This is a genomic window from Streptomyces griseoruber, assembly GCF_001514205.1.
GTDB classification, from domain to species: domain Bacteria; phylum Actinomycetota; class Actinomycetes; order Streptomycetales; family Streptomycetaceae; genus Streptomyces; species Streptomyces griseoruber.
On the sequence record NZ_KQ948763.1, the window covers coordinates 865,317 to 921,659 of the forward strand.

At 70.0% G+C, this 56,343-nt stretch carries 49 protein-coding genes and 5 pseudogenes (2 of these 54 running past the window's edge); 31 read left to right on the top strand and 23 right to left on the bottom strand.

Annotated features, from left to right (window positions below; genetic code table 11):
- Positions 1-712 carry the 5' portion of a tRNA (adenosine(37)-N6)-threonylcarbamoyltransferase complex transferase subunit TsaD gene (gene tsaD / locus AQJ64_RS03660; protein WP_055634713.1) on the bottom strand. It extends 341 nt beyond the left edge of the window, so only the first 712 of its 1,053 coding nucleotides appear in the window; its start codon is at positions 710-712; the stop codon falls past the left edge of the window.
- 83 nt (positions 713-795) lie between these two features.
- On the opposite strand from tsaD, the pseudogene AQJ64_RS50495 reads away from it, so the two are divergent.
- Positions 796-936 (top strand): annotated as a pseudogene (locus AQJ64_RS50495) (precorrin-4 C(11)-methyltransferase); the annotation flags it as partial.
- Positions 926-1,378 carry a GNAT family N-acetyltransferase gene (locus AQJ64_RS03665; RefSeq protein ID WP_055634712.1) on the top strand — a complete coding sequence of 151 codons (453 nt, stop codon included), beginning with the start codon at positions 926-928 and terminating at the stop codon, positions 1,376-1,378. The pseudogene AQJ64_RS50495 and the gene AQJ64_RS03665, both read left to right, overlap by 11 nt.
- Here AQJ64_RS03665 and AQJ64_RS47690 read toward each other — a convergent pair.
- Positions 1,365-1,523: pseudogene (locus AQJ64_RS47690) on the bottom strand (cobalt-precorrin-5B (C(1))-methyltransferase); the annotation flags it as partial. The gene AQJ64_RS03665 and the pseudogene AQJ64_RS47690 sit on opposite strands and share 14 nt — an antisense overlap.
- Before the next feature lie 247 nt (positions 1,524-1,770).
- On the opposite strand from AQJ64_RS47690, the gene nicT reads away from it, so the two are divergent.
- From nicT to AQJ64_RS03680, 3 genes are all read left to right on the top strand, one after another.
- Positions 1,771-2,859, top strand: coding sequence for a Nickel transporter NicT (gene nicT, locus AQJ64_RS03670; RefSeq protein WP_055634716.1), 1,089 nt, complete (start codon positions 1,771-1,773; stop codon positions 2,857-2,859).
- Between the two features lie 12 nt (positions 2,860-2,871).
- Entirely contained in the window at positions 2,872-3,084 is a 213-nt protein-coding gene (locus AQJ64_RS49540) for a hypothetical protein (RefSeq protein ID WP_055634711.1), read from the top strand.
- A gap of 221 nt (positions 3,085-3,305) precedes the next feature.
- Positions 3,306-4,421 carry a substrate-binding domain-containing protein gene (locus AQJ64_RS03680; RefSeq protein WP_055634710.1) on the top strand — a complete coding sequence of 372 codons (1,116 nt, stop codon included), beginning with the start codon at positions 3,306-3,308 and terminating at the stop codon, positions 4,419-4,421.
- On the opposite strand, the gene AQJ64_RS03685 is transcribed toward AQJ64_RS03680, so the two are convergent.
- Positions 4,386-4,862 carry a MarR family winged helix-turn-helix transcriptional regulator gene (locus tag AQJ64_RS03685; RefSeq protein WP_079061432.1) on the bottom strand — a complete coding sequence of 159 codons (477 nt, stop codon included), beginning with the start codon at positions 4,860-4,862 and terminating at the stop codon, positions 4,386-4,388. The two genes, AQJ64_RS03680 and AQJ64_RS03685, sit on opposite strands and share 36 nt — an antisense overlap.
- A 404-nt stretch (positions 4,863-5,266) precedes the next feature.
- Here AQJ64_RS03685 and urtA point away from each other — a divergent pair, with 404 nt between their 5' ends.
- From urtA to urtE, 5 genes are all read left to right on the top strand, one after another.
- Positions 5,267-6,520, top strand: a complete 1,254-nt coding sequence (gene urtA, locus AQJ64_RS03690; RefSeq protein WP_055634709.1) for an urea ABC transporter substrate-binding protein — start codon at positions 5,267-5,269, stop codon at positions 6,518-6,520.
- Positions 6,521-6,627: 107 nt separating this feature from the next.
- On the top strand, positions 6,628-7,512 hold the full coding sequence (urtB, locus tag AQJ64_RS03695) for an urea ABC transporter permease subunit UrtB (protein WP_055634708.1): 885 nt from the start codon (positions 6,628-6,630) through the stop codon (positions 7,510-7,512).
- Positions 7,509-8,633, top strand: a complete 1,125-nt coding sequence (urtC, locus tag AQJ64_RS03700; RefSeq protein WP_055634707.1) for an urea ABC transporter permease subunit UrtC — start codon at positions 7,509-7,511, stop codon at positions 8,631-8,633. The genes urtB and urtC overlap by 4 nt, the downstream gene beginning before the upstream one ends.
- Entirely contained in the window at positions 8,630-9,418 is a 789-nt protein-coding gene (gene urtD, locus AQJ64_RS03705) for an urea ABC transporter ATP-binding protein UrtD (RefSeq protein ID WP_055634706.1), read from the top strand. The genes urtC and urtD overlap by 4 nt, the downstream gene beginning before the upstream one ends.
- 5 nt (positions 9,419-9,423) lie before the next feature.
- Positions 9,424-10,116, top strand: coding sequence for an urea ABC transporter ATP-binding subunit UrtE (gene urtE / locus AQJ64_RS03710; protein ID WP_055634705.1), 693 nt, complete (start codon positions 9,424-9,426; stop codon positions 10,114-10,116).
- Between the two features lie 90 nt (positions 10,117-10,206).
- Here urtE and AQJ64_RS03715 read toward each other — a convergent pair whose 3' ends face one another.
- A complete protein-coding gene (locus AQJ64_RS03715; RefSeq protein WP_079061433.1) occupies positions 10,207-10,659 on the bottom strand; it encodes a Fur family transcriptional regulator in 453 nt (150 codons plus the stop codon).
- A 199-nt stretch (positions 10,660-10,858) separates the two neighbouring features.
- On the opposite strand from AQJ64_RS03715, the gene AQJ64_RS03720 reads away from it, so the two are divergent.
- From AQJ64_RS03720 to AQJ64_RS03750, 7 genes are all read left to right on the top strand, one after another.
- On the top strand, positions 10,859-11,506 hold the full coding sequence (locus AQJ64_RS03720; RefSeq protein ID WP_055634704.1) for a superoxide dismutase: 648 nt from the start codon (positions 10,859-10,861) through the stop codon (positions 11,504-11,506).
- Between the two features lie 225 nt (positions 11,507-11,731).
- The gene (locus AQJ64_RS03725; RefSeq protein ID WP_055634703.1) at positions 11,732-13,318 is read left to right on the top strand and encodes an ABC transporter substrate-binding protein; all 1,587 of its coding nucleotides are present in this window, start codon (positions 11,732-11,734) and stop codon (positions 13,316-13,318) included.
- Positions 13,319-13,338: 20 nt separating this feature from the next.
- Positions 13,339-14,307 carry an ABC transporter permease gene (locus AQJ64_RS03730; RefSeq protein WP_055634702.1) on the top strand — a complete coding sequence of 323 codons (969 nt, stop codon included), beginning with the start codon at positions 13,339-13,341 and terminating at the stop codon, positions 14,305-14,307.
- A 5-nt stretch (positions 14,308-14,312) separates the two neighbouring features.
- Complete coding sequence (locus tag AQJ64_RS03735; RefSeq protein WP_055634701.1) at positions 14,313-15,191, top strand: ABC transporter permease; 879 nt, start codon at positions 14,313-14,315, stop codon at positions 15,189-15,191.
- A 44-nt stretch (positions 15,192-15,235) separates the two neighbouring features.
- Entirely contained in the window at positions 15,236-16,147 is a 912-nt protein-coding gene (locus tag AQJ64_RS03740) for an ABC transporter ATP-binding protein (RefSeq protein ID WP_397807898.1), read from the top strand.
- Positions 16,140-16,802, top strand: a complete 663-nt coding sequence (locus AQJ64_RS03745; RefSeq protein WP_055634699.1) for an ABC transporter ATP-binding protein — start codon at positions 16,140-16,142, stop codon at positions 16,800-16,802. Before AQJ64_RS03740 ends, AQJ64_RS03745 begins: the two co-directional genes overlap by 8 nt.
- A gap of 599 nt (positions 16,803-17,401) precedes the next feature.
- Positions 17,402-17,944: a TetR/AcrR family transcriptional regulator gene (locus AQJ64_RS03750; RefSeq protein WP_055634698.1), complete on the top strand. Its 543-nt coding sequence runs from the start codon at positions 17,402-17,404 to the stop codon at positions 17,942-17,944.
- A 306-nt stretch (positions 17,945-18,250) separates the two neighbouring features.
- Here the strand turns inward: AQJ64_RS03750 and AQJ64_RS03755 are convergent, their stop codons facing one another.
- A complete protein-coding gene (locus tag AQJ64_RS03755) occupies positions 18,251-19,030 on the bottom strand; it encodes a transposase (RefSeq protein ID WP_420876537.1) in 780 nt (259 codons plus the stop codon).
- A gap of 17 nt (positions 19,031-19,047) precedes the next feature.
- On the opposite strand from AQJ64_RS03755, the pseudogene AQJ64_RS03760 reads away from it, so the two are divergent.
- A pseudogene (locus tag AQJ64_RS03760) lies at positions 19,048-19,464 on the top strand (MurR/RpiR family transcriptional regulator); the annotation flags it as partial.
- A 49-nt stretch (positions 19,465-19,513) separates the two neighbouring features.
- On the opposite strand, the gene hutU reads toward AQJ64_RS03760, so the two are convergent.
- From hutU to AQJ64_RS03785, 5 genes are read right to left on the bottom strand one after another with little or no spacing between them, the layout of a single operon-like run.
- Positions 19,514-21,172 (bottom strand): urocanate hydratase, encoded by a 1,659-nt coding sequence (gene hutU, locus AQJ64_RS03765; protein WP_055634714.1) that lies wholly within the window; start codon positions 21,170-21,172, stop codon positions 19,514-19,516.
- A gap of 5 nt (positions 21,173-21,177) precedes the next feature.
- The gene (locus AQJ64_RS03770) at positions 21,178-21,960 is read right to left on the bottom strand and encodes an enoyl-CoA hydratase-related protein (protein ID WP_055634697.1); all 783 of its coding nucleotides are present in this window, start codon (positions 21,958-21,960) and stop codon (positions 21,178-21,180) included.
- A complete protein-coding gene (locus tag AQJ64_RS03775; protein WP_099053984.1) occupies positions 21,953-22,828 on the bottom strand; it encodes a 3-hydroxyacyl-CoA dehydrogenase family protein in 876 nt (291 codons plus the stop codon). The genes AQJ64_RS03770 and AQJ64_RS03775 overlap by 8 nt, the downstream gene beginning before the upstream one ends.
- A 20-nt stretch (positions 22,829-22,848) precedes the next feature.
- Positions 22,849-24,072, bottom strand: coding sequence for a CaiB/BaiF CoA transferase family protein (locus AQJ64_RS03780; RefSeq protein ID WP_055634695.1), 1,224 nt, complete (start codon positions 24,070-24,072; stop codon positions 22,849-22,851).
- Positions 24,069-25,610, bottom strand: a complete 1,542-nt coding sequence (locus tag AQJ64_RS03785) for an HAL/PAL/TAL family ammonia-lyase (RefSeq protein ID WP_055634694.1) — start codon at positions 25,608-25,610, stop codon at positions 24,069-24,071. The genes AQJ64_RS03780 and AQJ64_RS03785 overlap by 4 nt, the downstream gene beginning before the upstream one ends.
- A gap of 343 nt (positions 25,611-25,953) precedes the next feature.
- On the opposite strand from AQJ64_RS03785, the gene AQJ64_RS03790 reads away from it, so the two are divergent.
- From AQJ64_RS03790 to AQJ64_RS03820, 7 genes are all read left to right on the top strand, one after another.
- On the top strand, positions 25,954-26,664 hold the full coding sequence (locus tag AQJ64_RS03790) for an IclR family transcriptional regulator (protein WP_055634693.1): 711 nt from the start codon (positions 25,954-25,956) through the stop codon (positions 26,662-26,664).
- Positions 26,661-27,839 carry an ABC transporter ATP-binding protein gene (locus tag AQJ64_RS03795; protein WP_079061436.1) on the top strand — a complete coding sequence of 393 codons (1,179 nt, stop codon included), beginning with the start codon at positions 26,661-26,663 and terminating at the stop codon, positions 27,837-27,839. Before AQJ64_RS03790 ends, AQJ64_RS03795 begins: the two co-directional genes overlap by 4 nt.
- Positions 27,836-28,489 (top strand): ABC transporter permease, encoded by a 654-nt coding sequence (locus tag AQJ64_RS03800; RefSeq protein WP_055634692.1) that lies wholly within the window; start codon positions 27,836-27,838, stop codon positions 28,487-28,489. Before AQJ64_RS03795 ends, AQJ64_RS03800 begins: the two co-directional genes overlap by 4 nt.
- Entirely contained in the window at positions 28,486-29,223 is a 738-nt protein-coding gene (locus tag AQJ64_RS03805; protein WP_055634691.1) for an ABC transporter permease, read from the top strand. The genes AQJ64_RS03800 and AQJ64_RS03805 overlap by 4 nt, the downstream gene beginning before the upstream one ends.
- A 10-nt stretch (positions 29,224-29,233) precedes the next feature.
- The gene (locus AQJ64_RS03810) at positions 29,234-30,172 is read left to right on the top strand and encodes an ABC transporter substrate-binding protein (RefSeq protein ID WP_055634690.1); all 939 of its coding nucleotides are present in this window, start codon (positions 29,234-29,236) and stop codon (positions 30,170-30,172) included.
- Between the two features lie 68 nt (positions 30,173-30,240).
- Positions 30,241-30,567, top strand: coding sequence for a hypothetical protein (locus AQJ64_RS48890; RefSeq protein WP_157880960.1), 327 nt, complete (start codon positions 30,241-30,243; stop codon positions 30,565-30,567).
- A 1,127-nt stretch (positions 30,568-31,694) separates the two neighbouring features.
- Entirely contained in the window at positions 31,695-32,582 is an 888-nt protein-coding gene (locus AQJ64_RS03820) for a LysR family transcriptional regulator (RefSeq protein ID WP_055634688.1), read from the top strand.
- A 123-nt stretch (positions 32,583-32,705) separates the two neighbouring features.
- On the opposite strand, the gene AQJ64_RS03825 is transcribed toward AQJ64_RS03820, so the two are convergent.
- A complete protein-coding gene (locus tag AQJ64_RS03825; RefSeq protein WP_240512677.1) occupies positions 32,706-33,329 on the bottom strand; it encodes an FAD-dependent oxidoreductase in 624 nt (207 codons plus the stop codon).
- A gap of 232 nt (positions 33,330-33,561) precedes the next feature.
- Here AQJ64_RS03825 and AQJ64_RS50510 point away from each other — a divergent pair.
- A pseudogene (locus AQJ64_RS50510) lies at positions 33,562-33,781 on the top strand (CoA-transferase); the annotation flags it as partial.
- Positions 33,782-33,865: 84 nt separating this feature from the next.
- Here AQJ64_RS50510 and AQJ64_RS03830 read toward each other — a convergent pair.
- The 7 genes from AQJ64_RS03830 to AQJ64_RS03865 form a co-directional block, all read right to left on the bottom strand.
- Positions 33,866-35,122 (bottom strand): MFS transporter, encoded by a 1,257-nt coding sequence (locus AQJ64_RS03830; RefSeq protein WP_059202400.1) that lies wholly within the window; start codon positions 35,120-35,122, stop codon positions 33,866-33,868.
- Between the two features lie 331 nt (positions 35,123-35,453).
- Positions 35,454-36,407 (bottom strand): fumarylacetoacetate hydrolase family protein, encoded by a 954-nt coding sequence (locus AQJ64_RS03840; RefSeq protein ID WP_059202402.1) that lies wholly within the window; start codon positions 36,405-36,407, stop codon positions 35,454-35,456.
- A gap of 91 nt (positions 36,408-36,498) precedes the next feature.
- On the bottom strand, positions 36,499-37,437 hold the full coding sequence (locus AQJ64_RS03845) for a VOC family protein (RefSeq protein ID WP_055631501.1): 939 nt from the start codon (positions 37,435-37,437) through the stop codon (positions 36,499-36,501).
- A 25-nt stretch (positions 37,438-37,462) separates the two neighbouring features.
- Positions 37,463-38,455: an amidohydrolase family protein gene (locus AQJ64_RS03850; protein ID WP_055631502.1), complete on the bottom strand. Its 993-nt coding sequence runs from the start codon at positions 38,453-38,455 to the stop codon at positions 37,463-37,465.
- On the bottom strand, positions 38,452-39,582 hold the full coding sequence (locus tag AQJ64_RS03855) for an FAD-dependent oxidoreductase (protein WP_055631503.1): 1,131 nt from the start codon (positions 39,580-39,582) through the stop codon (positions 38,452-38,454). Before AQJ64_RS03855 ends, AQJ64_RS03850 begins: the two co-directional genes overlap by 4 nt.
- Positions 39,583-39,641: 59 nt before the next feature.
- Positions 39,642-40,604, bottom strand: coding sequence for a cyclase family protein (locus tag AQJ64_RS03860; protein WP_055631504.1), 963 nt, complete (start codon positions 40,602-40,604; stop codon positions 39,642-39,644).
- Positions 40,601-41,596 carry a fumarylacetoacetate hydrolase family protein gene (locus AQJ64_RS03865; RefSeq protein WP_055631505.1) on the bottom strand — a complete coding sequence of 332 codons (996 nt, stop codon included), beginning with the start codon at positions 41,594-41,596 and terminating at the stop codon, positions 40,601-40,603. Before AQJ64_RS03865 ends, AQJ64_RS03860 begins: the two co-directional genes overlap by 4 nt.
- 142 nt (positions 41,597-41,738) lie before the next feature.
- On the opposite strand from AQJ64_RS03865, the gene AQJ64_RS03870 reads away from it, so the two are divergent.
- Complete coding sequence (locus tag AQJ64_RS03870) at positions 41,739-42,659, top strand: LysR family transcriptional regulator (protein WP_055631506.1); 921 nt, start codon at positions 41,739-41,741, stop codon at positions 42,657-42,659.
- Positions 42,660-42,670: 11 nt separating this feature from the next.
- Here the strand turns inward: AQJ64_RS03870 and AQJ64_RS03875 are convergent, their stop codons facing one another.
- Both AQJ64_RS03875 and AQJ64_RS03880 read right to left on the bottom strand, forming a co-directional pair.
- Positions 42,671-43,258 carry a carboxymuconolactone decarboxylase family protein gene (locus AQJ64_RS03875; protein ID WP_055631507.1) on the bottom strand — a complete coding sequence of 196 codons (588 nt, stop codon included), beginning with the start codon at positions 43,256-43,258 and terminating at the stop codon, positions 42,671-42,673.
- A gap of 57 nt (positions 43,259-43,315) precedes the next feature.
- On the bottom strand, positions 43,316-44,194 hold the full coding sequence (locus AQJ64_RS03880) for a helix-turn-helix domain-containing protein (protein ID WP_055631508.1): 879 nt from the start codon (positions 44,192-44,194) through the stop codon (positions 43,316-43,318).
- Positions 44,195-44,372: 178 nt separating this feature from the next.
- Here AQJ64_RS03880 and AQJ64_RS03885 point away from each other — a divergent pair, with 178 nt between their 5' ends.
- From AQJ64_RS03885 to AQJ64_RS50515, 3 genes are read left to right on the top strand one after another with little or no spacing between them, the layout of a single operon-like run.
- Positions 44,373-46,322 carry a maleylacetate reductase and hydroxyquinol 1,2-dioxygenase domain-containing protein gene (locus AQJ64_RS03885; protein WP_055631509.1) on the top strand — a complete coding sequence of 650 codons (1,950 nt, stop codon included), beginning with the start codon at positions 44,373-44,375 and terminating at the stop codon, positions 46,320-46,322.
- A 59-nt stretch (positions 46,323-46,381) separates the two neighbouring features.
- Positions 46,382-48,160 (top strand): FAD-dependent oxidoreductase, encoded by a 1,779-nt coding sequence (locus tag AQJ64_RS03890; RefSeq protein ID WP_055631510.1) that lies wholly within the window; start codon positions 46,382-46,384, stop codon positions 48,158-48,160.
- A gap of 41 nt (positions 48,161-48,201) precedes the next feature.
- A complete protein-coding gene (locus AQJ64_RS50515) occupies positions 48,202-48,417 on the top strand; it encodes a DUF6083 domain-containing protein (protein WP_240512435.1) in 216 nt (71 codons plus the stop codon).
- Between the two features lie 165 nt (positions 48,418-48,582).
- Here AQJ64_RS50515 and AQJ64_RS03895 read toward each other — a convergent pair whose 3' ends face one another.
- The 3 genes and pseudogenes from AQJ64_RS03895 to AQJ64_RS03905 all read right to left on the bottom strand — a co-directional run bounded on the left by AQJ64_RS03895 (position 48,583) and on the right by AQJ64_RS03905 (position 54,115).
- A complete protein-coding gene (locus AQJ64_RS03895) occupies positions 48,583-50,280 on the bottom strand; it encodes an RICIN domain-containing protein (RefSeq protein WP_055631511.1) in 1,698 nt (565 codons plus the stop codon).
- Positions 50,281-50,682: 402 nt separating this feature from the next.
- A pseudogene (locus AQJ64_RS45260) lies at positions 50,683-51,354 on the bottom strand (SpoIIE family protein phosphatase); the annotation flags it as partial.
- Positions 51,355-52,336: 982 nt separating this feature from the next.
- Positions 52,337-54,115, bottom strand: coding sequence for a PucR family transcriptional regulator (locus tag AQJ64_RS03905; protein WP_206189596.1), 1,779 nt, complete (start codon positions 54,113-54,115; stop codon positions 52,337-52,339).
- A gap of 648 nt (positions 54,116-54,763) precedes the next feature.
- Between AQJ64_RS03905 and dnaK the strand changes: the two genes are divergently transcribed.
- Positions 54,764-56,343 carry the 5' portion of a molecular chaperone DnaK gene (gene dnaK / locus AQJ64_RS03915; RefSeq protein WP_055631514.1) on the top strand. It continues 325 nt past the right edge of the window, so 1,580 of the gene's 1,905 nt are visible here — the first part of the coding sequence; it begins with the start codon at positions 54,764-54,766; its stop codon lies beyond the right edge, outside the window.

Here is a 56,343-nt window from a genome sequence, read left to right on the forward strand (position 1 = left end):
CCCCGTCCGCCACCGGCAGCTCACGGCCCGCGTGACCCTCGGCCCAGCGCGCGGCGGCGGTCTTCAGCCCCGAGAAGGAGAAGTCGTACGACCCCGGCAGCGGGCGGGGGAAGGCGACGGCGCCCGGATCTCCGGCCCGCGCCACCCGGTCGATGGCCGGGCCCCCGGGATACGGCAGCCCGAAGACCCGCGCGACCTTGTCGAAGCACTCCCCAGCGGCGTCGTCGAGGGTGTCGCCGAGGTGGACTATCGGATCCCGGACCATGTCGCGGACGAGGAGGAGCGAGGTGTGGCCGCCGGAGACGATCAGCACCATGCACGGGTCCGGCAGCGGCCCGTGCTCCAGGGTGTCGGCGGCGACGTGCCCCGCGAGGTGGTGGACGCCGTACAGCGGGACCCCCAGGGCGTAGGCGAGGCCCTTCGCCCCCGCCAGGCCCACCTGGAGCGCGCCCGACAGTCCGGGCCCGGTGGTCACGGCGACGGCGCCGATGTCGGACAGCCGTCGCCCGGCCTCCTCCAGCGCCTGCCGGACCACCGGCCGCAGGGCCTGGAGGTGGGCCCGGGAGGCGATCTCGGGCACGACACCGCCGTAACGGGCGTGCTCGTCCATGCTCGACGCCAGCGCGTGGCCGAGCAGCCGCCCGTCCCGGACCAGGCCCGCGCCGGTCTCGTCGCAGGACGACTCGATCCCGAGCACGATCGGTGAGCTCACGCCTCCACCTCTTCCTGCATAGTCAATGTTATTGCGAATAGTGTGCAATAAGCGGGCCGTGTTGTGTACCCGAGCACGGAAACACGCTCGACGAGATCGCCGGGAAGGCGAAGGGGGCCGGGGTCCTGCGGACCGCGGTGATCATGGTGGGGCGGACGCTGGGGGCGGAGAAGTTCCGGGACAGACACCTGTACACGGCGAAGCGGGAGAGGCATGTCTGCTGACACACTGATCAGAAGGGCCGTCGCGGAGGACGCCGACCGGCTCACCGACATGGTCCAGGCGTCCGGTGCCTACCAGGGCGCGTACGCCTCGATCATCTCCGGCTACCGGGTCGGCCCGGACTACCTTGCACGCCACTCGGTGTTCCTCGCCGAGGACCCGGACGGGCGCCTGCTCGGCTTCTACTCACTGATCCTGGAACCGCCGGAGCTGGACCTGGCGTTCGTCGCGGACGATCTCCAGGGCAGGGGCGTCGGGCGGCTCCTCGTGGAGCACGTGCTCGGTCAGGCCCGCGCGGCCGGCCTGACCGGAGTGCGTGTGGTGTCCCATCCGCCGGCGGAGGACTTCTACCGCCGCATGGGCGCCGAGCGCGTGGGGACGGTCGGTCCGGTGCCGCCGAAGGTCACGTGGGAACGCCCGGAGTTGTGGTTCACCGTCCGCTGAGCGGCCCTGCCGCTGTGCTGCGCCCCACCACTGTCCCCGCCCGGTCGATGCGGACCAGGTCGACCGCGACCGGCGCGCCCCGCAGCACGGCGAGGGCCTGGTCCCGTGCCACCGTCCGGGCTGCCTGTGGTCGTGGTCCGGCGGCCCCCGGTGCCCGATGGCGTTCCGGCAGTGGGTGATCCGGAGTCGGCGGCACGGTGGATCAGTGACCTGTGCATTTTCCCGGTCGCTGGCTGAATCCTGACGCGGGCTTTGCCGCATGCAGCTTGTACCTGCAACCAATGCGCAGAAACCTTGAAGGCGCGGCTGAAAACAGCCGCTCGCCGAGAAGTAAGGCCCACGTCCCCATGACCACCGCTCCCGATTCCGTCCGGCAGCGCCTGCGTACCTCCATGACCCGAAAGGAGTGGGCGAGCGTCGGCGGGATGGCCGCCTTCATCCTGGCGCTGCACGTCATCGGCTGGTTCACGCTCGTCGTGATCGTCGCCCCCGAGCACTACAGCCTCGGCACCAAGACCTTCGGCATCGGCATCGGCGTCACCGCCTACACGCTCGGCATGCGGCACGCGTTCGACGCCGACCACATCGCCGCCATCGACAACACCACCCGGAAGCTGATGAGCGAGGGCCAGCGCCCGCTGTCCGTCGGCTTCTGGTTCTCCCTGGGCCACTCGTCGATCGTCTTCGCGCTCGCCTTCCTGCTCTCCCTCGGTGTCAAGGCGCTGGCAGGACCGGTCGAGAACGACGACTCCACCCTCCACAGCGTCACCGGCTGGATCGGGACGACCGTCTCCGGGACCTTCCTCTACGTCATTGCGATCATCAACCTGGTGATCATGGTAGGCATCTGGAAGGTCTTCAAGGAGATGCGCACCGGCCGCTTCGACGAGGCCGCCCTGGAGGAACAGCTGAACAACCGCGGCTTCATGAACCGCATCCTCGGCCGTCTGATGAAGTCGATCACCAAGCCGTGGCAGATGTACCCCCTGGGCCTGCTCTTCGGCCTCGGCTTCGACACCGCGACCGAGATCGCGCTGCTCGTCCTCGCCGGTTCGGGCGCGGCCTCCGGGCTGCCCTGGTACGCGATCCTGTGCCTGCCGATCCTGTTCGCGGCCGGCATGTCGCTTCTGGACACCATCGATGGCTCGTTCATGAACTTTGCCTACGGCTGGGCCTTCTCCAAGCCGGTCCGCAAGGTCTACTACAACCTCACCATCACCGGCCTGTCCGTCGCCGTCGCCCTCATCATCGGCACGGTCGAACTGCTGGGCCTGGTCGCCGAGAAGGCCGACCTGCACGGCCCCTTCTGGGACTGGGTCTCCGGCCTGGATCTCAACATCATCGGTTACGTCATCGTCGGGCTGTTCTTCGCGACCTGGGCCGTGGCCCTGCTTGTGTGGAAGGTCGGCCGGATCGAGGAGAAGTGGACGGCGGGGCTGGCTCAACCCGCCCCGGCGTCGGCCTCGGCTGAGCAGGGCTGAGCGCACGCTCCTGTGTCTCGGGGTACCGGCGAGGGGCCAGGCGATCTCCTCGCCGGCACCCCGCCGTACCGCTCGCGTCTGCGAGGACCCCACCAGCACAACGGTCCGCATGTCGACCTCGGCCGGATCCAGGTTGGCCAGCCGCATGACCCGGACCCGGGCGTGCTGGAGGAGCTGCGGCGGGTCTACCTGGAGGCGGAGGGGGACCTGGAGGGCGGCGAGTGAGGTGGCCTGCTATTGCATATATTTTGCAATAGCTTTTGTATTGCAAGAGGGTGCGGGTTCAGGCGAGACTGTCCTGGGCGCGGGGCGCGTCTCACGACCTCGTCCGTCCTCGGACGCCGCCCCGCGCTCCTCCCGCGCGCGAGCTTGCCGCTATGCCTACGAAACGGTCTCAATCCCAGCCGATCCTTGGGCGCTGACGGCCGTCCGGCCATCATGTCGCCATGCACCGGCCGCTCAGCCTCGCCCCCGAGTGGTTCACGGCCGACGACTCGGCCCTGAACGTCGCTTTCGTGTACCCGATGCAGGGGCCTGCCGGCATCTTCGGTCCGGCCTGCGAGGCGTGCGCGAGGCTGGCGGCCGAGGAGATCAACAGGGCCGGCGGTGTGCTCGGCAAGGAACTCCGGCTGCTGGAGGTCGACGGCGGCGCCGACCCCCAGGAGGTCGCCGAGCACGTCGAGGCCCTGGTGGCGACGGGTGCGGTGCAAGGTGTCACCGGCTGGCACATATCCTCGGTCCGGCAGGCGGTGGCGCCCCGTGTCGCGCACCTGGTGCCGTACGTCTACACGGCCCTGTACGAGGGCGGGGAGCGCACGGACGGTGTCTTCATGACCAGTGAGACCCCCGACTGGCAGCTGCTGCCCGCCATGCGGCTCCTGGCCGACACACGGCGGGTGCGGCGATGGTTCGTCGTCGGCAACAACTACGTCTGGCCGCGGAGCACGGCCCGGGCGGCTCGCCGTTACGCCCGAGCGTGCGGGGGTGGGCGGGTCTGCGGTGAGGCGTACCTCCCGCTGGGCGCCGAGGACTTCCGTGACGTGTTGCGGCGCATCGAGCACGCGGACGCGGACGGCGTGCTGATGCTGCTGGTCGGCAGTGACGCCGTCCGTTTCAACCGGGCCTTCGCCGCCTCCGGCCTCGACCGGCGATGCCTCAGGCTGAGCACGCTCATGGACGAGAACATGCTGATGGCCAGCGGTCCGGAGGCGACGGGTGACCTCTTCAGCACGGCCGGGTTCTTCGCCTCGCTGGCCAACCAGGACACCCTGGACTTCCACGGCCAGTACGCCGACCGCTTCGGCATCGAGGCTCCGGCCCCCGGAAGCCTCGGCGAATCCTGTTACGAGGGCGTGCTGCTGCTCGCGTCACTCATCGAGCGGGCCCGCACCCTGGATGTCTCCGCGATCTCGGCGGCGGCCGAAACCGTCTCCTACGAAGGGCCGCGCGGTCTGCTCCACCTCCGCGACCGGCATGTGCGCCAGCGCATCTACCTGGCGGAGGCGGACGGACTCGACTTCAACGTGCTAGCCCAGCTCCGGGCTCCGCACGACCTCGTGTGACGCCTTCCAGGGGCCGGGAGTGGCCGGGCCTTCCAGGGCCTCGGCCAGCCGCGTGAGCAGTTCTTCGAGCTCCTCGTCCGGGAGTGACTGCTGCAAGTCCCCCCAGTCGGCCCGTACTTCACGCACCAGCATCCGCCATCGCTGCATGCCGCGCGGCGTGAGATGGGCCAGCACCCGCCGCCGGTCCACGGGATCGACGCGGCGGTAGACCCAGTTCTGGTCGACGAGTTGGTCGACCAGCTTGGTGAGGCTCGGGGCCGGCAGGAAGGCGTGGTCGGCGAGGGCGGTCATGTTGTGCCCCTGCCCGTCGGACAGCAGGTCGAGCACCCTCCACGCCTCCACCGAGCAGTCGAACTCGTCCAGCAGCGACTGCACTCGGCGCACGGCGAGACGTTCGGCCCGGGTCAGCAGGTGGAGCAGTTCCTGGGGCTGCCTTGCCATCGTGCTCCTCCGCTCGTGCTGTCGGACGGTGTCCGAGCCTACATGTGATCACCCGGCCCCTGGCAAGGGAGAACCCAGTAAAGCGATCTTTTCCTCAGGAAGCATTAATTTCGGCCCTCAAGGCGCTGTTGAGCGTGCATCTCCATCGGGTGCTCTTTTCCTGTGCCAGCAATATTGCTTCCACTGGAAACCATTCTTCAATTGCCGTGAAACGCACCGGAAACAGTCTCCTCGCAGGCTGTGGTCGCACTTCAGCGACCAGCCCGGACGCCACCCCGGAACGGCTGGGGAACCCGTGCGACAACGCGCCGCCACTTCTGAAGCGTGTACCTCCCATTCCTCCCAGGGCTCTTCCGAGCCCCTCCGCTCATTTCGCTTCGCCCTTCGGGGCAAGGAGGTTGTGCATGTCCGGGCTCAGTATCAGCAGACGCGGTCTTCTGGCCGGCATATCGGCGGCCGGCGCGACCGCCGCGCTCAGTGCCTGCGGCGCCAAGACCGGAAGCGACACCTCGTCCGGCTCCGCGGCCAAGGCCGACACGTCCGGCAGCACGGTCAAGGTCGGTCTGCTCAACTCGCTCTCGGGCACGATGGCCATCAGCGAGGTCACCGTCCACAACTCGCTGCTGCTCGCCATCAAGGAGATCAACGCCTCCGGGGGAGTCCTGGGCAAGAAGCTCAAGCCCATCAGCCAGGACGGCGCCTCTGACTGGCCGACGTTCGCCGAGAAGGCCGAGGCCCTCATCACCGATGACAAGGTCGCGGCCACCTTCGGCTGCTGGACCTCGGCCAGCCGCAAGGCCGTGAAGCCGGTCTTCGAGCGGTACAAGTCGCTGCTCTTCTACCCCGTGCAGTACGAGGGCCTGGAGGAGTCGCCGTACATCTTCTACATCGGCGCCACCACCAACCAGCAGATCGTGCCCGCCCTCGACTACCTGAAGAAGCAGGGCCTCACCAAGCTGTACCTGGTCGGCAGCGACTACGTCTTCCCGCGCACCGCCAACAAGATCATCAAGGCGTACGCGAAGGCCAAGGGCCTGACGGTGGTCGGCGAGGACTACGCGCCGCTCGGCTCCACGGAGTTCAGCACCATCGTCAACAAGGTCAAGGGCGCCGGCGCCGACGCCGTGTTCAACACCCTCAACGGCGACAGCAACGTGGCCTTCTTCAAGGAGTACAAGTCCGCCGGTCTCACGGCCAAGAGCCTGCCCGTGCTCTCCGTCTCCATCGCCGAGGAGGAGGTCAAGAGCATCGGAACGCAGTACCTGGACGGCCAGTTGACCGCCTGGAACTACTACGAGACCACACCGGGCGCCGCGAACAAGAAGTTCGTCGCGGCCTACCAGGCGGCCTACGGCAAGGACAAGCCGACCTCCGACCCGATGGAGGCCGCCTACATCTCCGTCTACCTCTGGAAGGCGATGGTCGAGAAGGCCGGGTCCTTCGACGTCGCCAAGGTGAAGGCCGCCTCCGACGGCATCGTCTTCGACGCCCCGGAAGGCACGGTCACCGTCGACGGCGCCACCCAGCACGTCTACAAGACGGCCCGCATCGGCAAGGTCGGCTCCGACGGCCTGATCGAGGAGGTCTGGAACTCGGGCAAGCCCATCAAGCCGGACCCGTACCTCAAGGGCTACTCCTGGGCCTCCGGCCTGTCCTGAGCCACACCCCACGGGATCGACCCGGCTCCGTCACGGCGCCGGGTCACGCCCATGGCAAGCCTGCGCGACGCAAGCCCGCACGTCCGTACCCGACCCGGAGCCGCTTCATGACGGTCGTCCTCAACCAGTCCTTCACCGGCATCAGCATCGGTGCCGTCCTGCTTCTCATCGCCCTCGGTCTGACCCTCACCTTCGGTCAGATGGGCGTGATCAACATGGCGCACGGCGAGTTCATCATGGCCGGCGCCTACACGACGTACGTCCTGCAGAAGTCCATCAGCAGCGCCGGAGTCTCCCTCCTCGTCGCCCTGCCGCTCGCGTTCCTGGTCGCGGGAGCCATGGGCGCGCTGCTCGAATGGCTCCTCATCCGGCGGCTCTACACACGCCCGCTGGACACCCTGCTGGTCACCTGGGGCGTCTCGTTGATGCTCCAGCAGCTGGCCCGGGACGTCTTCGGCGCCCCCAACGTGCAGACGGCCGCACCCGACATCCTCACCGGCAACATCTCGGCGGGCTCGGTCACCTTCGCCAACAACCGCCTGTTCATCCTCGGCCTCGCACTTCTCTGCGTCCTCGGCCTGACCCTGATCCTGCGGTTCACCCCGCTGGGCCGCAGGATCAGGGCCGTCGTGCAGAACCGCGACCTCGCCGAGGTGTCCGGGATCGCCACCGGACAGGTCGACCGGATCACCTTCTTCATCGGCTCGGGTCTGGCGGGCGTGGCCGGTGTCGCGCTCACCCTGGTCGGCCCGATCGGCCCGACGATGGGCACCAACTACATCGTCGACGCCTTCCTGGTCGTGGTCGTCGGTGGCATCGGACAGCTGAAGGGCGCCGTGATCACGGCGTTCGCGCTGGGCGTGCTCCAGTCCGTCCTCGAGTACTCGACCACCGTCAGTGTCGCCAAGGTCGTGGTGCTGGTGGCGATCGTCGCCTTCCTCCAGTGGCGACCTCAGGGCCTGTACACACTGCGCACCCGGAGCCTGGCATGACGACGACCACGACCACGCCCCCCAGCACCGTGACCCCGCCCTCCACGCCCCTGCTGAACCGCTTCCGCGTGCCCGCGGGCTTCGCCCTCGGTGCCGTGCTCCTGCTCGGCATCGCCCCGGTCGCCCTCTCCGACTTCCGCCTCTCCCTCCTCGCGAAGTACCTGTGCTACGCGATCGTGGCCGTCGGGGTCAGCCTGGCCTGGGGCCGCGGCGGGCTCATGGTGCTCGGCCAGGGTGTCTTCTTAGGCCTGGGCGGCTACGCCATGGCCATGCACCTCAAGCTCACCGACGCCGCCGCCAACGGCGAGAAGCTGCCGGACTTCATGCAGCTGTACGGCAGCGGCGACGCACTGCCCTGGTGGTGGAAGCCCTTCGCCAACCCGGGCTTCGCGCTCGCCATGACGGTGCTGCTGCCCATGGCCGTCGCCGCGGTGCTCGGCTTCCTCGTCTTCCGGCGCAGGGTGAAGGGCGCCTACTTCGCGATCCTCAGCCAGGCACTGGCCGCCGCCCTCTCCATCTGGCTGGTCGGCCAGCAGGCGACCACGGGTGGCACCAACGGACTCACCGACATCCAGGGCTTCTTCGGCTACTCGCTGGACGACCCGGTCAACCAGCGGATGGTGTACTTCGTCATCGCCGCCGTACTGCTCCTGCTGATGGCCCTCGCCCGCCAGCTGTTCGTCAGCCGTTACGGCGAACTCCTCGTCGCCGTGAGGGACTCCGAGGAGCGGGTGCGCTTCCTCGGCTACAACCCGGCGAACATCAAGCTTGTCGCGTACGTCGTCGCGGCCGGCATGGCGGGCCTCGCGGGCGCCCTGTTCGTCCCGGCCGTCGGGATCATCTCCCCGGCCCTGATCGGCATCGTGCCCTCGATCGGCTTCGTCATCGGCGCGGCGGTCGGCGGGCGGGCGTCCCTGGTGGGAGCGGTGCTCGGCGCGGTCGCCGTGGCCTGGGCGCAGAGCACCCTGTCCGACGAGTTCCCCGCCGCGTGGACCTACCTCCAGGGACTGCTGTTCGTGCTCGCGGTCGGCTTCCTGCCCGGCGGCCTGGCATCCCTGGGCGTCGTCCTGCGCAGACGCCGCACCCGTACCGGTACTCCTGCGACTGGAGAGACAGCATGAGCGGCGAGGGACTGACCGTCCGCGACCTCCGGGTGACGTTCGACGGGTTCACCGCCGTCGACGGCGTCGACCTCGACATCCGCCCCGGCGACCTGCGCTTCCTCATCGGCCCGAACGGCGCCGGCAAGACCACTCTGGTCGACGCGGTCACCGGCCTGGTGAAGGCCACCGGATCCGTCCGCTTCGGCGGCCAGGACCTGCTGGGCAAGCCCGTGCAGAAGATCGCCCGCCTGGGCATCGGCCGTACGTTCCAGACGGCCAGCATCTTCGAGGAACTGACCGTCCTGCAGAACCTCGACATCGCGGCGGGCGCGGGGCGGGGCGTGTGGACGATGCTGCGGCGCCGCAAGGACATCCCCGAACCGGTCGCGAGGGCACTGGAGACCACCGGTCTGACCGAGCTGCGCGACCGCCCCGCGGGCGTTCTCGCCCACGGGCAGAAGCAGTGGCTGGAGATCGGCATGCTGCTCGTCCAGGACGTGAAGCTGCTGCTGCTCGACGAGCCGGTGGCCGGCATGAGCCACGAGGAACGCGACGCCACCGGCGAGCTGTTGCGGCGGGTGAGCGAGGACCACACGGTCGTCGTCATCGAGCACGACATGGACTTCATGCGCTCCTTCGCCCGCAGCGTCAGCGTCCTGCACGCCGGCAAGGTGCTCAGCGAGGGCACGGTCGCCGAGGTGCAGGCCGACGCCAAGGTCCAGGAGGTCTACCTGGGACGCGCCTCCGAACCCGAACCCGAAGCGACGCCCACCACACCCGTCGCCGTCACCGAGGAGGCCTGAGACCCATGCTGGAGATCAGTTCCGTACAGGCCGGCTACGACCGCACCACCGTGCTGCACGGTGTGACGGTCTCGGTCCCGAAGGACGCGGTCGCCACCGTCCTCGGCCACAACGGCGCCGGGAAGAGCACCCTCCTGCGGGTCGCCATGGGCCTGCTCAAGCCCAAGAAGGGCGCGGTCCTGCTGGGCGGCGAGGACATCACCCGCCTCGCCCCGCACCAGCGGGTGGCCCGCGGCATGGCGTACGTCCCCCAGGGCCAGCAGTCCTTCCCGCATCTGACGACCGCCGAGAACCTCCGGCTCGTCGCCGACGGACGTCCCGACGGCAAGGAGGCGACCGCAGAGGCCCTGGACCTCTTCCCCGTCCTGCGTGAACTGTCCGGCCGCCGCGCCGGCCTGCTCTCCGGCGGGCAGCGGCAGCAACTCGCCATCGCCCGCGCCCTGATCACCCGGCCGAGGCTGCTGCTGCTCGACGAACCGACCGAGGGCATCCAGCCGTCCGTCGTCGCCGAGATCGAGGAGACGATCCTCGCCCTGACCCGGCGCGGCGGCCTCTCGGTCCTGCTCGTGGAGCAGCATGTCGGCTTCGCCATGCGGGCCGCGCAGCAGTACTACGTCCTGGAAGCGGGCCGGGTGACGTCCTCGGGCGAGGGCGGCACGGGCGCCGAGCCGACGGTGCGTGCCGCGCTCAGCGTGTGAACCCCGGCGGGTGTTCGTGCGGCCCCCGACAGTGAGAACCCGATCGCCGTCGAGGGCCGTCCGCGCGGTCGCCGCCGTGCCGCGGGGGACTCAGCCGCTGCAACGAGCGCATCGGCCGGAAACCAGGAACGAACCCGACGAGTCGGGTCGCAGACCCGTCAGCTCCTCGATCCTCGCCGCCGCCTCGACCAGGTGCTCACCGGAGAGCGCGGCCACCGCACCGCATCGCTGGCACACCGTGTGATGGTGGGGGTCCCCGGTGGCGCCGTAGCGCGTCGGGCCTGGCCCGTGCACCGCGTGGGTCACGCCGACGGCTGTGAGGGTCTCCAAGGTGCGGTAGACCGTGGCGGGATGGATGGCCTCGCCGGCGCGGGTCAGTTCCTCCCAGGTCTCGGTGATGGACAGATGGCGCCCGGAGACCATGAGCAGGGTCAGGACCCGCAGCCGCCCCGGAGTGCACCGCAGCCCCTGCTGTCGCAGCCGAACGCGCGGTTCGTCGGGGGTCGCCGTACCGTCACGCTCGCTCTGCGTGGCCACGCTCACGGTGCTGCTTCTCTCGGGCCGATATGCCACCAGAATCCCCCACAAAGGTTATTGCGAGCGTCTCGCAACAGCAAAAGTCGTCCCATGAGGCCGTTCGACCCGCCCCGAGTCCTAGGACCAACGCCTGATCGGCAGTTAGAGTTCCTGCTGCTAGCGTGCAACTGCACATGAGTGGCAATAATGTCGGAGGACATTGGACATGGCGGTCTACACGCTCCCGGAGCTTCCCTACGACTACTCGGCGCTCGCGCCGGTGATCAGCCCGGAGATCATCGAACTGCACCACGACAAGCACCACGCGGCCTACGTCAAGGGCGCCAACGACACGCTGGAGCAGCTGGCGGAGGCACGCGACAAGGAGACGTGGGGCTCGATCAACGGCCTGGAGAAGAACCTGGCCTTCCATCTCTCCGGGCACATCCTGCACTCCATCTACTGGCAGAACATGACCGGCCCGAAGGACGGCGGCGGCGAGCCCCTGGCGGCCGACGGCGTGGGCGACCTCGCCGACGCGATCACCGAGTCCTTCGGCTCCTTCGCGGGCTTCAAGGCCCAGCTGACGAAGGCCGCCGCGACCACGCAGGGTTCGGGCTGGGGTGTCCTGGCCTACGAGCCGCTCAGCGGGCGCCTTGTGGTGGAGCAGGTCTACGACCACCAGGGCAACGTCGGCCAGGGCTCGACCCCGGTCCTCGTGTTCGACGCCTGGGAGCACGCGTTCTACCTCCAGTACAAGAACCAGAAGGTCGACTTCATCGACGCCATGTGGGCCGTCGTCAACTGGCAGGACGTGGCGAAGCGTTACGCGGCCGCCAAGGAGCGCGGCGACAGCCTGCTGCTGCGCCCGTGACGACGTAGCCGCGCCGGCGGCACAGACGTCCTGCTCGTGATCGTCTTCTCAACCTTCACTTGCAGGCGGTAGGACGAAGGGCTCCCGCGGGGACGTGACTCGGGGGAGCCCTTCTGCCGTGCCACCCGGACGCGTTCGCCCCGCTCGCTCCCCATGCCCCCTTACCAGCCCCCCTAGTTGCAATTAATATGCAACAACTTGTTCTCAGCAGTAAGGGTGGGGCTCATGACGACCCGATGGATACGTGGGGCCGCCGTCGTCGCGGCGATGGCCGGCGGGGTCACCGCGTGCTCGGCACCCGGTGGGGAGGCCGGTGCCGACGGGGCCGCCGACACGGTGGTGATCGGTGTGGCCTCGGAACCGGACACGCTCAGCCCCCTGCTGGGCTACGGCAAGGACGGCAACTCCAAGATCTTCGACGGCCTGCTCGCCCGGGACGCCGAGCTGAAGCTCAGGCCCGCACTGGCGCAGGCGCTCCCCGAAGTCGGCCGCGACGGCCTCACCTACACCTACACCCTGCGCGACGGCGTCGAGTTCAGCGACGGCGAGCCCCTGACCTCCGCCGACGTGGTCTACACGTACGAGACGATCCTCGACGCGAAGACCAACAACACCTCCCGCAGCGAACTCGACGCCGTCAAGGACGTGAAGGCGGACGGCGACGACAAGGTCGTCTTCACCCTCAAGTACCCCTACGCACCCTTCGCCGGGCGCACGGTCCTGCCCATCGTCCCCGAGCACGTGGCCGGCGCACAGGACCCCAACACCGGCTCCTTCAACGCCAAGCCCGTCGGCACCGGTCCGTACGTCCTCTCCGCCTGGCGCAAGGGCGAGAAGCTCACCTTCAAGGCCAACCCGCACTACTGGGGCGGTGTGCCGAAGGTCAAGACGGTCACCATGGCGATCATCGAGGACGACGACGTCCGCGCCACCCGGCTGCGCTCCGGCGACCTGGACGGAGCCGTCCTGCCGCCGAACCTCGCCGCCGCCTTCAAGAGCGACAGCGACAAGAAGACGTACGACGCCAAGTCCTACGACTTCCGCACGGTCACGCTCCCGCAGGAGAACAAGGTCACCGCCGACCGCGCGATCCGCCAGGCCCTCGACGCGGCCGTGGACCGGAAGGCCATGGTCGACAAGATCCTCGACGGCGCCGGCCGGGCGGCCTACGGCCCGCTGCCCGTCGACGACCCGTGGTTCGCCCAGGGCATCGAGCGCAACCAGGACCTCGCCAGGGCCAGGCGGATCCTCGACCAGGCGGGGTGGAAGACCGGAACAGGCGGCATCCGTGCCAAGGGCGGCCAGAAGGCGGCCTTCACCCTCCTCTACCCCTCCGGCGACAAGGTCCGCCAGGACCACGCCCTCGCCTACGCCTCCGACGCCAAGAAAGCCGGCATCGACGTCAAGGTCGAGAGCGCCACCTGGGAGGTCATCGAGCCGCGCATGAAGGACGACGCGGTCCTCGCCGGCGGCGGCAGTACCGGAGACCCCGACTTCGGCCTCTACACCCTGCTGCACTCCTCCCTCGCCGGCGACGGCTTCAACAACATGGCCCGCTATGACGACTCAGTGGTGGACGCGGCCCTCGACACCGGCCGCCGCAGCCAGGACCCGGGCGCACGGAAGCAGGCGTACGACAGCCTCCAGCGCGAACTCGTGAAGAACCCCGGCTACACCTTCCTCACCCACATCGACCACGTCTACGTCCTCGCCGACCGCTGGACCGGCCTGACCACCCAACTGGAGCCGCACGAGCACGGCTTCGCCAGCGGCCCCTGGTGGAACCTCGAGGACTGGCAGCCCAAGCCGTGAGCCCACTGCCCTGGCGTGACATGGCGCGACTGGCAGGGCGGCGCGCGCTGTTCGCCGCCCCGGTCCTGCTCGTCGTCACCTTCGGCATGTTCGCGATCGCCGCCGCCTCCCCCTTCGACCCGGTGCGGGCCTACGCCGGGACCGCGGCCCTCGGCGCCGACCAGGACACCCTGGACCGCCTGCGCGCCAACCTCGGTGTGGACCGGCCGTTCGCCGCGCGCTGGTGGGACTGGCTGACCTCCGCGCTCACCGGCGACTTCGGCCAGTCCAGCGTCATGCGCCAGCCGGTGGCCGAGGTGATCGGTGAACGCCTCGTGTGGTCGGCGTTGTTGTGCGCGGTCGCATTCGCAGCGGCCGTTCTGGGCGGCACCCTGCTCGGGGTGCTGGCCGCACGCCGGCAGGGTGGATGGCTCGACCGTACGGTCACCTCGCTCGCCTACACCCTCTCGGCCGCCCCGGTGTTTTGGACCGCCCTGCTCGTGATCTGGCTGTTCGCCCTCGAGCTGGACCTCCTCCCGGCGGGCGGCCTGACCGACACCGCCAGCGAACAGGTCACCCCGGGCCAGGTGACGAGCCACCTCGTGCTGCCCGCCGGGGTCCTCGCCGTCTCCCAACTCCCGTGGTTCACCCTGTACGTCCGCCAGGGCGTCGCCGATGCCCTGGCCGAGGATCCGGTACGGGGCGCCCGGGCGCGGGGGCTGAGCGAGCGCACGGTGCTGGTGGGCCACGCCCTGCGCTCTGGGCTGCTCCCTGTCCTCACCCTGATCGGCTCCCGCGTCCCCGAACTCATCACCGGCGCCCTGCTGGTGGAGAGCGTCTTCAGCTGGCCGGGCATCGCCGCGGCCACGGTGGAGGCCGCCACCGCCGTCGACTTCCCGCTCCTGGCCGCCCTGACCGCGCTCGCGACGCTCGCCGTCCTGCTGGGAAACCTGCTCGCGGACCTGCTGTACGGACTCTTCGACCCGAGGGTGAAGCTCAGTGAAATGTGACTCCCATGGCTGAGACGGCAGTCGAGCCGAGGTGGCGGTCGTACGGCACCCGCCGCCGCTCTACCCGGACGGTCCGGGTGCGCACCTCCGTCGCCCTGGTCGCCGTGACCGTCCTCGCGGTACTGCTGGTCCCGCCGCTGATCCAACTCGACCAGCAGGCAGTGGACTTGGCACTGAAACTCCAACCGCCTTCCTGGGCACACCCGTTCGGGACGGACGACGTCGGCCGGGACCTGCTGCTGCGCTGTGTCTACGGCCTGCGGGTGTCCCTCTTCGTCGGAGTCGTGGCGGCACTGACGGCGACCGTGATCGGCACGGCCGTCGGAGCCACGGCCGGGGCGCTGGGCGGCTGGTTCGACCGGGGCGTCATGCGGCTGGTCGACACCTTCTCCTCCGTCCCGCACCTGCTTCTCGGCATCTTCATCGTCGCCCTGTTCCGCCCAGGTGTCTGGCCGGTCGTGGTCTCGGTCGGGCTCACCCACTGGCTGTCCACCGCCCGGATCGTCCGCGCCGAGGTCCTGTCATTGCGCTCACGCCCGTACATCGACGCGGCGGTCTCCGGAGGCGCCTCCAGGTGGCGGGTGGCGGTACGACACCTGCTGCCCGCTGTGCTGCCGCAGGCCGCGCTCGCCGCCGTACTGATGGTGCCGCACGCGATGTGGCACGAGTCCGCGCTGTCCTTCCTCGGACTGGGCCTGCCCAGCCACATGGCCAGCCTCGGCAACCTCATCCAGACCGCCCGCGGTTCGCTGCTCGCGGGCCAGTGGTGGCCGACGCTCTTCCCGGGCCTGTTCCTCGTCGTCCCGACTCTCGCGATCGCCGGGCTCGCCGGGGCGTGGCGGGAGCGGATCAACCCCCGCCGCCGATCGGAGCTGATGCTGTGACCTCTGTCGTGTTGTCCGTCAGGGGCCTGTCGGTGCGCTTCCTCATGCCGGGTGGGCGCCGGATCGCCGCTGTCACCGACGCGCACTTCGACGTGACGGCGGGGGAGTGCCTGGCCCTGATCGGCGAGAGCGGCTGCGGCAAGTCGGTACTGGCCTCCGCGCTCCTGGGCCTGCTCCCCGCCAACGCCCAGACGGCGGGCGAGGCCCATCTGGCCGACCTCGACCTGCTCGCGGCCGACGAACGCACCCTGGCCCGCACGGTACGGGGCCGCCGTATCGGACTGATCCCGCAGAGCCCGGCGGCCCACCTGACCCCCGTCCGTACGATCCGCTCCCAACTGGAGGAAACGGTCGCCGCGTTGAGGGGCGTCCAAGGCCGAAAGGCTCTGCGTGCCGCCGCCGAGGAGGCTGCCGAACGCGCCGCGTTCCCTGCCGACCACCTCGACCGCCACCCCCACGAACTCTCCGGCGGCCTCGCCCAACGGGCCGCCACCGCCCTCGCCCTCGTCGGCGACGCGCCCCTGTTGCTCGCCGACGAACCCACCACCGGACTCGACCGCGACCTCGTGGACCACACGGTCGACGAACTGCGCCGTCACGTCGACACCGCCGACCGCGCCCTACTGATGATCACCCACGACCTGGCGGCGGCCGAGCGCATCGCCGACCGGGTGGCCGTCATGTACGCGGGCCGCATCGTCGAACTCACCGACGCGGCAGCCTTCTTCGGGGAGACCGGCCCTCGCCACCCGTACAGCCGCGGCCTCCTGGCGGCCCTGCCCGACCGCGCCTTCACCCCCATCCCCGGCATGCCCCCCGAACTCGGCGCCCTCCCCGACGGCTGCGCCTTCGCCGCCCGCTGCGACCGGACCACCGCGGCCTGCACCGCCGTACCGCACCTGACGGACGCGGTCGCCTGCCACCACCCGCATGTCCCGGAGGGCATCCGTGCTTGAACTGCGCGCCATCACCGCCGGATACGACCGCAGGACTCCGGTGGTCCGTGACGTCTCCCTGAGCGTGGAGCCCGGCGAGGCCGTCGGCCTCCTCGGCCCCAGTGGCTGCGGCAAGTCCACCCTCGCCCGCGTCGCGGCCCTGCTGCACCGCCCCGACTCCGGAACCGTGCTCCTGGACGGAGAGCCGGTGCACCGCTGGCGCCACCGCGCCCCGCGCGCCCACCGCACCGCCTTCGGCGTGGTCTTCCAACAACCCAGGCTCTCCGTCGACCCGCGACTGCGCCTCACCGACCTGATGGCCGAGCCGCTGCGCGCGACGGGCCGCAGGAACGAAATACCCGATCGAGTGGCGGAGTTGGCCACCGCCGTCGGCCTGACCCCCGACCTGCTGACCCGCCGCCCCCACGAGGTCAGCGACGGCCAGCTCCAACGCGCCTGCCTGGCCCGCGCCCTCGTCCTGCGCCCCCGCTGGCTGATCTGCGACGAGATCACCGCCATGCTCGACGCCTCCACCAGCGCCGCACTGGTGGCGGCAGTCGAGGACTACCGAGCGGAGACCGGCGCCGGTCTCCTCGCGGTCGGCCACGACCACGCGCTCCTGAACCGCTGGTGCGGTCGGTTGGTCCGCTGGGACGACCTGGGTCCGGCGGCGTGAGCATCGCGGCTGTCTGCTGGAGGGGCATGTGCGTCGACCCGCCTGCTGGTCGGGATGCCGACAGCCGACGTGCCACGAACCTGTGCCACCGCCCCGCGCGTGGGCCGGTGGCGGGCATTCTGCCTGGCGAGGCCCTCGGCGCGGGCACCCGTGTGTCCGCCCTTCCGCGCCGACGGGCCTCCATCTGCTCGCCAGGCCGATGCCGCCGCCCAGTGCGGCGATGGGGCTCCGCCTTGCGCAGAGGGTGGAGCCTCTCTGCGTTGGTAGGGAAATCCGCTGCGGGCGAGTCCGAAGCGCACTCCCGAACTGGGGCGATCGCCTCGGAAGCTCGTTGAGCTTGTCCTTCAAGGCCGCGTTCTGGACGCAGGTTGGACACAAGGATCGGAAAAGACTGACAAGGGCGGGGAAGGACTGAGGCGCCAAACCGCTTCTGACCTGTGAAAACGGCCAAGATGAGCAATGATCGACAAGGGTCGTCAAGATCCTCAAAGGACTCATAATCCGTCGGCCGTGGGTTCGAGTCCCACCCGCCCCACTGTGCGCTACGCGGGGAGAAGCCTTCTGACCTGCGAGCACTGCGGGCAGATGCCGAGCGCAGTGTGCGCGCGATTCTGGAGGCGGCCGAGCAGGTCTTCGCCCAGGACGCCGGCGCCTCCATGGAACAGGTCGCCGAGGCGGCGGGACTGACCAGGATCACCGTTCACCGCCGCTTCGCGAACCGGCAGGCCCTCCTGGAGGCGCTCGCCGTCTCCGCCAAGCAGCAGCTCATCGACGCCATCAAGGAAGCCCGGCCGGACGCCGCTCCCGCACTCGTGGCGCTGCACCGAGTGACGGCGAACGTCCTACGGGTCAAGAACACCTGGCGCTTCACCCTCAGCCACGCCAACGCTCACACCCCCGCCGCAGCCGCCCTCTGGGACGAGATCAACACCCACACCGTCGATCTCATGAACCGGGCGCAGCGCGAGGGGCTACTCGCCCCCCACGCAGACCTGGAGTGGACGCGGCAGGTGTACTACGCCCTCCTCAGCGAAGCCATCAACAGGCCCGGCGCGGAGCAGGACCCTGCCGCGCAGGACCCGGACGCACTGGCCACGCTCGTCATCGACACCCTCCTGCACGGCGCAGGACCACGCGGCTGAGCCGCAACTGCTCGGCAGGCGCCGGAGCCACCGATCGGCTGCCGTCGCCAAACATGTCAGCGCCACTCACGCCTGGTGGCAATGCTCGGCCTTGACGGCCACGCGGACGCAATGTGGGAGCACCTCGGCCCTGCTCCCCGCATCGCAAGGTTTGGGCCCCTGCGTACGGCAGGGCCACCTGCAGCCACGGCCGCTGGAGGTCCGTCCCGAGGTTGGGTGGGAGCTGCTGTGCGATGGAAGGGGAATCCGCTGCGGGCAGGGTCGAAATCCCCCTCCGAGCTGGCGCGATCGCATGTTGGCCCCGTGTCATTTTTGCCGTGCGACGGAGACGGGTGGCCGCCATCGGCGGTACTCGTCCGGCCAGAGGGTGTCGGTGGCGGCCTGGGCCCGGGCGGCGGCCAGCAGTTCGCACTGGGGGTGGACGTTGAGGGTGCGTCCGGTCCGGGAGGTGGTGCAGCGTTCCCGCAGGGGGCAGCCGGTGCAGACGCGCTTGAACTGAGCGCCGGGGACCTCGCGGATCACCCGGCGGATCGCGGAGACGCTCTGGGTGACGGTGTCCTGGGTGGCCACCGCGTCATCGAGCACCGTGGAGTCCAAAGCGCGCCGCTGCCTGCCCTTGAGCACACCGGCCGCGGCCACGACTTCCTTCACCTTGGTGAAGATCCGCGTCGGATCGGCCGAGTGGCGAAGTCGGCGCCGGACGTACGTCAGCAGCGACGGGGCGAACGCAGTGTCGTACAGCCCGAGCCCGCAAGCGGCCTTCCACCGCAGGTCACACCGCAGTTCCTGGACCGTCTCGAAGTCCGACAGACCCTGCAGGCTCTGCAGCACCACCGTCGCGGCCAGCACCTGCGGCGGCAGACTCGGCCGCCCGTTCGCCGACGGATACATGTCCGCGAACATCCCCGGCGGGAACAGCACCTCACGGTGCTCGGCCAGGAACGCGAACACACTCCCCACCGGGATCAACTCCCGGCAGGTCTCCCACACATCCGGCCCGACCAACTCCTCGGCCCACTCACCCTGCATGCCCACAAGACCGGCCCCGACCCTGCCGGGCCGGGCCGGGGCCAGAACCCGCAACATTTTCAGTGATCTTCTAGGCGTACGGCTTCGCCTGCTTCGCCGCCAAGGTCCATCCGGACGTACGGCTGCTCAACGAGGGCGGCACGATGATCCACGACCGGATCGACGCGGCCGTCCGCGCGGGCGCCTCCACGCTGCTGTGCTTCGCGCTGCCCTGGCATCCCCGCGAGGTCGTGGACACGCTGACGTACGCGAAGGAGGCCGGACTGACCGCCGTCAGGGTCACCGACTCCGCGTTCGCGGCGGTCGCCAAGGTGTCCGACCTGCTGCTGCCGGCCGCCGTCGGCACCGGGCTCGCCTTCGACACCGCCTGCGCGCCGATGCTGCTGGGCCGGGTGCTGCTGGAGGCGATCTGCGACGACCTGCCGGACGCGCAGGCCCGGCTGGAGCAGTTCGACGCGGGGGAGGCGGCGCGCGGGCTGTTCGTGGAGTGAGCGGCGGTGACCTCGGCGCGTTCTGGGAGAGCGATGCGCGTTCCGGGGATCAGACGCCTTCGCGCATGGGCACCCGGACGCCCCGCTCGTCGGCGACCGTCTCCGCGATGTCGTAGCCGGCGTCGACGTGGCGGATGACGCCCATGCCGGGGTCGTTGGTCAGCACGCGGCGCAGCTTCTCGCCGGCGAGTACGGTGCCGTCGGCGACGCAGACCTGGCCGGCGTGGATGGAGCGTCCCATGCCGACGCCGCCGCCGTGGTGGAGGGAGACCCAGGACGCGCCGGAGGCCACGTTGACCATGGCGTTGAGCAGCGGCCAGTCGGCGATCGCGTCGGAGCCGTCGAGCATGGCCTCGGTCTCGCGGTACGGGGAGGCGACGGAGCCCGAGTCGAGGTGGTCGCGGCCGATGGCGAGCGGGGCGGCCAGCTCACCACTGGCGACCATGTCGTTGAACCGCTCGCCGGCCTTGTCCCGCTCGCCGTAGCCGAGCCAGCAGATCCGGGCGGGCAGGCCCTGGAAGTGGACGCGCTCGCCGGCCATCTTGATCCAGCGGTGCAGGGATTCGTTCTCCGGGAAGAGCTCCAGGATCGCCTTGTCGGTCTTGTGGATGTCGGAGGCCTCACCGGACAGGGCGGCCCAGCGGAAGGGCCCCTTGCCCTCGCTGAACAGCGGGCGGATGTACGCGGGCACGAAGCCGGGGAAGGCGAACGCCCGCTCGTATCCGGCGAGTTGGGCCTCGCCGCGGATGGAGTTGCCGTAGTCGAAGACCTCGGCGCCGGCGTCCATGAAGCCGACCATCGCCTCGACGTGCTTGGCCATGGACTCACGGGCGCGGGTGGTGAAGCCCGCCGGGTCCTTGGCCGCGGCGTCGGCCATGTCGTCGAAGTCGACGCCGATGGGGAGGTAGGCGAGGGGGTCGTGGGCCGAGGTCTGGTCGGTCACGATGTCGATGGGGGCGCCCTCGGCGAGCATCTGCGGGAGCAGTTCGGCCGCGTTGCCGAGCAGGCCGATCGACAGAGGCCGGCGGGCGTCCCGGGCCTCCACCGCCAGCTGCAGGGCGTGCTGCAGCGAGTCCGCGCGCACGTCGAGGTAGCGGTGCTCGATACGGCGCTCGATGGCGCGCGGGTCGACGTCGATACAGATCGCGACGCCGTCGTTCATGGTCACGGCGAGGGGCTGCGCGCCGCCCATGCCGCCGAGGCCGGCCGTCAGCGTGATCGTGCCCGCGAGGGTGCCGCCGAACTTCTTCGCGGCGACGGCGGAGAAGGTCTCGTAGGTGCCCTGGAGGATGCCCTGCGTACCGATATAGATCCAGGAACCGGCGGTCATCTGCCCGTACATGGTCAGGCCCAGGGCCTCCAGGCGGCGGAACTCCTCCCAGTTGGCCCAGTCGCCGACCAGGTTGGAGTTGGCGATCAGGACCCGCGGGGCCCACTCGTGGGTCTGCATCACCCCCACCGGACGGCCGGACTGCACCAGCATCGTCTCGTCCTGCCTCAGCCCCTGGAGCGTGCGGACCATCGCGTCGAACGACCGCCAGTCCCGCGCCGCCTTTCCCGTTCCGCCGTACACGACGAGCTTGTCGGGGTGCTCGGCGACTTCCGGATCCAGGTTGTTCTGCAGCATCCGCAGCGCCGCCTCCTGCTGCCAGCCCTGCGCGCTGAGCGAGCTCCCGCGGGGAGCGCGCACGGTCCTCGGTCCAGAAATTCCAGTCATCGTTCGTTGCTCCGGCGCTTGTCGAGGAAGGCCCGCAGGCCTTGGGTGTGGTCGTCGGTGGAGGAGTTGAGGGCGGCCAGGCGGCGTTCGGTGCGGATGCCGACAGAGAGGGGCGTCTCGAAGGCCGTCAGCACCGCCTCCTTCGCGAGTCGGACCGCGGTCGCGGGGTGGGCGGCGATGGTGCGGGCCGTGTCGTGGGCTGTGCGGTCGAGCTGGTCGGGGGGTACGACGCGGCTGACGAGGCCGGCGGCGAGGGCTTCGGGGGCGGTGATGGTGCGGCCGGTGAGGATCATGTCCATCGCGAGGGCCTTGCCGACCGCGCGGACGAGGCGTTGGGTGCCGCCCGCACCGGGGATCGCACCGAGACGCAGCTCGGGCTGGCCGAAGCGGGCGGTGTCCGAGGCGATGACGAGGTCGCAGATCATGGCGAGTTCGCAGCCGCCGCCCAGGACATGGCCGTTGACCGCCGCGACGAGAGGGATGCGGGTGGCGTACAGGGCCTCCCACAGGTCGCTGAAATCATCGAGGTACGTGCCGACCGGGCCGGACTCCGAGAGTTCCGCCAGGTCGGCGATGTCGGCGCCGGCCGCGAAGAGGCGTTCCGTGCCGCTGATGACGACGCAGCGGACGTCGGGGTCGGCGTCCCAGGCGCGTACGGCGTCCAGCAGAGCCGTCATCATGGCGCGGCTCAGCGCGTTGGCCGCTTCGGGGCGGTGGAGGCGGACGTGGCCGACCGCGTCCTCGGTACGGGTCAGAATGGTGCCGGTGCCGTCAGCCATCGTGGGTCAACTGCCTGACGACGGCGTCCCGGTGGGCCTTGACCCGGTCGGCCCGTTCGCCGGGCCACTCGTAGAAGCCGCGTCCCGACTTGGCGCCCAGAGCGCCTTCGGCCACCAGTTTCCTCACGGACTCAGGCACTTCGGCCGAGCGGCTCAGCTCGGGCATCAGGATCGTCGACACCTGCTCGACCACGTCCAGCCCGGCCAGGTCCATCAGCTCCAGTGGGCCGCAGGCAGCCCAGCGTGGGGCGAGCGTCGTACGGACCGCCAGGTCGGCGTCCGCCGCGGAGGTCACGCCCGACTCCACCAGGTGCAGCACCTCCCGCAGCACCGCGTACTGGATACGGTTGACGACGAAGCCGGGGACATCCGCCCGTACGACGACGGGCAGCTTGCCGAGCCGCCGGGTCAGCGACTCGGCGCGCTCCATCGCCGTCGCGGTGGTGGCCTCGCCGGCGACGAGTTCGACGAGCGGCATGACCGGCGCGGGATTGAACCAGTGCATGCCGAGGAACCGGCCGGGGTCGTCAAGTGCCGTGCCCAGCAGGGTGATCGGCACGCTGGAGGTGTTGGTGGTGAGCAGGCAGTCCGGTGTCACCGCGGCCTCGATCGAGGCGAGGACGTCCTGCTTGAGGGCGACCACTTCGGCGACGTTCTCGCTCACCACGTCCGCGCCGTCCAGCGCCTCCGGCAGCGAACGCGTGCGGAGGACCTCGTCCGGGACGAGAGCGCGCGCGGCGTCCAGGGTGGCTTCGCTGCGGGACCACAGGGCGACCCGGCAGCCCGCTCGGGCGAAGACCTGGGCGATGCCCGCGCCCATGGTCCCGGCGCCGATCACCGCCACGGTGGGCAGTTTCTTCTCCGGCATGTCTCTCTCCATTCAGGGGCTCAGATCGCGCCACGGGCGCGCAGGCCCGCGATCTCGTCGGGGCTCAGCCCGAGCGCGGCGGCCAGCACCTCGTCCGTGTGCTGCCCGAGGACCGGCGCGGGTGCGGGGGCGGCGGGCTGCGCTCCGGAGAAGCGGACGGGCTGTCGCATCACGGCGACCTCGCCGGCCACCGGGTGCCGTGCGGTGCCCAGCAGCTGTCGCTGCCGCGCGTGGTCGCTGTCCAGGGCCTCCTTGAGGCTCCAGATGGGACCTGCCGGTACGCCCGCCGCCTCCAGCCGGTTCACGGCCTCGTCGACCGTCAGGCCACGCGTCCAGTTCTCGATCAGTACCCGGAGTTCGGCGTGGTGGCGGGCGCGCTGGGCGTCCGTGGCGAAGCGGGGGTCGTCGAGGAGTTCGGGCATGCCGGTCTCCTTGCACAGACGGGCGAAGAGGGCGTCGTTGGCGACCGCGAGGACGACCTGTCCGTCGCGGGCGGGGAAGCTGTCCATGGGGGCGGAGACCGGATGACGGTTGCCGATCCGCTCGGGTTCGGTGCCGTCGGCGGTGAACTGGGACAGCGACACGACGAGCAGGGACAGCACGGAGTCGAGCATGGCGACATCCACGTGCTGCCCGTGCCCGGTGACGTCGCGTTGCCGGAGCGCGGCCAGGGCACCGTACGAGCCGTACATCCCGGCGACGACGTCGCCGATGGACTCGCCGACGCGGGTCGGGCCGGTGCCGGGCCAGCCGGTGAGGCTCATGATGCCGCCCATGGCCTGGATGATGTGGTCGTAGGCGGGGCGGTGGGCGAGTGGTCCGGTCTGGCCGAAGCCGGAGATGCTGACGTACACCAGGCGCGGATTGACGGCGGCCAGGGTGTCGTAGTCGATGCCGAGGCGGGCGGTGACGCCGGGCCGGTAGTTCTCGATCAGGATGTCCGTGTCGCGCACCAGGCGGTGCAGCAGGTCGCGGCCCTCATCGGACTTCAGGTTGAGGGTGATGCCGCGTTTGCCCCGGTTGAGCATCATGAAGTACGAGCTCTCGCCGTTGATGTGCGGGGCGAAGTGCCGGGAGTCGTCGCCGGCGCCGGGCATCTCGACCTTGGTGACCTCGGCTCCGAGGTCACCGAGCAGCGCCCCGCAGAGCGGACCGGCCAGGACCCGGGAGAGGTCGAGGACCTTGACGCCGGACAGCGGGCCTTTCTGATCTGCGTTGTTCTCGCTCGTCACCGTGCTCTTCATCGGGCCAGTCCTCCCACTACTGCTTCCACGGCCGCCACGAGGCTGCCGTCCGCGACCAGCTCCCGGGCCGCCGCGAGGTCGGGGTACATCTCGCGGTCCTCCTCCAGGGCGGCCACCCGCTCCCGGACCGCTCGGTACGCGGCCCCCGTCCCGGCTCCCGGGCGCAGGGTGCCGTGGTGCTCCAGCCCCTGCGCCGCCGCCAGGATCTCGATGCCGAGGCCCTGCTGTGCGTACTCGACCGCCTGCCGGGCCTGCCAGCCGGCGGGGACGCCCATGCTGACGTGGTCCTCCTGCATCGCCGAGGTCGGGATGTTGTGCACGGAGGCGGGCTGGGCGAGTGCGCGGGCCTCGGCGGCCAGCGAGGCGGCGACGTACTGCGGGATCATGAAGCCGGAGTCCTCGCCGCCGGGGGCCGCGAGGAAGGCCGGCAGTTCGCTGAAGTGGGCGTTGGTGAGGCGGTCGGTGCGGCGCTCGGAGATGTTGAGCAGGTGGGTGACGGCGATGGCGAGGACGTCCAGCGCCATGGCGACCGGGGCCCCGTGGCCGTTGCCGCCGGTGTGGGCGGTGAGCTCGTCGCCGGCGACGGAGAACAGCGGGTTGTCGGTGACCGAGTTGGCCTCGATGGTGACCGTGCGCTCGGCGTAGTCCAGCGCGTCGCGCACGCTGCCGTGGACCTGGGGCGCGCAGCGCAGGCTCAGCGGGTCCTGGAGGCGGTGGTGACGGTGCGCCGCCACGATCGCGCTGCCGTCGAGCAGGGCGCGCAGGTTCGCGGCGGTGGCCGCCTGGCCGGGGTGCGGGCGGACCTGCTGGACGCGGGGGTCGAAGGCGCGGTCGTTGCCGCGCAGGGCCTCCAGGCTCATCGCCGCCGCTATGTCGGCGGCGGCGGTCAGCAGCCGGGCGTCGTGGACGGCGAGCGCCGCCATCGCGGTCACCTCGTACGTGCCGCTGACCAGGGCGTGGCCCTCGCGGGGGCCCAGTTCGAGAACGGGCAGACCGGCGCGGCGCATCGCCTCGGCGCCGGGCAGCAGCTCGCCCTCGAAGTACGCCCGGCCGAGACCGGCCGTGACCAGGCCGATGTGTGCGGTGCCGATCAGATAGCCGACCGAGCCGCGGCCGGGGGACCAGGGGGTGACGCCTCGGTTGAGCATCGCGACGAGGGTCTCGACCAGACCGAGGCCCACTCCGCTGCGGCCCTGGGCCATCGCCCGCACGATCAGGAGGATCATGGCGCGCATGACTTCGGGCGGGTAGGGCTCGCCCACCCCGCAGGCATGGCTCTTGAGCATCTTCAGCTGGGCCGACGACACGTGCTCCGGGGCGACCGACACGTCGTAGAGGTCGCCGACGCCCGTGGTGAGCCCGTAGACGGGCGGTCCGTCCGCGTCGAGGCCCGCGAGCATCCGGACGCGCATGTCCTTGACCGCCAGGGCGGCTTCCTCGGTGAGCAGCACCGGGGCGCCGTGCCGCGCCACCGCCACGACGTCGTCAATGGACAGCGGCGTGGATCCGATGGCCACCGGCTCCCGAGAATCACTCACGGTATTCCTTCCCAGCGGTGCGTGTGTATGGAATCGGACGCTATGGACGCCCGGTTTCGCGTCTCACTCGCCGAGGTTTCTGCCCGATGAAACCCGATTGCCACCAGGTGGCAGAGCGGCCTGCTCAGGATGTTCTTTCGGGCTCCGCGCATATCTGTGGCAGTGCAATCCTGCCCTTCTGGGAGCATTTCCCCTGCCGAGCAGTGACTCTTCGTGCGCACATTGCCACCATGCGTTTCACATATTCCGTCTGGTGGCAATCGGGATTCACTCAACAGAAACCGTACTGAATACATCTGAAAAGAACCGTCCCTAGTGTTGCCACCTATTCAGGAGGTGGGGCATGGGTGAAACGTCGACACGGACTGCGGAGCGGGCGATGGCTCTGCTCGGCGTGGTCTGCGAGCACGGGGCCATCACCCTGGCGGAGAGCGCCCGGGAGACCGGGCTGGCGGCCAGCACCGCGCTGCGCCTCTTGCGCGCGCTGGAGAACGGCGGTTTCGTACGACGCGAGGCCGACGGATCGTTCCGCCCCGGCACCCGGATCGTGCAGTTCGGGGCACGGGCCCTGAGTCACGAGTCCCTGGTGCCGTACTGCCGCGAGGCGATGGAACGGATCGTCGCGGTGACCCGGGAGTCGGTGTACCTGAGCATCCCCTCGCACGAGGACACCGCCCTGTACATCGCGATCACCGAGGGCACTCACTCGGTCCGGCACACCAGTTGGGTGGGCCGGACGATCCCCCGGCGCGCCAGCGCGGTCGGGGCGGTGTTCGCGGGGGAGACGCCGGCCCGGGGTTACGTCGTCGTGGAGGACGGCGTCGAGAACGACGTCACCGCGATCGCGGCACCACTGCTCACCGGGTCCAGGGTGATCGCCGCCCTGAGCGTGGTGGTCCCCGACTACCGGCTGCGCGGCGACAAGGTCGTACGGATCGGGGTCCGGCTCGCCGGTGAGGCCCACGACCTGTCGCGTTCGCTCGGCGGGCAGCTACCGCCGCCGGCACAGCCGGCACAGCCGACATACGGCACCGTAACGGAGAGAATGTCATGATCCGATTCGACAACGTCACCAAGGCATATCCGGACGGTACGGTCGCCGTCGACCGGCTCAGTCTGGAGGCACCGACCGGGAAGATCACCGTTCTGGTGGGGCCGTCCGGCTGCGGCAAGACCACCTCCATGCGCATGGTCAACCGCCTGATCGAGCCCACCTCCGGCACCATCACGCTGGGCGGACAGCCGGTCTCCGGGACCGACGCCACCGAGCTGCGACGGAAGATCGGTTACGTCATCCAGCACGCCGGCCTCTTCCCGCACAAGAACGTCGCCGACAACGTCATGGCGCTGCCCCGGCTCCTCGGGCTCGGCCGCCGCGAGGCCCGGACCCGGGCCCTGGAACTGCTGGAACGGGTCGGCCTCGGCCCGCAGTTCGCCGACCGCTACCCCTGGCAGTTGTCCGGCGGCCAGCAGCAGCGCGTCGGTGTCGCCCGCGCGCTGGCCGCCGACCCGCCCTACCTGCTGATGGACGAGCCGTTCAGCGCCGTCGACCCGGTCGTACGCGCCCAGTTGCAGGAGGAGTTCCTCCGCCTCCAGCGCGAGATCGGCAAGACGATCGTGCTGGTCACCCATGACATCGACGAGGCGCTCAAGCTCGGCGACCAGGTCGCGGTGCTCCGCGAGGGCGGGCGGCTCGCACAGGCCGCGGCTCCGGCCGAGCTGCTGGCCCGGCCCGCCGACGCCTTCGTCGCGGGCTTCGTCGGCCGTGACCGGGGCTACCGGGCGCTGGGCTTCGCCGGTACGGGAGACGGCGTGATTCCCGCCGCCGAGCCTGCCGTCGTGCTCGGCGCGACGCGCGCCGAGGCCGAGGCGGCGGCGCTGGACGGCTGGATCCTGGTCACCGCCCCCGGCGGTGAGCCGGTCGGCTGGGCCGCGCTCGACCGGCTCGACGGCGACCGGGTCACCGAGCAGGACCTCAACCTCAGCGCCACCACGGCCCGTACGGACGGCACCCTCCGCGAACTGCTGGACGCGGCACTGTCCTCTCCCAGCGGTCGCGGCGTCCTGGTCGACGCCGAAGGACACCTGGCCGGGACCGTGTCGCCGACAGCCGTGGCCCGCGCGATCGAAGAGGCCGCGTCGGCGACCGCCCCTGCGGGGGCCACCGCTGGGTCCGTCGAACCCGCCGCCGGGTCCGCCGCCGAGGCCCCCGCCGGGAGCCACCTGTGACCGCCGCGGAATGGCTCCGCCACAACGCCGGAGAGATCGCCGACCTCACCGCATGGCACCTCTGGCTGTCCATACTGCCGCTGCTCATCGGCCTGCTGGTCGCGCTGCCGCTGGGCCGGCTGGCCCACCGCAGCCGCCGGCTCTACCCGATGCTGGTGGCGCTGGCCGGGCTGGTCTACACGGTGCCCTCCCTCGCTCTGTTCATCCTGCTGCCGAAGTTGCTCAGCACCCGCATCCTCGACCCGGTCAACGTGGTCATCGCGCTGAGCGTCTACACAACGGCGCTCCTGGTGCGGGTCGTGGCCGACGGGCTGGCGGCCGTACCCGCCGACGTCATCCAGTCCGCCCACGCCATGGGCTACCGGTCGCACCAGCGGCTGATACGGATCGAACTGCCCATCGCCGTACCGGTCATCGCCGCCGGGCTGCGGGTCGCGGCGGTCTCCAACGTCAGCATCGTGTCGATGGCTGCGCTGCTCGGTGTGCCGCAGCTCGGCTCGCTGTTCACGCAGGGCTTCCAGCTGCACTTCTTCACCCCGATCGTCACCGGCGTCGTACTGAGCCTGGTCATCGCGCTGGTGCTGGACGGGCTGATCCTGCTCGCCGGCCACTCGCTCACCCCTTGGCAGCCCAGGAGGTCCGCCCGATGAGCACGAGCATCACCGGCTGGCTCACCGATCCCGTCAACTGGAGCGGTCCCGACGGCATCCCCGCCCAGACCCTGGCCCACCTCGAACTGTCCGGCATGGCGCTGGCCATCGCCCTCGTCATCGGCGTGCCCGTCGGCCTCCTGATCGGTCACACCGGGCGCGGCGCCTTCCTGGTCGGCGGCCTCGCCAACGCGCTGCGTGCCCTGCCGACGCTGGGTGTGCTGATGATCGCGGTGCTGCTGATCACCCCGCACATCGCCTCCGACCTGGCGTTCACCATTCCGAGCCTGATCGTGCTCGTCCTGCTCGCGGTGCCGCCGATCCTGACCAACACCTACGCGGGTGTCTTCGCGGTGGACGCCGCTGCCGTCGACGCCGCGCGCGGCATGGGCTGGCGTGGCCGGGACATCCTGCTGCGCGTTCAACTGCCGTGCGCGCTGCCGCTGATCCTGTCCGGGATCCGGGCCGCGGCGCTGCAGATCATCGCGACCGCGACCGTGGCTGCTTACGTCTCGCTCGGCGGTCTCGGCCGGTTCCTCATCGACGGCCTCGCCCAGAGCGACTACGCGCAGATGGCGGGCGGAGCGATCCTCGTCGCCGCGCTCGCCCTGGCCGTCGAACTCCTCCTGCTCGGGCTGGCCAGGCTCCTCGTCTCGCCCGGCCTCACCCGCAGGGTCTCCCGCCGCACTTCCCCTCCCGCAGTACCGGCATCCGCCACCGCCACCGCACAGTGAAGAGAGTCCCATGAACAGCGCGTCCACAAGAAGCAAGAAGCTCCTCGGCCTCGCGGCCTTGACCGCCACCGGCGCCCTCGTCCTCACCGCGTGCGGCAGCGGCGGTGACCCGATGAGCACCAGCGCCACGGCCGGCGCCTCGTCCGCCGCCGACACCATCACCGTAGGGTCGGCGAACTTCACGGAGAGCCAACTCCTCGCCACCATCTACGCGGAGGCGCTGAAGGCCAAGGGCGTCAAGGTCAAGACCCGGCTGAACATCGGCAGCCGGGAGACGTACATCCCCGCGCTCAAGGACGGCTCGATCGATCTCCTCCCGGAGTACACGGGCGCGCTGCTCCAGTACTTCGACCCGAAGACGAAGGCCAGCAGCCCGGCCGAGGTCTCCGCCGCGCTGACCAAGGCGCTGCCCTCCGGCATCTCCGCGCTCAAGCAGTCCACGGCGGAGGACAAGGACGTGCTGGCCGTCACCCAGAAGACGGCGACCGCCCACGACCTCACCACCATCTCCGACCTCGCCCCGGTGGCCGGCACGATGGCACTGGGCGCACCGCCGGAGTGGAAGACCCGGGTCAACGGCGTGGTCGGGCTGAAGAGCGTCTACGGGTTGTCCTTCAAGAAGTTCGTCTCGCTGGACGCCGGAGGCCCGCTGACCCTCGCCGCCATCACCAACAACCAGGTGCAGGTCGGTGACCTGACCAGCACGGACCCCGCCATCGCCAAGAACAAGCTCGTCACCCTCAAGGACGACAAGAACCTCTTCCTGGCCGAGAACATCCTGCCCGTCATCAACAAGGACAAGGTCACCCCCACCGTCACCAGCACCCTCAACGCCGTGTCCGCGGCGCTGACCACCGAGGGACTCATGGAGCTGAACAGCAAGGTCGCCAAGCTCGACGACATGAGCGACGTCGCCAAGGCCTGGCTCACGTCCGCCGGTCTGAGCTGATCTCCATCGCCTTCCGCCTACCACTGGCTCCGCGGGCGCTACTCCGTCGGTATGGACGAGACCAGCTGGTGTCCAGCAATCGCCGAAAGGCCTTCCCCGGGCCGTCCGGAGACGACGGCCTCGGGTTCGATTTCAAGGTCGGCTCTGGTAAGCGGCCCATGATGTTCGAAGGGAAGGCGACTCGAGGCGACGGCGGTCAGATCGAACTGGGGGAGAGCGAGGTACGCGCGGCGCAGCAGCACGCAGGCAATGAACGCTGGCGGCTCCTCGTGGTCACCTCCGTCCTTGATCCTGAGCGAGTAGACATCCACATGCTCCCGAACCCCTTCGGCAAACAAGGACGCGGCCGCTACCGCGAGGAGGGCGGCGCGCTGCGCTTCTCCTATCGGCTATGACACGCGACACCAGAAGGCCGCTGACGTATCCCGCGTCTTGTGCGACCGCACCGTGCCCGTAGATGTCCTGGCCTGCGACTACGGCCACAGAGGCTCCGTCCCGAGGCGGAGCCTCTGCGCGTTGGAAAGGAAATCCGCTGTACGAGGGTTTCTATCCCTTTGGCTGAACTGGGCGGACGCGGCTGCTGCTGTGGTAAGCGTCCAACTCATCGACTCCCAGGGGCCATTGAGGGGCCACAAGGACAGGAACAGACCGACAAGCACTGCACAGGGCTGACACGGATCGGCACGTCTGACCTGCAAGAACGGCCTGAATCGGCACTGATCGGCAAGGACCGCCAAGATCCCCAATGGACTCATAATCCGTCGGCCGTGGGTTCGAGTCCCACCCGCCCCACCTGTGCAGGTCCCTGACCTGCGGAAACGTTCATTTTGTCCTGCCGGATCGTCCACTTCGTCTGAACGGACTGAATCCGCTGCCCGTGGGTTCGGCCTCGTTGCCGGGTCCGGTGGTGTGCACGTCTCTGACCTGCGCGGATGTTCCAGGTCGCTGCGGTTGTACTCGCGGTACACGGCTCCGGCGGCTGGTCGGGCACTGGATTCTGGACGCTGGCTGGACGCGAGGAAACCGGAAGGGGGCGCTCCGGTGCCGATCCATCCATGCTGCTCAGGGGTGTAGCAGGGTAGGTGCGGTGTGGTGGCGACTGGGCTCTCTCGTCTGCTCGTGCTGTCACCGACGTGGGCGGTCGGCGTGAGGAAGAAACGGTGAGTCCGCGGTGGTCGTAGAAGGCGACGCCGAGACCCGCGTCCGTGAACAGATGCGCGTACGGGAAGCCGATCTCCGCGACGCTCCCGATGCCTTCATGGGCGATCACGACGGGCACCGGCCCTGTCGCGTCCTCGGGAAGGTAGAGCCTGCCGCGAAGGGTGATCTCCCCCACCGGGATGTCCAAGGAATGGTGCATGCGCGTGTCCTCTCTGACTCGCTCACGATGCTCGATCCGTCTCGGCCGGGCGTCCTCATCAGGGCCGTACAGCCGCTGTTCCAGTCTCATCGCGACCACAACATCTGTACAGTGGAACTTTGTTATGGGTTTCATTCACGACATGGATGAAGACGGAACGCGATGGGTCTCGATCTGAATCTGCTCGTGCCGCTGAACGCGCTGCTCCAGGAGCGGAGCGTGACGGCCGCGGCGCACCGTATCGGCCTCTCCCAACCGGCCTGCAGCGCGGCGCTCAAGCGACTGCGAAGGCACTTCGGCGATGAACTGCTGGTCCGAGTCCCCGGCCAGGGAACCCAGCTCACGCTGCTGGCCGAGCGCCTGCGCGATCGGGTCTCACTGCTGGCCGCGGAACTCGACGGCGTCTTCGCGGCCAACGCCGGCCTGCAACCGGGGTCGCTCGACCGTGAGTTCTCCCTGCTGCTCTCCGACGCCGAATGCAGCGCGCTCGCCCCGCCACTGGTGCGCGAAGTCACGGCGCACGGCTCCGGTGCGCGTATCCGCCTGGATCTGCTCACGAACGACATGCGGGCGGGGATCGTCGAGGAGATCGACAGGCATGATGCCGTGATCGTGCCCCGGGTCGCGCTCCCGGACGGGACGCCGTCGCTCGACCTCTACGAGGACCAGTGGGTGCGCATCGTCAGCGCGACGCGGCAGTCCGAGGACGACGATCTCGAGCAGGCACGGTGGGCCGTCTGCTACGACGCGCCGTTGATGCCATGGTCGCCGGGCCAGCTGCTGGAGAGGGAGGGCGTCGCCGGGGCGATCGCCGTGCGAGTGGAGAGCTTCGTGGAACTGTTCCCGCTGGTGGCGGGTGCGGATCTCACCGCGCTCGTGCCCCGGCGGCTGGCAGACGCGTGGTGCGGGTCGACGGGAACGCGCCCCGCCCGGGTCCCCGCATCTCTTGCCCGGCCCTTCGTCATCGCGATGGCGTGGTCTCCGCGGTGGGTGTACGACCCGGCCCACCGCTGGTTCCGGGACCGGGTGGCCGCCGCCGCGCGGTGTTGACGACGCGAGCCGGTTTTTCTCGGCCGATGTGATCGACCGTACTGGAGCAAGCACCCCTCCGAAGGCCGAAGGCCGCGACTGAAGGGACGCGGCCATTCTCCGGCCGGGAGCCGGATGTGGTCGTCACTGTGCATTCGGCATGCGGACGGCCGTGAAGCGATGCTCGGTCTCGTCGAGGGCAGTGAGCTGAGCGAGGATTTCTCCCGAGGAATCCCCGATGACCTTCTGCAGGAACGGTGTGCGGTCGAGGAGGGCATCGCGTGCGGGCCGCAGTGGTGCCGGTGCGTGGTGGAAGACCTGGCCCAGCATCCATGCCTGCTGGACCTGGCGGGCGGTGTGCGGCTTGCGCGGTGCCTCGAACGCGTCGAGTGCGGCCCGCACGGCGATGTAGTCGGACAGGTCTACTCCGGCCAGGCGGCGGCCGAGGAAGTAGCCGTCCTCAGTGGCTATCCCGGCACCGTAGGCGGCGCAGGGCGAGGTGGCGTGGGCGGCGTCGCCGACGAGCGTGGCCCGGCCCTTCGACCACTGCTTGATCGGCTTGCGGTCGCGCAGCACCCAGTGCTGCACGTTCTCCGGGTCGGTGGCGGCGATCAGCTGCGGCAGCGGGGCGGCGAAGTCGGCGCCCATCGCTGTGGCGGTGGCGTGCCGGTCTCCCGTGAACTCCTGGCGGGCGTCGTGAGCGCTGAGGACCCACCACTGGAATCCGTCGCGACCCTTGTGCCGGATGGCGGTCCAACTGCCCTGCACCGTCCGGTTGTGGGAGATGACGCGCAGTCCTCTCTCCGCCCGGACGTCCTCGTCGAAGGTATACCCGCCGAAGATGTGCAGGTTGTGTTCGCGCTTGGGTGTATTGCTTGTCCGCGGCCTGTTCGCCGGTCAGCTCCACCACCGGGCGAGTTCGGCGGCGGCGCGGGCGGCCATCTGGTTCCGCGTCCAGCCGGAGAATGTGGTCACTCTCGTCCGGCGCACCCTGTGGGGCTCCAACAACTGCGGCGTGGACGGACAGGGTCTGGGCATCCTGCTCGCCGCGGGCCGGATCGCTCGCGTCACCGGCTCCTACGTGGGCGAGAACAAGGAGTTCGCCCGCCAGTACACTGGAGGTCGAACTCGTACGCGCCTGGCGCGGCGACCGCCACGGCAACCTCGTCTTCCGCAAGGCGTCGGCCAACTTCAACCCGCTCGCGGCGATGGCCGGCCGCACCCTTCTGGACGCCCGCCTTGCGCAAGGCGGGCGGGGCGGATGCGGTCATGTCGGTCTCGGTGTGGCTGGCGTGGAGCGGGGTTCAGGCGGATGCTGTGCGGGCCGGGTTCCAGGCCCGCCGCCGGGCCACCAGCAGTCCGAGCGCGACCGCCGCGCTTGCCAGCCCCAGCAGTCCCACGGCGCCGGCCAGAGTGCCGACCGCCGACTCCACGGCGAGCAGCACCAGCGGGCACACGAAACAGCCACCGAAGTAGGCCGCCATCCACAGCCCCGTGCCCCGGCCGCGGTCCCTGTACTCCAGCCGGGACATGGCACTGGTGAGGAGCGCCGGCAACAGCATCCCCGTACCCAGGCAGTTGATCACCGCACCGACCACCAGCAGGGGGACACTGCCGGCGAGGAACATCACGCCGAAGCCGGCCGCGCAGATGGCGAAGACGGTGGGCATCATCGGGTCCGGGGAGCGCTTCAGACGCGCGAAGGTGATTGCTCCGGCCACCGTGGCGGCGCTCGCGACCGCAGTGGCCAGACCGATCACACCGGTGTTCTCCACCCCGAGGCCGTCGAGCAGGTACGCCATCTCCACCGGGACGGTGTAGAAGACCGTCGCCCCGAAGAAGGTCAAGGCGCAGATGCCCGCCATCTGCCGCCAAGGGAACGGGCGACGTGCGGGCTGGACACCCTCCGTGGCTCTCTCCGTGGCCTCGCGCACCGCCGGACTGGGGAGGGCGAGGGCCAGCATCGGGGCGAGCAGCAGGCTCACCGCGTAGACCCAGAACGGAACTCGCCAGCCCGCCGCGCCGGCAGCGCCGCCGAGCACGAAGAAGGCCGTGGCGGCCGCGGAGGCGCACATGGTCTGCAGGGCGAGGTACTTCACCCGCCGGTGACCGGAGTAGTAGTCCCCGATCAGGGTGGTGCAGCAGGTCATGATGGCGGCCTCGGTGACGCCGACCAGGGCTCGGCTGGCGATGATCGCGCCCAGCGAGTCCAGCCAGAGCGGTGCTGTGCCGAACAGCGCGTACAGGACGGTCGCCACCAGCAGCAGACGCTTGCGGCCCAAGCGGTCGACGATCACCCCGGCGAACGGGGCCAGCAGCGCCAGCGCCAAGGCCGGAACGGTCAGCGCCAGCGGAACCAGCGCCTTGGCGCCGGGGATCGACGCGAAGTGGTCCTGCATCTTCGGCAGCACAGGAGCGATCAGTACCGCCCCCAGCACGGGCAGACAGCTGCCCGCCATCAGCGCGGTCACCCTCAGCCGGTGCGCCGGGCCCGACACGCTCACGGGCGGCGGGGCGGAGTCATCGATCGCGGGGGAGGACAAGGGCGCGGAAGCGGGCATGGTGACTCCAGGGGACGATGTGTGGGAGCGGGCATGCCGCACCGGCGCGGGCGGCGCTCGGCATGCGGCGGAGGACATCACGCCGACGGGGGGCGGGGACGTGGCGTGCGGGTGGGACGACTATGCGGTCTCCGGGGGCAGCCGCCCACCCTCCGTGCGATCGGTATCCCGGATGTGGCGCATCCGCGCGACGAATGGGGTGTGGCGGCCCGAGCAGGTCGGGCTGTGACATGTGAGCAGTTCCGGGGAGCCCGAAAGGCCCGGGCGCGCAGGGCACGTGCGTCGGGGCCAGGGCACAGACCGGGCCTCGACCGGCTGCGTCCGGATCCGCTCAGGGGCGGCTGCGGGGACGTCGGCGGCCGGTCGGCAGGGGTACCGGCTCGGGGCCGGGGACGACGGTGTTGCGGACGGAGCCGAGGACGTCCGCGGTGAGAGTGACGGTGTCGCCGGGCTTGAGCGGAGGCGGGACCTGTTCGCCTCGGATGCTCCACAGTTCCGCCAGGCAGCCGCCGTTGCCGCAGGTGCCCGAGCCGAGTACGTCGCCGGGGCGGACGACGGTGCCGCGCGAGGCGTAGGCGACCATCTCCTCGAAGGTCCAGCTCATGTTGGACAGCAGGTCCTTGCCGACGACCTCGCCGTTGATCTCCGAGGTCAGGGCGAGTCGCAGACATCCGTCGGCGTCCCGGTACGGTTCCACCTCGTCCGGCGTCACGAGGTAGGGGCCGAGGGTGGTGGCGGTGTCCTTGCCCTTGCAGGGACCGAGTCCGACCTGCATTTCGCGGATCTGGAGGTCGCGGGCCGACCAGTCGTTGAACAGGGTGTATCCGGCGATGTGGTCACGTGCCTGCTCGGGGGTCAGGTCGCGACCCTCACGGCCGATGATTACCGCGACCTCGAGTTCGAAGTCCAGCAGCCGGCTGCCTGGCGGGTACGGTACGTCGTCGTGTGCGCCGATGAGGGCGTGCGGGTTGGTGAAGTAGAAGGTCGGCGCGTCGTACCACGCCTCCGGTACGTCCTGAGTGCGCTCTTGGGAGCGCCGCACGCCCTCGATGTGTTCTTCGAAAGTGACGAAGTCTCTCACCGACGGCGGTTCGAGGGGCGGCAGCAGTCGTACCGCGTCCAGCGACACCGGGTCCGACAGGGCTGCGAGCTCTGTGGCTGCCCGTGGGAGACCGGAGTGGATCAGGCCGAGCAGCGTCGTGCCGTCGGGGAAGGGGCGTACGGCGGCACCGTCGACCACGCCGCAGTGACGGCGGCCTCGGTGCTCGTACGTGGCGAAGCGCATGCGGGACTCCAAGGGTCTGGGCTGGACCGGGGACGCGGCGGGCACTCAGGGCCGGAGCGGGGTGTCACCGCGCCCCCGGAGTGGGAGAGGATCAGACCGGCGGGGCGACGAAGCAGCCGCGGTCGACGTCGTTGAAGGACTCCTTGGCGACCATCTCGTTGACGGGGTTCGCGGTGCCCCACTGGTCCGAGACCTGTTCGGTGGAGAAGTCGTAGACGTGGGGGTGCCAGGTGTCCTCGTCCAGCTGCTCCAGCTCGGTGGTGTACTCCAGGGTGTTGCCGTGCGGGTCGTGGAAGTAGGAGAAGGTGTTGTCGCCCGCCAGGTGACGGCCGGGGCCCCACACCTTGTGCACGCCGGCCCGCAGCAGACGGCCGGTGCCGCGCATGTACTCGTCGATGCCGCGCATCTCGAAGGAGATGTGGTGCAGGGAGGTGTGCGGGCCCTGAGCGATGGCCATGGAGTGGTGCTGGCTGCTGATCCGCATGAAGTGCATGGCCTCGCCCATGCGCGGGTGCCAGAGGGTGTCGGAGAGGCGGAAGCCCAGGTGCCGCTCGTACCACTCCCTGGTCACGTTGAGATCGGGGGAGTTGAGGACGACGTGCGACAGCTTGACCGGGATCGATTCCTTCTCCTCGATCTTGCGGTGCTGCCGTACGGCGACGTCCGCGGAGACCTCGATGGTGCGGCCGTCGATGTCGAAGAAGCGGAAGCCGTAGCCGCCGCCGGGGGTGTCGAGCTTGCCGGGCCGCGAGATCAACCGGGCGCCGTCGGCGAGGAGTCGCTCGGCGAGGGTGTCGACGTCGGCGGGGGTGGCCGCTCCGAAGGAGACCAGGTCGAGGCGCTTCTCCTCGGCCTTGCGTAGCCGCACGATGTACTGCTCGGGGCTGCCCTCGGCGGCGAGGAAGGAGATCCCGGAGTCCTCGCTGGTCTTGGTCAGGCCCCAGACGCCGGCGTAGAAGTCGAGCTGTTTGTCGTAGTCGGGAACGGCCAGGTCGACGTGGCGCAGGTGGGTGAGCAGGCGGTCGCTCATGGGTGGGGCTCCTGTTCTCGTGGCCTCAGACAAGGCGCAGCAGCGATGCCGCGTTGGCACCGCGGATGGCGTGGTAGTCGAGATCGGGCAGGTCGGCGTCGCGCAGGGCGGCCAGCGGGTCGTCGGTGCCCATGTCGAAGGGGAAGTCGGAGCCCAGCAGCACTCGGTCGGCGCCCGCGCTGCGGATCAGCTCGCGCAGGACGGACGGTTCGTGGACGAGCGAGTCGAAGTACAGCCGCTTGAGGTAGCTGCTGGGCGGGTGGGCGCAGCCGCGGGCGTCGGGGCGGACCCGCCAGGCGTGGTCGGAGCGGCCGATGTGGCCGGGGAGGTATCCGCCTCCGTGCGCGGCGATCAGCTTCAGCTCCGGGTGCCGGTCCAGGACCCCGGAGAAGATCAGATGAGACAGCGCGACGGCGTTCTCGGTGGGCTGGCCGACGGTGTTGGACAGATACCAGCGGTCCAGGCGCTCATCGAGGGTGCAGCCGTAGGGGTGGAGGAAGAGCAGCGCCCCGGTCTCCTCGGCGCGGGTCCACAAGGGTTCGTAGGCCGGATCCGACAGTTCGAGGCCGGGTGCGTGCGAGGAGAGCTCGACGCCCGACAGGCCCTGCTCCAGGGCGTGTTCGAGAGCTTCGACGGCCAGGCGCGGATGCTGGAGCGGGACCAGCCCGAGACCGCGCAGTCGCTCCGGGGCCTGGGCGCAGTGCGCCGCGGTACCGGTGTTGGCCAGCTCCCACACGGTGCGGGCGAGGTCTTCGTCGGCCCAGTAGTGGTAGTCGGGGACAGGGGACACCAGCTGTACGTCGACACGGCAGGCGTCCATCGCGGCCAGCCGGGCCTTGACATCCGTCAGCTTGGGGATACGGTCGCGGATCATCGGCCCGTTGACGGCGAGGGCCTGCGGGCCGGCCCGGCGGGCCTCCAGTTCGCGGGCGGCGGCCCGTTCCGGCCGCCCGGCCACGGTTTCCTCGACCTCGGGGAGCAGGACGTGGGCGTGGACGTCGATGGTCGGCGTTGTCACGGCAACTCCGTCAGCGCGGTCATCGTGCGGCCGATCAGACCGGGCACGTCGGCGTCGCGGACCCCGTCCAGCTGCCACTGGCAGATCTGGACGGAGCCGTCGACCACCATCCGGACCCGGGGGACGCGGCGCTCGTAGTAGGCGGTGAGCAGGTCGTCGTCCCAGACGTCGTGGGCGGCGAGCAGTTCCGCGAGGACCAGTGCGTCCTCCAGGGACATCGCGGCGCCCTGGGCGAGCGTGGGAGGACAGGAGTGCGCGGCGTCGCCGACGAGGACGACGCGGCCCCGGTGCCAGGAGCCCTCGACCAGGTGCCGGGTGAACCAGGTGTAGTTGACCTTCTTCGGGTCGGTGATGGACTCGCGGATCTCGTTCCAGGCGCCGCCGTATCCCTCGGCGAGACGGCGCATCTCATCGGCGTGGGTGTCGGGGTCGAGGCTCGCCCGGTCCCGCTTCGGTTCGACGAGGTACGCGTAGAGGGTGTTCTGGCCTGTGGGGGTGTAGCCGGCGATGTAGCAGGGCCCTCCGTAGGTGAGGTCGGTGCGCTCGACGCTCTGGGGACGCGGGGCGGAGACGCGCCAGATGCCCATGCCGACAGGCTCGGGCCGCTCGCTGATACCGATCAGTGCGCGGGTGGCGGAGTGCAGCCCGTCGGCGGCGACGACCAGGTCGTACCGTCCGGTGGTGCCGTCGCTGAAACCGACGTCGACCCCGGTCCCGTCCTGCTCCAGGCTCTGGACGGTGGTGCCGAGCCGGACCCGGGCGCCGGATCCTCGTACCGCCTCGGTGAGGATGCGCTGGAGGTCGGCGCGCTGCATGCCGACGACGGCGGGAAAGTCGGGGCCGCCGGTGCGGTGGTCCGGCTGGACGTGCAGCACGGTCCCGTCGGGGGCGGTGAGGCCGAGGGTGTCGAATCCGAAGCCGTGCTTCTCGGCTTCCTCCCACACTCCGATCTCGCGCAGGACGCGCAGAGCGTTGCCCTGGGTGGTGATTCCGGATCCGGAGACGTTCCAGTCGGGTCTGATTTCGACGAGGTCGACGTCGATGCCGGCTTTGCGGAGCAGGACGGCCAGGCCGTTTCCTGCGGTACCGCCGCCGACGACGAGGACGCTGCGGGCGTCGCTGCTCATGACCAACTCCCTTGTTGGACGCGGATGGGGTGGGACTGCGGGTTCTGCGGGGGGACGGGCTATTTGACGGCGATGGGGTTGACCGGGGAGCCGACGGCGCGGGTGATGGGCAGGGGTGCGGCGGTGAGCCAGAACTCGTACGCGCCGTCGCCCGCGCAGTCGGCGGCGAGGGCGTCGAGGTCCCACATCTCGCCGATGAGCAGTCCGATGTGGGGGATGGCGACCTGGTGCAGGGGCTGGAAGGCGTGGTCGAACTCGTTGGGCCGCACCTCGAAGCCCCAGGTGTCGGTGGCGATCGCGGCGATCTCGGTGCGGTGCAGCCAGCCCGCAGCGGTGAAGGAGAGGCCGGGCGAGTCACCGCCCGCGTAGTCGCCCCAGCCCTCGCGGCGGACCCGGGCCAGCTGGCCGGTGCGGACGAGGACGATGTCACCGCGGCCGACACCGACGCCATGCGCATCGGCGGTGGCGGTCAGGTGCTCCTCGGTGATGGCGAAGCCGTCCGGCAGTTCGCCGTCCCGGCCCAGGACCAGTCCCACGTCGAGGAGGACGCCGCGCCCGGCCACATGCGGGGCCATGTGCTCGATACCGGTCACCAGGTCGCCCTCGGCGGTGACCACCTTCTCCGCGTCGCGTCCGTTCCACGCCTTGCCGTGGTCGAAGATGTGGCCGAGCCCGTCCCACTGGGTGGAGCACTGCAACGGCATGGTGATGACGTCGTCGGCGCCGCCGATGCCGTGCGGAAAGCCCTGGTTGTCGAGGGCCGCGTCGGTGCCGGTGGTCAGCATGGTGTGGATGGGGTTGGTGCGCCGCCGCCAGCCCCTCTGCGGGCCGTCCATGTCGAAGCTCTGCGAGAGGGAGAAACTGATACCCCGCCGGATGAGGGCCGCGCCCTCGCGGCGCTTGGCCTCGTCGAGGAAGTTCAGGGTGCCCAGCACGTCGTCGTCGCCCCAGCGGCCCCAGTTGCTGTACGCCTTGGCGGCCTCGGCTATGGCACCCACGGGATCGGTGTGGTCCAAGGTCATGACGGCTTCTCCGCGACGCATCGGGTGCGCTGGGCACCGAGGCCGGTGATGGTCCCCTCCATGACGTCGCCGTCACGCAGCAGCCGCCCCCAGTGCATCCCGTTGCCGGCCGGGCTGCCGGTCAGCACCAGGTCGCCGGGGAGGAGCTGGGCCGATTGGGAGACGTAGGACACCATGCGTGCGACACCGAAGATCATGTCCTTGGTGGACTCGTCCTGCATGGTCTCGCCGTTCAGCTTCAGCGTGACCCGCAGATCACCGGAGTCCGCGATCGACTCGGTCGGCACGATCCACGGGCCGAGCGGGGTGAAGCCGGGGGCGTTCTTGCTGCGCAGCCAGTCGGTGCCGATGGCGGGCATGTCCTGGCGGAAGACGGTGGCGCGGTCGGTGAGGTCGTTGGCCATCGTGTACCCGGCGACGTACGTCAGGGCTTCCTCGACGGAGACCCGGTGGGCGGGCTTGGCGATCACGGCCGCCAGCTCCAGTTCCCAGTCCGGCTTCTCGGCCCAAGCGGGGAGTACGACGTCGTCGTACGGGCCCGTGATCGCGCTGGGCAGGCCGATGAACACGTACGGCAGGTCCTCGGCTGCCCGCCGGTCCATGACCGCGGCGATCTCCGCACGTGCCTCCTCGACGGTGCGCGGGTCGTCGGGGGAGCGGTGGGCGACTGCAAGGTCGATCACGTGCTGCCGGTAGTTGGCACCGGACTGGAAGATCTGCCGCGGCTCCACGGGGGCGTGTATCCGCAGACCGTCCAGCGGCAGCCAGTCACCGGCCGTATCCGCCGCCAGACCGCGCAGACGGGGCAGGACCTCGTCCCAGCGCTCCAGCAGCGTGCGCACAGTGAGTTCTGGTGCGCCCAGCGCGGTACGCAGGTCCAGCACGCGGGCGTCCGACAGGACGAGAGCGGGAAAGGGCGTCCTGCCTGGTGCGCTGACGGTACCGAGGGCGAAGGAGCCGGAGAAGAGCGGTGAATCAACATCACGTTTCACGGATGTGTCCTCTCAGTGGCGGTGCGACTAATCTGGCCGTCCCGAATCAATTGGGGAAATCGATTCACCGGATGAAGCTCATCGGTGTCACCGATGAGCTTCAGGTCTCGTCTCCGACGGCCGACCAGCGCTCGGGAGTGTCATGCATTTGGCCAGCCTTGACCTGAATCTTCTGGTGGCTCTGCGCGCTCTGCTGGAGGAACGCAACGTCACCAGGGCGGGGCAGCGCATCGGGCTCAGCCAGCCGGCGATGAGCGGCGCCCTCGCGCGACTGCGCCGGCATTTCGACGACGAGCTCCTCTTCAGGACCGGCAACAACTACGAGCTGACCGCCCTCGGCCAGGCGCTGCTGGACCGGACGGCCCGGGCCTGCGACATGGCGGAACGGGTCTTCAGCAGCCAGGCCGAGTTCGATCCCGTCCAGGACGGCCACGAGTTCAAGATCATCGCTTCGGACTACGCCGTGACGGTCTTCGGCACCGAACTGACCCGCATCCTCCACGCGGAGGCGCCCGGCGTCCGGCTCCATTTCGAGCTGACTCCCGCCACGGTCACCGAGGAGACAGCCGCACTGCTGAGCACCACTGACGGGATGCTCCTGCCCCACGGCTTCATCAGCGGCTACCCGGCGGTCGAGGTCTTCCAGGACCGCTGGGTCTTCGTGGTCTCACGGGACAATGCCGAGGTGGGGGACGCGCTCACGCCCGACGATCTGAACCGGTTGCCCTGGGTGACGTATCGGCGGCTGTACGACACGACGTCCACCCGGCAGCTGAGCATGCTCGGCATCGAGCCCCGCTCGGAGGTCTCCGCCGACACCTTCCAGGCACTGTGCTTCCTCGTCGCCGGAACCCGCAGAATCGCCCTCGTCCAGGCCCGGCTCGCCGAGCGACTGCGCGAAACGGCCGGCATCCGCGTCATGGAGCCGCCGCACGGCATGGTGCCCCTCCACGAAGCCCTGTGGTGGCACCCCGTACACACGCACGACGCGGCGCACATGTGGCTTCGCGAGACCATCGCGCGCGTCGCGAAACGGATGGCAGAGCGCTCACCGGAGGGGTGACCATGCTGCCCTCAGGGCGCCGAGGGCCTTGGCCTGCCTTCCTCACCTGCGAAGACGCGGAGCTGCAGGGCGAGGGTGGAGTAGTAGCCCACCAGGGTCGTCAGCTCGAACAGGCCGCGTTCACCAATCGCCGACACCGCCGTGCGGTACTCGTCGTCGCCCAGGCTGCCGGAGCGCAGCAGCGAGGCCGTGGTCCGCAGGGCGGTCGTCTCGTCCGGGTCGGTCACGTCCGGCAGCACACCGGAGCGCAGTGAGGCGAGTTCCTCCTCGGTCAGACCGCAAGCGCGCCCCACGGCTTCGTGCGCTTCTCGTTCGAACGCGCTGCCCCAGTGCGCGGCGACGAGGAGCACAGCCATTTCACGCACGCGGTCGCTGAGAGAGGACCGGTAGCGCACCGCCGCACCCACGGTCTGTAGCGCGGCTCCGACCGGAGGACTGAGCAGCATCGCGTTGAACGGCCCCCGAAGCCGTCCCTCGCTGTCGGTGAGGGCGAAGAGCTGAGGACCGGCGGCACGGGGGCCTCCGGAGATCGACCGGTAGACGGCGGCTTGTTCCTCGCTCATATCGCCGGGAAGAAACCCGGCCAGGCGGGCGACCATCGTCGCTCCCTTCGTTCGGTGCCGGGGAACTATAGCCGCGCCGATCACCGGAGTGAGTCAGCCCTCGCGGCGCAGCGCGGCCGGCGTCGTACCGAGGTGCGAGCGGATCACCCGGGTCAGGTGTTCCTGGTGGGAGAAGCCGCAGGCGGCCGCCACCTGGGCGATGGGCATGGATCCGGCGCGCAGGAGGCGAGCGGCCCGCTCCACGCGCAGCCGCACGAGGTACCGGTGCGGAGGGCATCCCGTGCGAGCCCTGAAACGCCGGGCGAACTGGCTGACACCGAGCCCCGCGGCGGAGGCGAGGTCCTCCAGCGACAGCGGCTCGGAAAGCCGGGCGTTCATGAGTTCCCGAACGGCCGTGAACTGCCGGTCGCTCAGACCCACTTGCCACTGCGTCGGCTCGGCGACGCGTTGCCGCACGCTGTGGCGGCGGGCCAGCTGGGCGGCGGTCATGAGGGCGAGCTGATCCGCATAGGTGCTCCCGCTGGGCTCCCAGTGCCGAACCACACCGTCGAGCGCCAGAACGAGCTGCTCCAGCAGCTGATCCGTGGTGCCGAACTCCTCCTTCAGCCGCACCGGCCGGCCGTCCTCCGCCGTCGCCTGGAGGGCCACGTCCGACAGGTAGACGTGCACCGTGTTCAGATGACCGCCGAGTTCCACGTCCAGCTCCGTGTCGGCCGGATGCAGGAACAGGCCACCGGGCGGAACCTGCCGTGCGGCCGTCAACCCCCGGCGTCCCCTCCGGACCGTGACGGGGCCGTCCAGATGCAGGATCACCAAGTGGCTGCCGGCTCCCTGAAAGGCGTCCCGATACGGCAGTTCCCGTTGCGTCGACAGATACAACTGCTCCCAGCCGAGTCCCGTGCTGGTGCGGACGGGACGCACCCCGGGCCGCGTCAGGATGCCGTGGGTGTCACCGAGGCCCATCTCGCTCATGAGGCCCTCCTTCGGGGCACGGTCCTGCTGCCCTCCGGCACAGGCGGGCAAGCACGGACCGAGCCGCGGCCGACGCCGTTTTTGTGCAAGACGATGCGGAGATTATGCAGGAACGGCCGGCGCACGGCCTCCAATACTGCGGGAGACCCACTGGCCCCGCAGCACGGAGAGCAGCTTCATGAGGAGTTTTGTGCACACCACCGGCCCGAGCCGGGTGGTCTTCGGCGCGGGTACGCTCTCGCAGGTCAGCGATGAGGTCGAGCGTCTCGGCGGGGCCCGGGTACTGCTCCTCTCCGACGGATCACCGGCCCTGCGCAAGGACGTCGAACGGCTCCGCGCAGCCCTGGGCGACCTGGCGGTGGCCGAGTTCGACGGCGCGGCCATGCACACCCCCGTCGGGGTGACCGAGCAGGCCCTGGGAACGGTGCGCGAGCAGCGCGTGGACTGTCTGGTGGCGATCGGCGGCGGCTCGACGACCGGCCTCGCGAAGGCCCTTGCCGTCCGCACGGACCTGCCCCAGATCATCGTGCCGACCACCTACGCCGGCTCCGAGGCCACCCCCGTGCTCGGCGAGACGGTGGACGGCCGGAAGGTCACCCGGTCCGCCCCCGGGATCCTGCCGGAAACGGTCGTGTACGACATCGAGCTCACCCTCGGACTACCGGCCCCGATATCGGTGACCAGCGGCGTCAACGCACTGGCCCACGCCGTGGAAGCCCTCTACTCGCCAGACGCCACTCCGGTCACCGACGCCATGGCCCTGGAGGCGGTCGCCGCCATCGCCCGTGCCCTCCCCGCCCTCCACGACGACCCGTCCGCCCTGGAGGCGCGGGCGGAGCTGCTGCAGGCGGCGTGGCTGGCGGGCACCTGCCTCGGCGCCGTCGGCATGGGACTGCACCACAAGCTCTGCCACACGCTGGGCGGGACCTTCGGCCTGCCACACGCCGACACCCACACCGTGGTCCTTCCGCACGCCATGGCATACAACGCGGCCGCCGCCCCGGACGCGATGGACCGCGTCGCGCGTGCCCTGGGCGTGCCCGACGCTCCCACGGGCGTCTTCGACCTGATCCGCAGGGTCGGCGGGCCGACGTCACTGCGTGAACTCGGCATGGCCGAGGCCGACCTGAACCGCGCGGCCGAAGCGGCCACCGCGCAGCCGTACCCGAACCCGCGCGAGGTGACCCGCACCGGGCTCGCCGGGCTGCTGCGGGACGCCTGGCAGGGCCGCCGCCCGCAGCCGACGGCCGGCTCCGCGCTCGACCTGCGGGCGCTGACCGGCGAGGTCGTGGCGAGCTTCGACGGCTGCGCGAACCCGCGCCTGCGGCAGCTGCTGAGCGACCTCGCCCGCACCCTGCACTCCTACGCGATCCGCAACGACCTCACCCCGCGGGAGTGGCAGCGGGCCGTCGACTTCCTCACCGAGGCCGGCCACCTCACCACCGACACACGGCAGGAGTTCATCCTCCTCTCAGACACCCTCGGCGTGTCCAGCGTCGTGGACGCCCTCGCCAACTCCCGTACGCCGGAAGCGACTTCCTCCGCGATCCTCGGGCCCTTCTACGTCGCTGGGCCGCCCGCCGCCGGGCACGGCAGCGACATCGCGGGCGGCCTGACGGGCACGCCGATGTGGGCGGACATCACGGTGACCGGCCAGGAGGGGGAACCGGTCGCCGATGCCGTGGTGGACGTCTGGCAGTCCAACGAGGACGGCTTCTACGACGTCCAACTCCCCGACCTGGACGGGCCGGTACTGCGCGCCCGGTTCACCACCGGCGCCGACGGGCGGTTCACGTTCTGGTCGATCCTCCCGTCGGAGTACCCCATCCCGGACGACGGCCCGGTCGGCCGGATGCTGTCCGCCGTGGGCCGCCACCCCTACCGGGCACCGCACGTGCACTTCCTGATCAGCGCACCAGGCCACCAGCCGCTGGTGACCCAGCTGTTCGTCCGCGGCGGCGCCTACCTCGACGGAGCCCCCGGGCAGCGCGACGCGGTCTTCGGCGTCAAGGACGACCTCATCACCGACTTCGTCCGGCACACCGGCCCGACGCCCGACGGCCGGCCGGTCGACGGCGAGTGGCGCCTGCTCGAGTTCACCTTCCGCATCGCGCGCCCCGGGCACTGAGCACGCCGGCCCACCCCCTGACCCCGCGACGGCCTTCCCACGGACTCCACGGAGACAGCATGAGCACCCCTGAGCACTACGACACCGACGTCCTCGTCATCGGCAGCGGCCCGGCCGGCGGCACCGCGGCCCTGCTGCTGGCCACCTACGGGGTACGCACCCAGCTGGTCACCAAGTACGGATGGCTCGCCGACACACCGCGCGCCCACATCACCAACCAGCGCTGCATGGAGGTCTTCCGCGACCTCGGGATCGAGCGGGAGGCCCTGGAGAAGGGCACCCCCAGCCACCTGATGGGCGACACCGTCTTCGCCACCTCACTCCTCGGCGACGAGATCGGCCGCATCCGCACCTGGGGCACCGGCGACGAGAGCCTGACCGAGTACGCCGCCCAGAGCCCCTGCGGGATGATCGACCTCCCGCAGACCTACCTGGAACCCATCCTCCTGTCCAACGCCGCCCGGCGGGGCGCCGTGATCCGGCTGAACACCGAGCTGATCGACTTCGAGCAGGACGCCGACGGCGTGACCGCGCGCCTGCGCGACCGGCCCAGCGGCACCGAACACACCGTCCGGGCCCGCTACATGATCGGCGCCGACGGCGGTCGCAGCATCGTCGCCGACAAGCTCGCACTGCCCGTGGAGGGGCGGATGGGCAAGGCCGGAAGCATGAACATCGTCTTCAGGGCCGACCTCGCCCGGTACGTCGAGCACCGTCCCAGCGTCCTGTACTGGATCATGCGGCCGGGCGCCGACGTCGGCGGCATCGGCATGGGCCTGCTGCGCATGGTCCGGCCCTGGAACGAGTGGCTCATCGTCTGGGGCTACGACATCGACAACCCCCCGCCGGAGGTCACCGACGAAGCGGCGGCGGCGATCGTCCGCGACCTCGTCGGTGACGAGGAACTCGACGTGCGGATCGACAGCGCCTCCCTGTGGACCGTCAACCACGCCTACGCGACACGACTGCACAGCGGACGCGTCTTCTGCGCCGGAGACGCCGTCCACCGTCACCCGCCGTCCAACGGCCTCGGCTCCAACACCTCCGTCCAGGACTCCTACAACCTGGCCTGGAAGCTGGCGGCCGTCATCAACGGGCACGCCGGACCCGAACTGCTGGACACCTACACCGACGAACGGGCCCCCGTCGCCCGGCAGATCGTCGAACGCGCGAATCTCTCCCGGGACCAGTTCCTCCCCCTGTTCGAGGCCCTCGGCGTCGTGGGCGGCGGCGAGAAGGGCATATCCGAGGCCCTGGAGGCGGCCCGCCGGCCGGATGCCGAGGGCGCCGGGAAACGGCGGGCCATCCGCGAGGCGATCGAGCTGAAGCACTACGAGTTCAACGCCCACGGCGTCGAGCACAACCAGCGCTACACGTCCGCGGCCGTCATCCCCGACGGCACCGCCGAGGCGGTCACCCGCGACGACGAACTCTTCGGACGCCCGACCTCCCGCCCCGGCGCCAAGCTGCCGCACGCCTGGCTCGTCGACGACAAGGGCGGGCGGATCTCGACCCTCGACCTGATCGGCAAGGGCGGCTTCACAGTCCTGACCGGCCTGGCCGGCACCCCATGGGCCGACGCCGCCGGCATCCTGGCCGGGGAACTCGGCCTCGACCTGCGCGGCGTCGTCATCGACCGCGACGCGCACGACGCGTACGGCGACTGGAGCCGCCGTGCGGAGATCGACGAGGAGGGCGTGCTGCTCGTCCGCCCCGACGGGTACGTGGCCTGGCGTCGGCCGAGTGGAGCCGCCGACATCACCGAGGCGACCCGGCTGCTGCGGGAAGCGCTGACCGCGGTGCTCTGCCGGCCTGCACCCGGGCCCGCTGACGCGTGAACAGGCCGAGCAAGCACCGCAGGTCAGCCTGCATCGGCCAGATGAGGAGCAGCACCGAACCATCGGCAGTCAGCGCGCTCGTCGACTTCCGCCGGCATGTCAGCTCAGGCGTCGCTCATCCCGCAGGCGACGGCGGAGCCTGGTGTCGTCTGGCCCATGCCGTCACCTTCCCCGCACGCGACGCCATGGCCTGCCCGTCGGCCTCCGGGCTCGCTGGCCTGCGACGGACACTGGCACTTCACACCCGCCGCCTCTGATCGACTCCGGTGCATTCAGACCCTGGGTGACGCCGGGCGATCCCTCGCCAACCCCGGAGGTCTGCTGACCGGCACGCCCCATCGTGCAGTTCCTCCACGTCCGCTACCTCGCCTGACGAAATGCGCCCCCATCGAAGCGATGGGGGCGCATTTCGTCATCTTCGCCTACTTGAGCGCTGTACCGCCCGAGTTGTGATAGGCGATCGTCTTGCGGATCAGGTTTCCGCCGTCGGTCTCGGCCGTTGTCTGTTCCTGCTGTCCTGGACCGAAGAGCAGGCCGGCGACATGGGCGTTCGCGACCTGGTCCATGTGTGCGAAGAACCAGTCCACCTTGTCGTCCTTGTAATGGTTGAGGGTGTTGTTCTGCGCCATGTTGCCCACGGGGATCTGCCACAGGACCACCGGCTTGCCCACGGACTCGGCCATCGTCTTGTAGAACTGCAGCGCGGCGGCGGCCTTCTGGTCGTTCCAGAAGTGGTCACTGCCGCCGTGGGCCGGCTGTGCGTACCAGCCCGCGTCGCGGTCCGACACGTCGGTGGCCAGGAAGTCGGCGTTCTGCGCCCCGAGGTTCGCGTAGTCCTTGACGCATGCCTGTGTGTTGGTCTGCCAGTCGAAGCAGGAAAGGTGCAGCCCCACGGCGGTGTTCGGCGCGTACTTGTGTGCCATCGAGATCAGGCAGCGGGCGAGTCCGGCGGCGCTGTTCTCCTGCGATCCGCAATCCGTCGGATTCGCGCCCGAGACCTGTGCGGGAACCTGGTGCGGATTGCCGAGCGACCGGACGTAGCCCCAGAAGTCGGGCTCGAGGTCGATCGCTTCGTGCGACGTGCCGATCTTCTGGAGGAAGAACCGGTAGTCGTTCAGGTACCGGGTGAGCAGGTCGAGCCGGTTGATGGCCTTGACCTCGCCCGGACCGTCGCCCTGGCCTGCCGCATCCCCGAGGTCGCGCAACGAGTACCAGGTCCAGAGCATCTTCTGCGGACGCGCGCTGCCCTTGTACGTCGCCTGGGCCACCACACTGTCCCGCCAGGTCACGTAAGTGCCGGGCGCCGTGGTGCTGCCGTTCCAGCAGCCCCACCAACCCGACCAGTCGTCGTGGCAGCGCGCCGCCGAGTAGTAGTCAGACGAGGGCGCGGGCTGGCTGTGCACATAGGCGTACCGCACGTCGAACGGCGCGGCGGCCGCCGAGGCGTCGGACACCGAGCCGCCGATGAGCACCGTGCTGCTGCCCATGAATCGTGTCGTCGAGCTGCCGCCACCGGCCACGGGAGACGGCGTGGACGACGGCGTCGACGACGGGTGCGAGCTGCTCGGATCCGGGCTGGTGGGAACGCTGCTGCTCGGCGCGGTGGGCGTACCGGAGCTGCCGACGCTCCCGACCGGGACGAGTTTCCACTGCTGATCGGCGCCGCCCCGGTTGCGGTTCTGGACGACACCGCTCCCGTTGGCTTTGGCGGCGTTGTGGACATCGACGGCCATGCCACTGAAGCGATTGACCAAACGCACGTAGCCGTTCGGCGACTTGGCCAGTTTGAACTGCTGGTTGGCGCCGTTCAGGTCTGTCCACTGCACGATGGCGGAGCCGGCGGTCTTCGACCAGCCGAGGTCGTCCAGCACCTTGCCGGAGGTCCGGTTCTGCAGCCGGTAGTACCCGTCACCCGCGTCGATGAACCGCCACTGCTGGTCGGGGCCGCCATGACGGCTCCACTGCACCACCGCCGCGCCGTCGTTCTTGGCGGAGGCGCGGTCGTCCAGCACCTTGCCGCTGTTGCGGTTGACCAACACGTACCACTTCTTCAGATCCAGGGTCTTTTGCTGCGCCGAAGCCTGGCTGACCACGACGGCCGAGCCGGCCACGACCACCATGGTGAGACCCGCCCAGAGACCCCGACGCGCGAGCAACCGACGGCCACGATGCTTCGGCTGACCACCGCGCGCGCCACCGTCGGCACGGAGGCCGCCGACGGGGGACGCCACCGCTGACGTGGGTGGGCCGGGGACATGTCTGTGCTCTCGTTCCGGGGACACGTCTGTGCTCTCTTTCAGCCGTTGCATCTGACCGACCACCTGGCCGGACAACACCGAGTGGTCCCAGAGGCCGAAAAGGTTGCCGCGAAGAGCCACCGATTTTTTTCGCGTTGACCGCTTCCCGTTCGCTGCGGAGCGCGGCACGGCTGACGTCGGCGGTGGCGAACGCCTGATGGCCGCTCCCGGCCCTGCCGCCTACCGCGCACCACGCCCGCTACTGGACTTCCCCGCGGATGAAGATCAATGCTGCGCAGGGGTGAGGGGTAGCCCGGCCCGGATCGTCTTGCCGGTCCGGGTGTGACGGCTGCCCCACCGCTGGGCGAGCTGGGCGACGATGAGGAGTCCCCGGCCGCCTTCGTCGGACAGGCGGGCGCGTCGCAGATGCGGGGCCATGCTGCTGGCGTCGCTGACCTCGCGGATCAACGCCGTGTCACGGTTGAGCCGCAGGTGGATCGGTGGGGATCCGTAGTGTATGGCATTCGTGATCAGTTCGCTCATCACGAGTTCCGCGGTGAAGGCGCTTCCTGCTGGTGCCAGGCGGCCAGACGCTCACAGGCGAGTTCACGGGCCGGGGCCACGACGGAGGGTTCGGCCGGCAGTTCCCAACTGGCGGCCTGGCTGGTGCCAAGGGTCCTGGTCCGGGTCAGAAGGAGAGCGACGTCGTCCGTCTGGGGGCTGAGGGAGTAGGTCGTGCAGGATCCGGTCGCAGGTCTCCTCCAGCGGGCGGCCGGGTTCGGCGAGCCCGGAGCGCAGGAGCTCGCAGGCGTCGTCCAGGTCGCGGACCTGGGATTCGATCAGTCCGTCCGTGTACAGGGCGAGGACGCTGCCTTCGGGGACGTGGAACTCGGCGGCCTCGGAGGGCATGCCGCCCAGGCCCAGAGGCGGCCCGGCTGTCGGCGGATATCCGCCCGGACACAATCTGCCAGGGCCGGCTCCTCGGCGAAGCCCGGAAGACCGCCAACCCGGTCCGCCTCATGCGTGTGTTCGGTGTCTGCAACGTGGCTGAGACGAGACCCGGACCATGATTCACACCCATGTCGGCTACCCCACGACTTCCGCGTGGTGTTGCCGTCGTCTCGAGCGTGTCGAACGGCTCATGCGCCAGGCCGGCCTCGCCGGGATCAGCCCCCGCCGGGGCAGGGGTTCCACCCGCCGGGACCCAGGCGCCGACCTCGCCCCTGACCTGGTGCAACACGACTTCACCGCGGACAGACCGAACCGATTGCGGGTCACCGACCTGACCATGGTCACGACGCTGGAGGGGCCGTTGTGGCTGTCCGCGATCCGGGCACCGCCTCGGTCCGGCCCTGTGCCGATCCCTCGACGGGAGCGGCCGAAGGAGTGGGCGGCCCGCTGGCAGCGGGACGGCCTTCGCCCGGGGCGGAGGCCTGTTCGGCGGCGTACTGCTCGGGGGTGAGCTCGGCGGCCGGGGGAGGAGGCGGAGGGGTCGTCTTCCTGGCTCCGCCCAGGGTGCGGCCGGTGCGTCGGGTGGGGGCTTCATGCGTTCGGTCATGCTGCGGCCAGCTTCTTCATCAGCTCGGCGTACTCGCTCAGCTCGGTCGGGATCTCGCCGAAGGCCTCCATGTAGTGCACCCAGGAGTGGATGGTGGGCAGGCGTGGCCTGTGCCTGGGCTGCCGACCGGTGTTGGTTCGTGATCAATAATTTGCTAGGCGGCGGCATGCGGCTGGTACAGCGGCAGAATTCGCATAGTTGCAGATCAAGGATGGTCGTTGCCGCGATGGGAGGGGGTGGGGTCGAAATCTGGGTCGAATGCGTTCTTGGTCTGCTGGTGGTACACCTGCCCACGCGGCTCTGACCAGCATGCATGGGGAGTTGAAAGTCCAGTATCGGAATCACTGGTCCGCGTCTGGTCCGGATCGTTCCAGCAGAGCATCAGCCGGGTCCGCCCAGCACGATCCTCCACACCCGGGTCGCCACCTGGAGGTTCAGCCGGTCCTCGACGTTCGCGAGGTCGTTGCCGCTGATGTCACGGATGCGCTGGAGCCGATAGCGCAGCGTGCTGCGGTGGATCGCGAGGGATTCGGCGGTCTCGTCGTAGTTGCCGCCGCAGTCGAAGTACCGGGTCAGGGTCTCCACCATGGCCGCGTGATGCCGGGAGTCGTAGTCGATGAGCTGCCCGAGCCACTCCTGGACGAACGTCTCCAGCTCCCGGTAGTCGTTGCCAGGTCCCAGGATGCGGTAGAGGCCAAGCTCGTCGAAGAACGTCGTGCCGTAGCGCTCGCGGGAGTGGCGGCGCACTTCCAGGGCGCGCTGCGCCTCCTGGTAGTGGTGGGGGATGTCGTCCAGGGAGTCGCAAGGGGCGCTCACCCCGATCGTCCCGGACCGGGTCCCGGTCTCCCGGGTGAGCGCCTCGTACAACGCGCGGACGTGCGGTCTGCCGTCGGCGACCAGGACGACGTGGTCGGAACGGCGGGTCAGCAGCGAGCGCATGCCCACGGCAGAGGCCGCCCGGCTCACCGTCTGCGCGAAGGAATCGTCCACAGTCCGGTTCGACCACTGCACCACGACGATGTAGTGGCTGCGGTGCAGGTCGTGTCCGACTGCCTCGGACCGGGCGTAGGCGCTCGCCTCGTCCGTCCCTGCCAGGAGGTCGTCGACCAGCTCGCGGTGCAGCCTCAGCTCCACTGCGGCCAGATTGCGCAGGTGCGCCAGCTCCAGGGCCAGCGACGTGGCGGCGTGTTCCAGCGCGAGCACGGTGTGCTCGTCGGCCTCGTCCAGGGCGTCGACCAGGGCCAGCACGCCCAGGATCTCGCCGTGCGGGCGGATCAGGGTGATCAGCCGGTCCTTTATCCGCACCGGCCCGGCCTCCCGGGCGACGGCGTGCAGCATTTCGTCCTGGCGCACGGGGTCCGGTTCCGGATAGGGGTCGGGGCGGCTGGGACCGGCCCAGGACCTCAGCCGACCGAAGCGGTCCTCGACCAGCGCGGGGAGCCCGGTGAGCCTGTGCAGTGCGCGGGTGATGGCTTCCTCGCCGCCGCCCGAGGCAGCGACGTCGGCCATGAGCGCGTGAACGGCCCGCTGGTACCCCAGCTCAGCCACGACGGAGATCAGCTGCCGCTGGAGGGCTGTGTGTTCCTTCCTCAGCCGGTGCAGCTCCAGCGCGTCCTCGCGACGGCGGCGGTGTGCGTGGGCGACGGACAGTGCAGCGGCGGTGTGCCGGACGAGCGTGGCGAGCAGGGAGTGCTCGGCCTCGGTGGGCCGGGAGCGGGACGTCACCACGAGGTAGCCGTGGAGTCTCTCCAGTCCGCGTAGCCCCAGGGCCCGGCCCCAGGGCCTGCCGGGTACGGTCACGGGGCCGTCCTGCCCGGCCAGCTCCCGCACCCTCCGGTCCACGGCCAAGGCATGGATCTGCCCGTTCCTCGGGCTGGGGACCAGGTCGCCGTCCACCTTGAGGTATCCGGCCTCGGCGCTGTACGGCCCTGCGGCGGCTATGTGGTCCATGGCCAGGCTCAGGATCTCGCCTTCGTCCGGGGTGTCGAACAGGGCGCGGGAGAGCACCGTCAGCTTGCGGAGGGCATGGTCGGCCGGGGTTGAAGCGGGTGGGCGGGGCCCTCGCCGCACGGTCGTGGGGTGCCGCCCGCCGCCCCGCGGAAGGCCGCCCTCCCGGTCGGAGCAGCGGTGGTACAGGCTGTGCGCCCGGCTGCCGGCCATGGGATCACTCCGTTCTCCCCGAGCCCTCAGGGAAGCGAGCGGTGTTCCGCGTACCCGCTCACAGGCCGGCCTATCCGAGATGTTCGGATTATTCCTCTCGTACTCGTGGGGCGATCCGACCCGTGCATTTCTGACTCGCCAGGCGCAGGCGTGGAGCCAATCGGCTCGCCACGCTGGGGACTGTTCGAAACCCTCCGTGCGCACCGGCAGAGAAAGGGCTGGGCGATGACCGGGCAGCATCGCAGGCCGATTGCCTCGTACACCTCGTACAACTCGTCCCGGGAAGCCGAACGCGCCGTTGACCACCTCTCTGACCAGGGGTTTCCCGTGGAGAGGATCCCTGCCCCGTGGTCCATCCGCCCGATCACCTGCTCGACCAGGAGCACGTCCCTGTACGGGCTGACCTTCGGAGCGATCGTCGGCGCACCGTCCGGCATGCTGCTGCACGTCCTGCAGGGCCGGCGCCGGGATTTCGCCTCGCTCCGCTCGACGCAGCGAGCCGGTACGAGGTCGTCGTGGACGGGGAGGTCGCCGACGGGGCTGTACGGCTGATCGGCGGGCCGCAGACCACCGGCGGAGGGTCCACCCGTACCTGAACGAACGTGATCCGCAGAGTCGGCGCAGGCGCCGTACCGGGAGGAGTTCCCCATGGCCAAGGCAGTGGGCATCGACCTGGGCACCACCAACTCGGTGATCGCCGTCTGGGAGGGCGGTGAGCCGTCCGTCGTGCCCAACAGCGAGGGCAACCGCACGACACCGTCCGTGGTGGCCTTCACCGACACCGGGGAACGTCTGGTGGGCCAGCTGGCCCGGCGCCAGGCGATCCTCAACCCCAAGGGCACCATCTACTCGGCCAAGCGGTTCATCGGCCGGCACTTCGACGAGATCTCCGACGAGGCCAGGGCGGTGGCGTACGACGTCGTCGAGGGCGACGGAGGGGCGGCCCGCTTCAAGGTGCGCGACAAGCTGTACGCGCCTGAGGAGATCAGCGCACAGGTGCTGCGCAAACTCGCCGACGACGCCTCCAAGCAGCTGGGGGAGCGGGTCACGGAGGCGGTCATCACGGTGCCCGCCTACTTCAACGACGCTCAGCGCACCGCCACCAAGGACGCCGGACGGATCGCGGGACTGGAGGTGCTGCGGATCATCAACGAGCCGACGGCGGCCGCCCTCGCGTACGGCATGGACAAGAAGGAGCACGAGACCGTCCTCGTCTTCGACCTGGGCGGCGGCACCTTCGACGTGAGCATCCTCGACGTCGGCGACGGCGTGGTGGAGGTGCGCTCCACCGCCGGCGACAGTCACCTGGGCGGCGACGACTTCGACCGGCGTCTGGTGGATCACCTCGCGGACGACTTCCAGAAGGAGAACGGCATCGACCTGCGTCAGGACCCGCAGGCGCTGCAACGCCTTTTCGAGGCGGCGGAGAAAGCCAAGACCGAGCTCAGTTCGGTGACGCAGACGCAGGTCAGCCTGCCGTTCGTCACCGCCGACGCCTCGGGGCCCAAGCACCTCACCGACTCGGTCATGCGGTCCACGTTCGAGCAGATCACCGGCGACCTGGTGGAACGCTGCCTGGGACCGGTGCAGCAGGCGATGGCCGACGCCAAGGTCGGCGAGAGCGACATCGACGAGGTCATCCTCGTAGGCGGTTCCACACGGATCCCGGCGGTCCAGGCCCTGGTCCGCCGGCTGACCGGCGGCAAGGAACCCAACATGAGCGTCAACCCCGACGAGGTCGTGGCCCTGGGTGCCGCGATCCAGGCCGGGGTGCTCAAGGGCGAGGTCAAGGACGTCCTGCTGCTCGACGTCACACCCTTGTCGCTGGGCGTGGAGACGCGCGGCGGAGTGATGACGAAGATCATCGAGCGGAACACCACCATCCCGGTGCGCCGCAGCGAGACCTTCTCCACCGCCGAGGACAACCAGCCGGCCGTCGATGTGGTGGTCCTCCAGGGCGAGCGCGAGCGGGCCGCCGACAACCGGGTGCTGGGCCGGTTCCAGCTCACCGACATCCGGCCGGCGCCGCGGGGCGAACCGAAGATCGAGGTCACCTTCGACATCGACGCCAACGGCATCCTCAACGTCAAGGCCCGCGACCGGGACACCGGCAAGGAACAGGGCATCACCATCAGCGAGAGCTCCAACCTGGACCGCAGTGAGGTCGAACGCATGGTTCAGGAGGCCGAGCGCAACCAGGGTCAGGACCAGGCACTCCGCGAGGCCGT

What these genes read in the sequence shown, in the direction of transcription:
- AQJ64_RS03665 (WP_055634712.1), top strand. Translation starts at nt 926, where the DNA reads ATGTCTGCTGACACACTGATCAGAAGGGCCGTCGCGGAGGACGCCGAC.
- nicT (WP_055634716.1), top strand. Translation starts at nt 1,771, where the DNA reads ATGACCCGAAAGGAGTGGGCGAGCGTCGGCGGGATGGCCGCCTTCATC.
- AQJ64_RS03680 (WP_055634710.1), top strand. Translation starts at nt 3,306, where the DNA reads ATGCACCGGCCGCTCAGCCTCGCCCCCGAGTGGTTCACGGCCGACGAC.
- AQJ64_RS03685 (WP_079061432.1), bottom strand. Translation starts at nt 4,862, where the DNA reads ATGGCAAGGCAGCCCCAGGAACTGCTCCACCTGCTGACCCGGGCCGAA.
- urtA (WP_055634709.1), top strand. Translation starts at nt 5,267, where the DNA reads ATGTCCGGGCTCAGTATCAGCAGACGCGGTCTTCTGGCCGGCATATCG.
- urtB (WP_055634708.1), top strand. Translation starts at nt 6,628, where the DNA reads ATGACGGTCGTCCTCAACCAGTCCTTCACCGGCATCAGCATCGGTGCC.
- urtC (WP_055634707.1), top strand. Translation starts at nt 7,509, where the DNA reads ATGACGACGACCACGACCACGCCCCCCAGCACCGTGACCCCGCCCTCC.
- urtD (WP_055634706.1), top strand. Translation starts at nt 8,630, where the DNA reads ATGAGCGGCGAGGGACTGACCGTCCGCGACCTCCGGGTGACGTTCGAC.
- urtE (WP_055634705.1), top strand. Translation starts at nt 9,424, where the DNA reads ATGCTGGAGATCAGTTCCGTACAGGCCGGCTACGACCGCACCACCGTG.
- AQJ64_RS03720 (WP_055634704.1), top strand. Translation starts at nt 10,859, where the DNA reads ATGGCGGTCTACACGCTCCCGGAGCTTCCCTACGACTACTCGGCGCTC.
- AQJ64_RS03725 (WP_055634703.1), top strand. Translation starts at nt 11,732, where the DNA reads ATGACGACCCGATGGATACGTGGGGCCGCCGTCGTCGCGGCGATGGCC.
- AQJ64_RS03730 (WP_055634702.1), top strand. Translation starts at nt 13,339, where the DNA reads ATGGCGCGACTGGCAGGGCGGCGCGCGCTGTTCGCCGCCCCGGTCCTG.
- AQJ64_RS03735 (WP_055634701.1), top strand. Translation starts at nt 14,313, where the DNA reads ATGGCTGAGACGGCAGTCGAGCCGAGGTGGCGGTCGTACGGCACCCGC.
- AQJ64_RS03740 (WP_397807898.1), top strand. Translation starts at nt 15,236, where the DNA reads ATGCCGGGTGGGCGCCGGATCGCCGCTGTCACCGACGCGCACTTCGAC.
- AQJ64_RS03755 (WP_420876537.1), bottom strand. Translation starts at nt 19,030, where the DNA reads ATGTTGCGGGTTCTGGCCCCGGCCCGGCCCGGCAGGGTCGGGGCCGGT.
- AQJ64_RS03770 (WP_055634697.1), bottom strand. Translation starts at nt 21,960, where the DNA reads ATGGCTGACGGCACCGGCACCATTCTGACCCGTACCGAGGACGCGGTC.
- AQJ64_RS03775 (WP_099053984.1), bottom strand. Translation starts at nt 22,828, where the DNA reads ATGCCGGAGAAGAAACTGCCCACCGTGGCGGTGATCGGCGCCGGGACC.
- AQJ64_RS03780 (WP_055634695.1), bottom strand. Translation starts at nt 24,072, where the DNA reads ATGAAGAGCACGGTGACGAGCGAGAACAACGCAGATCAGAAAGGCCCG.
- AQJ64_RS03790 (WP_055634693.1), top strand. Translation starts at nt 25,954, where the DNA reads ATGGGTGAAACGTCGACACGGACTGCGGAGCGGGCGATGGCTCTGCTC.
- AQJ64_RS03795 (WP_079061436.1), top strand. Translation starts at nt 26,661, where the DNA reads ATGATCCGATTCGACAACGTCACCAAGGCATATCCGGACGGTACGGTC.
- AQJ64_RS03805 (WP_055634691.1), top strand. Translation starts at nt 28,486, where the DNA reads ATGAGCACGAGCATCACCGGCTGGCTCACCGATCCCGTCAACTGGAGC.
- AQJ64_RS03810 (WP_055634690.1), top strand. Translation starts at nt 29,234, where the DNA reads ATGAACAGCGCGTCCACAAGAAGCAAGAAGCTCCTCGGCCTCGCGGCC.
- AQJ64_RS03820 (WP_055634688.1), top strand. Translation starts at nt 31,695, where the DNA reads ATGGGTCTCGATCTGAATCTGCTCGTGCCGCTGAACGCGCTGCTCCAG.
- AQJ64_RS03830 (WP_059202400.1), bottom strand. Translation starts at nt 35,122, where the DNA reads ATGCCCGCTTCCGCGCCCTTGTCCTCCCCCGCGATCGATGACTCCGCC.
- AQJ64_RS03840 (WP_059202402.1), bottom strand. Translation starts at nt 36,407, where the DNA reads ATGCGCTTCGCCACGTACGAGCACCGAGGCCGCCGTCACTGCGGCGTG.
- AQJ64_RS03845 (WP_055631501.1), bottom strand. Translation starts at nt 37,437, where the DNA reads ATGAGCGACCGCCTGCTCACCCACCTGCGCCACGTCGACCTGGCCGTT.
- AQJ64_RS03855 (WP_055631503.1), bottom strand. Translation starts at nt 39,582, where the DNA reads ATGAGCAGCGACGCCCGCAGCGTCCTCGTCGTCGGCGGCGGTACCGCA.
- AQJ64_RS03860 (WP_055631504.1), bottom strand. Translation starts at nt 40,604, where the DNA reads ATGACCTTGGACCACACCGATCCCGTGGGTGCCATAGCCGAGGCCGCC.
- AQJ64_RS03870 (WP_055631506.1), top strand. Translation starts at nt 41,739, where the DNA reads ATGCATTTGGCCAGCCTTGACCTGAATCTTCTGGTGGCTCTGCGCGCT.
- AQJ64_RS03875 (WP_055631507.1), bottom strand. Translation starts at nt 43,258, where the DNA reads ATGGTCGCCCGCCTGGCCGGGTTTCTTCCCGGCGATATGAGCGAGGAA.
- AQJ64_RS03880 (WP_055631508.1), bottom strand. Translation starts at nt 44,194, where the DNA reads ATGAGCGAGATGGGCCTCGGTGACACCCACGGCATCCTGACGCGGCCC.
- AQJ64_RS03885 (WP_055631509.1), top strand. Translation starts at nt 44,373, where the DNA reads ATGAGGAGTTTTGTGCACACCACCGGCCCGAGCCGGGTGGTCTTCGGC.
- AQJ64_RS03890 (WP_055631510.1), top strand. Translation starts at nt 46,382, where the DNA reads ATGAGCACCCCTGAGCACTACGACACCGACGTCCTCGTCATCGGCAGC.
- AQJ64_RS50515 (WP_240512435.1), top strand. Translation starts at nt 48,202, where the DNA reads ATGAGGAGCAGCACCGAACCATCGGCAGTCAGCGCGCTCGTCGACTTC.
- AQJ64_RS03895 (WP_055631511.1), bottom strand. Translation starts at nt 50,280, where the DNA reads ATGGTGGTCGTGGCCGGCTCGGCCGTCGTGGTCAGCCAGGCTTCGGCG.
- AQJ64_RS03905 (WP_206189596.1), bottom strand. Translation starts at nt 54,115, where the DNA reads ATGGCCGGCAGCCGGGCGCACAGCCTGTACCACCGCTGCTCCGACCGG.